At 65.3% G+C, this 54282-nt stretch carries 59 protein-coding genes and 1 tRNA gene; 18 read left to right on the forward strand and 42 right to left on the reverse strand.

Going from position 1 to position 54282, the window contains the following annotated elements; translation table 11 throughout:
• Positions 1–270 precede the first annotated feature (270 nt).
• From B5X69_RS14635 to B5X69_RS14645, 3 genes are read left to right on the forward strand one after another with little or no spacing between them, the layout of a single operon-like run.
• The gene (locus B5X69_RS14635) at positions 271–939 is read left to right on the forward strand and encodes a Tim44/TimA family putative adaptor protein (protein ID WP_139375809.1); all 669 of its coding nucleotides are present in this window, start codon (positions 271–273) and stop codon (positions 937–939) included.
• A 14-nt stretch (positions 940–953) separates the two neighbouring features.
• Complete coding sequence (mltA, locus tag B5X69_RS14640) at positions 954–2267, forward strand: murein transglycosylase A (protein ID WP_425441517.1); 1314 nt, start codon at positions 954–956, stop codon at positions 2265–2267.
• Between the two features lie 2 nt (positions 2268–2269).
• On the forward strand, positions 2270–2848 hold the full coding sequence (locus B5X69_RS14645) for a Smr/MutS family protein (RefSeq protein ID WP_245798755.1): 579 nt from the start codon (positions 2270–2272) through the stop codon (positions 2846–2848).
• Here B5X69_RS14645 and dapE read toward each other — a convergent pair.
• Positions 2845–3978 carry a succinyl-diaminopimelate desuccinylase gene (gene dapE / locus B5X69_RS14650; protein WP_079639458.1) on the reverse strand — a complete coding sequence of 378 codons (1134 nt, stop codon included), beginning with the start codon at positions 3976–3978 and terminating at the stop codon, positions 2845–2847. The two genes, B5X69_RS14645 and dapE, sit on opposite strands and share 4 nt — an antisense overlap.
• A gap of 94 nt (positions 3979–4072) precedes the next feature.
• Between dapE and B5X69_RS14655 the strand changes: the two genes are divergently transcribed.
• A complete protein-coding gene (locus B5X69_RS14655; RefSeq protein WP_079639459.1) occupies positions 4073–4540 on the forward strand; it encodes a cupin domain-containing protein in 468 nt (155 codons plus the stop codon).
• Here the strand turns inward: B5X69_RS14655 and B5X69_RS14660 are convergent.
• The 22 genes from B5X69_RS14660 to B5X69_RS14765 form a co-directional block, all read right to left on the reverse strand.
• A complete protein-coding gene (locus tag B5X69_RS14660; protein ID WP_079639460.1) occupies positions 4537–5208 on the reverse strand; it encodes a glutathione S-transferase family protein in 672 nt (223 codons plus the stop codon). The two genes, B5X69_RS14655 and B5X69_RS14660, sit on opposite strands and share 4 nt — an antisense overlap.
• Before the next feature lie 46 nt (positions 5209–5254).
• Positions 5255–5899 (reverse strand): ribosome biogenesis GTP-binding protein YihA/YsxC, encoded by a 645-nt coding sequence (yihA, locus tag B5X69_RS14665; RefSeq protein WP_079639461.1) that lies wholly within the window; start codon positions 5897–5899, stop codon positions 5255–5257.
• Positions 5900–5920: 21 nt separating this feature from the next.
• The gene (gene yidC, locus B5X69_RS14670) at positions 5921–7681 is read right to left on the reverse strand and encodes a membrane protein insertase YidC (RefSeq protein ID WP_079639462.1); all 1761 of its coding nucleotides are present in this window, start codon (positions 7679–7681) and stop codon (positions 5921–5923) included.
• Positions 7682–7724: 43 nt separating this feature from the next.
• On the reverse strand, positions 7725–7937 hold the full coding sequence (gene yidD / locus B5X69_RS14675; protein WP_079639500.1) for a membrane protein insertion efficiency factor YidD: 213 nt from the start codon (positions 7935–7937) through the stop codon (positions 7725–7727).
• A 97-nt stretch (positions 7938–8034) separates the two neighbouring features.
• Positions 8035–8379, reverse strand: a complete 345-nt coding sequence (gene rnpA / locus B5X69_RS14680; protein WP_079639463.1) for a ribonuclease P protein component — start codon at positions 8377–8379, stop codon at positions 8035–8037.
• A gap of 23 nt (positions 8380–8402) precedes the next feature.
• Positions 8403–8537 (reverse strand): 50S ribosomal protein L34, encoded by a 135-nt coding sequence (rpmH, locus tag B5X69_RS14685; protein WP_003046693.1) that lies wholly within the window; start codon positions 8535–8537, stop codon positions 8403–8405.
• A gap of 101 nt (positions 8538–8638) precedes the next feature.
• On the reverse strand, positions 8639–9004 hold the full coding sequence (locus B5X69_RS14690; RefSeq protein WP_245798756.1) for a PGPGW domain-containing protein: 366 nt from the start codon (positions 9002–9004) through the stop codon (positions 8639–8641).
• 57 nt (positions 9005–9061) lie between these two features.
• Complete coding sequence (locus B5X69_RS14695) at positions 9062–9841, reverse strand: alpha/beta hydrolase (RefSeq protein WP_079639465.1); 780 nt, start codon at positions 9839–9841, stop codon at positions 9062–9064.
• Between the two features lie 88 nt (positions 9842–9929).
• Positions 9930–10583 (reverse strand): glutathione S-transferase family protein, encoded by a 654-nt coding sequence (locus B5X69_RS14700; RefSeq protein WP_079639466.1) that lies wholly within the window; start codon positions 10581–10583, stop codon positions 9930–9932.
• Complete coding sequence (locus tag B5X69_RS14705) at positions 10577–11014, reverse strand: hypothetical protein (RefSeq protein WP_245798757.1); 438 nt, start codon at positions 11012–11014, stop codon at positions 10577–10579. Before B5X69_RS14705 ends, B5X69_RS14700 begins: the two co-directional genes overlap by 7 nt.
• Before the next feature lie 23 nt (positions 11015–11037).
• Positions 11038–11523 carry a VOC family protein gene (locus tag B5X69_RS14710; RefSeq protein WP_217699135.1) on the reverse strand — a complete coding sequence of 162 codons (486 nt, stop codon included), beginning with the start codon at positions 11521–11523 and terminating at the stop codon, positions 11038–11040.
• Positions 11523–11945, reverse strand: a complete 423-nt coding sequence (locus tag B5X69_RS14715; protein WP_079639469.1) for a VOC family protein — start codon at positions 11943–11945, stop codon at positions 11523–11525. Before B5X69_RS14715 ends, B5X69_RS14710 begins: the two co-directional genes overlap by 1 nt.
• A complete protein-coding gene (locus B5X69_RS14720) occupies positions 11942–12796 on the reverse strand; it encodes a VOC family protein (protein ID WP_079639470.1) in 855 nt (284 codons plus the stop codon). Before B5X69_RS14720 ends, B5X69_RS14715 begins: the two co-directional genes overlap by 4 nt.
• Positions 12797–12818: 22 nt before the next feature.
• On the reverse strand, positions 12819–13535 hold the full coding sequence (locus B5X69_RS14725; protein ID WP_079639471.1) for a DUF899 family protein: 717 nt from the start codon (positions 13533–13535) through the stop codon (positions 12819–12821).
• A 51-nt stretch (positions 13536–13586) separates the two neighbouring features.
• Entirely contained in the window at positions 13587–14306 is a 720-nt protein-coding gene (locus tag B5X69_RS22360) for a DUF1428 domain-containing protein (RefSeq protein WP_079639472.1), read from the reverse strand.
• Positions 14307–14355: 49 nt separating this feature from the next.
• Positions 14356–15033 carry a glutathione S-transferase family protein gene (locus B5X69_RS14735; protein ID WP_079639473.1) on the reverse strand — a complete coding sequence of 226 codons (678 nt, stop codon included), beginning with the start codon at positions 15031–15033 and terminating at the stop codon, positions 14356–14358.
• 42 nt (positions 15034–15075) lie between these two features.
• Positions 15076–16044, reverse strand: a complete 969-nt coding sequence (locus tag B5X69_RS14740; protein ID WP_079639474.1) for an alpha/beta fold hydrolase — start codon at positions 16042–16044, stop codon at positions 15076–15078.
• Positions 16045–16096: 52 nt separating this feature from the next.
• Positions 16097–16513, reverse strand: a complete 417-nt coding sequence (locus B5X69_RS14745; protein WP_217699136.1) for a DoxX family protein — start codon at positions 16511–16513, stop codon at positions 16097–16099.
• A gap of 22 nt (positions 16514–16535) precedes the next feature.
• On the reverse strand, positions 16536–16976 hold the full coding sequence (locus B5X69_RS14750; RefSeq protein ID WP_217699137.1) for a VOC family protein: 441 nt from the start codon (positions 16974–16976) through the stop codon (positions 16536–16538).
• 29 nt (positions 16977–17005) lie between these two features.
• Positions 17006–17722: a TetR/AcrR family transcriptional regulator gene (locus B5X69_RS14755; RefSeq protein ID WP_079639502.1), complete on the reverse strand. Its 717-nt coding sequence runs from the start codon at positions 17720–17722 to the stop codon at positions 17006–17008.
• 424 nt (positions 17723–18146) lie between these two features.
• The gene (locus tag B5X69_RS14760) at positions 18147–18554 is read right to left on the reverse strand and encodes a bactofilin family protein (RefSeq protein WP_144423632.1); all 408 of its coding nucleotides are present in this window, start codon (positions 18552–18554) and stop codon (positions 18147–18149) included.
• A gap of 1 nt (position 18555) precedes the next feature.
• Positions 18556–19773 carry a M23 family metallopeptidase gene (locus B5X69_RS14765; protein WP_079639476.1) on the reverse strand — a complete coding sequence of 406 codons (1218 nt, stop codon included), beginning with the start codon at positions 19771–19773 and terminating at the stop codon, positions 18556–18558.
• 269 nt (positions 19774–20042) lie between these two features.
• Between B5X69_RS14765 and B5X69_RS14770 the strand changes: the two genes are divergently transcribed.
• Positions 20043–21434, forward strand: a complete 1392-nt coding sequence (locus tag B5X69_RS14770; RefSeq protein WP_139375810.1) for a methyltransferase family protein — start codon at positions 20043–20045, stop codon at positions 21432–21434.
• Positions 21435–21584: 150 nt separating this feature from the next.
• Entirely contained in the window at positions 21585–22067 is a 483-nt protein-coding gene (locus tag B5X69_RS14775; protein ID WP_139375811.1) for a hypothetical protein, read from the forward strand.
• Between the two features lie 10 nt (positions 22068–22077).
• Here the strand turns inward: B5X69_RS14775 and B5X69_RS14780 are convergent, their stop codons facing one another.
• Together B5X69_RS14780 and B5X69_RS14785 are read right to left on the reverse strand one after the other, a co-directional pair.
• On the reverse strand, positions 22078–22533 hold the full coding sequence (locus tag B5X69_RS14780; RefSeq protein WP_079639478.1) for a MaoC family dehydratase: 456 nt from the start codon (positions 22531–22533) through the stop codon (positions 22078–22080).
• A 40-nt stretch (positions 22534–22573) separates the two neighbouring features.
• Complete coding sequence (locus B5X69_RS14785; RefSeq protein ID WP_079639479.1) at positions 22574–23785, reverse strand: alkaline phosphatase family protein; 1212 nt, start codon at positions 23783–23785, stop codon at positions 22574–22576.
• Positions 23786–23921: 136 nt separating this feature from the next.
• Between B5X69_RS14785 and B5X69_RS14790 the strand changes: the two genes are divergently transcribed.
• Positions 23922–25529, forward strand: a complete 1608-nt coding sequence (locus tag B5X69_RS14790; protein WP_079639505.1) for a M20/M25/M40 family metallo-hydrolase — start codon at positions 23922–23924, stop codon at positions 25527–25529.
• A gap of 223 nt (positions 25530–25752) precedes the next feature.
• Here B5X69_RS14790 and B5X69_RS14795 read toward each other — a convergent pair whose 3' ends face one another.
• The gene (locus tag B5X69_RS14795; RefSeq protein WP_079639506.1) at positions 25753–27324 is read right to left on the reverse strand and encodes an alkaline phosphatase D family protein; all 1572 of its coding nucleotides are present in this window, start codon (positions 27322–27324) and stop codon (positions 25753–25755) included.
• Between the two features lie 166 nt (positions 27325–27490).
• Between B5X69_RS14795 and B5X69_RS14800 the strand changes: the two genes are divergently transcribed.
• Complete coding sequence (locus B5X69_RS14800) at positions 27491–28501, forward strand: DUF2167 domain-containing protein (protein WP_079639480.1); 1011 nt, start codon at positions 27491–27493, stop codon at positions 28499–28501.
• Between the two features lie 77 nt (positions 28502–28578).
• On the opposite strand, the gene B5X69_RS14805 is transcribed toward B5X69_RS14800, so the two are convergent.
• A complete protein-coding gene (locus tag B5X69_RS14805) occupies positions 28579–29919 on the reverse strand; it encodes a hypothetical protein (RefSeq protein WP_079639507.1) in 1341 nt (446 codons plus the stop codon).
• Positions 29920–29954: 35 nt separating this feature from the next.
• Positions 29955–30689: a glutaredoxin family protein gene (locus B5X69_RS14810; protein ID WP_245798758.1), complete on the reverse strand. Its 735-nt coding sequence runs from the start codon at positions 30687–30689 to the stop codon at positions 29955–29957.
• A 41-nt stretch (positions 30690–30730) separates the two neighbouring features.
• Between B5X69_RS14810 and B5X69_RS14815 the strand changes: the two genes are divergently transcribed.
• Positions 30731–31114, forward strand: a complete 384-nt coding sequence (locus B5X69_RS14815; protein ID WP_079639481.1) for a MerR family transcriptional regulator — start codon at positions 30731–30733, stop codon at positions 31112–31114.
• Between the two features lie 109 nt (positions 31115–31223).
• Here B5X69_RS14815 and ychF read toward each other — a convergent pair whose 3' ends face one another.
• Positions 31224–32321, reverse strand: a complete 1098-nt coding sequence (ychF, locus tag B5X69_RS14820; RefSeq protein WP_079639482.1) for a redox-regulated ATPase YchF — start codon at positions 32319–32321, stop codon at positions 31224–31226.
• 166 nt (positions 32322–32487) lie between these two features.
• Here ychF and B5X69_RS14825 point away from each other — a divergent pair, with 166 nt between their 5' ends.
• Complete coding sequence (locus tag B5X69_RS14825; protein WP_139375812.1) at positions 32488–33147, forward strand: CAP domain-containing protein; 660 nt, start codon at positions 32488–32490, stop codon at positions 33145–33147.
• 18 nt (positions 33148–33165) lie between these two features.
• Here B5X69_RS14825 and B5X69_RS14830 read toward each other — a convergent pair whose 3' ends face one another.
• The 5 genes from B5X69_RS14830 to B5X69_RS14850 form a co-directional block, all read right to left on the reverse strand.
• Positions 33166–33576 (reverse strand): GNAT family acetyltransferase, encoded by a 411-nt coding sequence (locus B5X69_RS14830; RefSeq protein WP_079639484.1) that lies wholly within the window; start codon positions 33574–33576, stop codon positions 33166–33168.
• Positions 33573–34142 carry an aminoacyl-tRNA hydrolase gene (gene pth / locus B5X69_RS14835; protein ID WP_079639485.1) on the reverse strand — a complete coding sequence of 190 codons (570 nt, stop codon included), beginning with the start codon at positions 34140–34142 and terminating at the stop codon, positions 33573–33575. Before pth ends, B5X69_RS14830 begins: the two co-directional genes overlap by 4 nt.
• 69 nt (positions 34143–34211) lie before the next feature.
• Positions 34212–34850, reverse strand: a complete 639-nt coding sequence (locus tag B5X69_RS14840) for a 50S ribosomal protein L25/general stress protein Ctc (protein ID WP_079639509.1) — start codon at positions 34848–34850, stop codon at positions 34212–34214.
• A 130-nt stretch (positions 34851–34980) separates the two neighbouring features.
• Entirely contained in the window at positions 34981–36354 is a 1374-nt protein-coding gene (locus B5X69_RS14845) for a glutamate--cysteine ligase (protein WP_079639486.1), read from the reverse strand.
• A 49-nt stretch (positions 36355–36403) separates the two neighbouring features.
• Positions 36404–37162: a 16S rRNA (uracil(1498)-N(3))-methyltransferase gene (locus B5X69_RS14850; RefSeq protein ID WP_079639510.1), complete on the reverse strand. Its 759-nt coding sequence runs from the start codon at positions 37160–37162 to the stop codon at positions 36404–36406.
• Between the two features lie 207 nt (positions 37163–37369).
• Between B5X69_RS14850 and B5X69_RS14855 the strand changes: the two genes are divergently transcribed.
• The 4 genes from B5X69_RS14855 to ubiA all read left to right on the forward strand — a co-directional run bounded on the left by B5X69_RS14855 (position 37370) and on the right by ubiA (position 41544).
• Positions 37370–39313 (forward strand): TadE/TadG family type IV pilus assembly protein, encoded by a 1944-nt coding sequence (locus B5X69_RS14855; RefSeq protein WP_079639511.1) that lies wholly within the window; start codon positions 37370–37372, stop codon positions 39311–39313.
• A 53-nt stretch (positions 39314–39366) separates the two neighbouring features.
• Positions 39367–39906 carry a TadE family protein gene (locus B5X69_RS14860; RefSeq protein WP_139375813.1) on the forward strand — a complete coding sequence of 180 codons (540 nt, stop codon included), beginning with the start codon at positions 39367–39369 and terminating at the stop codon, positions 39904–39906.
• Positions 39903–40571: a TadE/TadG family type IV pilus assembly protein gene (locus B5X69_RS14865; RefSeq protein WP_079639488.1), complete on the forward strand. Its 669-nt coding sequence runs from the start codon at positions 39903–39905 to the stop codon at positions 40569–40571. Before B5X69_RS14860 ends, B5X69_RS14865 begins: the two co-directional genes overlap by 4 nt.
• 64 nt (positions 40572–40635) lie before the next feature.
• Positions 40636–41544 (forward strand): 4-hydroxybenzoate octaprenyltransferase, encoded by a 909-nt coding sequence (ubiA, locus tag B5X69_RS14870; RefSeq protein ID WP_079639489.1) that lies wholly within the window; start codon positions 40636–40638, stop codon positions 41542–41544.
• A 1-nt stretch (position 41545) separates the two neighbouring features.
• Here ubiA and smc read toward each other — a convergent pair whose 3' ends face one another.
• The 4 genes from smc to B5X69_RS14890 all read right to left on the reverse strand — a co-directional run bounded on the left by smc (position 41546) and on the right by B5X69_RS14890 (position 47238).
• Complete coding sequence (gene smc, locus B5X69_RS14875; RefSeq protein WP_079639490.1) at positions 41546–44989, reverse strand: chromosome segregation protein SMC; 3444 nt, start codon at positions 44987–44989, stop codon at positions 41546–41548.
• Between the two features lie 149 nt (positions 44990–45138).
• Positions 45139–45891, reverse strand: a complete 753-nt coding sequence (locus tag B5X69_RS14880; protein ID WP_245798759.1) for a thioredoxin domain-containing protein — start codon at positions 45889–45891, stop codon at positions 45139–45141.
• 32 nt (positions 45892–45923) lie between these two features.
• The gene (locus tag B5X69_RS14885; RefSeq protein ID WP_079639491.1) at positions 45924–46649 is read right to left on the reverse strand and encodes a thioredoxin domain-containing protein; all 726 of its coding nucleotides are present in this window, start codon (positions 46647–46649) and stop codon (positions 45924–45926) included.
• Positions 46650–46668: 19 nt separating this feature from the next.
• A complete protein-coding gene (locus B5X69_RS14890) occupies positions 46669–47238 on the reverse strand; it encodes a DUF721 domain-containing protein (RefSeq protein ID WP_079639513.1) in 570 nt (189 codons plus the stop codon).
• Positions 47239–47594: 356 nt separating this feature from the next.
• Here B5X69_RS14890 and B5X69_RS14895 point away from each other — a divergent pair, with 356 nt between their 5' ends.
• The 3 genes from B5X69_RS14895 to nudC are packed head-to-tail and all read left to right on the forward strand — an operon-like array spanning position 47595 to position 50787.
• Entirely contained in the window at positions 47595–48635 is a 1041-nt protein-coding gene (locus B5X69_RS14895) for an A/G-specific adenine glycosylase (protein WP_079639492.1), read from the forward strand.
• Between the two features lie 5 nt (positions 48636–48640).
• Complete coding sequence (locus B5X69_RS14900) at positions 48641–49918, forward strand: serine hydrolase domain-containing protein (protein WP_245798760.1); 1278 nt, start codon at positions 48641–48643, stop codon at positions 49916–49918.
• Positions 49918–50787 (forward strand): NAD(+) diphosphatase, encoded by an 870-nt coding sequence (gene nudC, locus B5X69_RS14905; RefSeq protein WP_079639494.1) that lies wholly within the window; start codon positions 49918–49920, stop codon positions 50785–50787. Before B5X69_RS14900 ends, nudC begins: the two co-directional genes overlap by 1 nt.
• Before the next feature lie 129 nt (positions 50788–50916).
• Here nudC and B5X69_RS14910 read toward each other — a convergent pair whose 3' ends face one another.
• The 3 genes from B5X69_RS14910 to B5X69_RS14920 all read right to left on the reverse strand — a co-directional run bounded on the left by B5X69_RS14910 (position 50917) and on the right by B5X69_RS14920 (position 53625).
• Entirely contained in the window at positions 50917–51342 is a 426-nt protein-coding gene (locus B5X69_RS14910) for a DUF2497 domain-containing protein (protein ID WP_079639495.1), read from the reverse strand.
• 74 nt (positions 51343–51416) lie between these two features.
• Complete coding sequence (locus B5X69_RS14915; RefSeq protein ID WP_079639496.1) at positions 51417–52925, reverse strand: TolC family outer membrane protein; 1509 nt, start codon at positions 52923–52925, stop codon at positions 51417–51419.
• A gap of 37 nt (positions 52926–52962) precedes the next feature.
• Positions 52963–53625, reverse strand: coding sequence for a protein-L-isoaspartate O-methyltransferase family protein (locus tag B5X69_RS14920; protein ID WP_079639514.1), 663 nt, complete (start codon positions 53623–53625; stop codon positions 52963–52965).
• A gap of 255 nt (positions 53626–53880) precedes the next feature.
• Between B5X69_RS14920 and B5X69_RS14925 the strand changes: the two genes are divergently transcribed.
• Positions 53881–53954, forward strand: a tRNA-Cys gene (locus B5X69_RS14925).
• 73 nt (positions 53955–54027) lie between these two features.
• Here the strand turns inward: B5X69_RS14925 and B5X69_RS14930 are convergent.
• Positions 54028–54282: transposase (locus B5X69_RS14930; RefSeq protein WP_217699080.1), on the reverse strand; the 255-nt coding region annotated here is incomplete at its 5' end.

The following is a 54282-nucleotide window of genomic DNA, read 5'->3' on the forward strand; positions in this document are numbered from 1 at the left end:
TGCGCGCTCAGGACGATAAGCACAGCATCAAGGTCCGGCGAAGACTCGCCAATCTCTACCCAGACTACCTCCAAAAACTCCTCACCAAAGACACCTCGTTAACCTGAAGCGATTCCCCTGCCGCCCAGCTCGCGGCACCGAACGCCGCAACCCGCGCGTGCGCAGAGCGTTGACCTGTCGCGGGGCCGGGGCCAAGGGATATTTGAAACATGACGGTGCATCGCCTATGTTGACACTGAAACCTATTCTCGCCGCATTGGACCTTTGCCCGTGACCGCTTTTTCGATTGTTCTGCTCGCCATGATCGCCGCCTTTCTCGGCATGCGGCTCTATTCGGTCCTCGGCAAGCGGACCGGGCATGAGCAGGAGCCGGTACTGCCGCGCCGCGACGAACGCGCCGCACCTGCGCCCCTGCGTCTTGACGATGCCGACGCACTCGCTGTCTCGCAAGGCACAGCCGCCGATCCCTCGAAGCTCGTTTACGAACCCGCAGCCGAATCCGGGCTGCGTGCCTTGCTTGCCAGCGACCGCCATTTCGATGCCGGTCGCTTCCTCGAGGGCGCCGAGGCGGCCTACCGGATGATTCTCGAAGCCTATTGGGGCGGCGATCGCGAGACGCTCCGCGACCTTTGCGACGACGATAGTTATCAGGCTTTTGTCGACGCGATCGAGGCGCGCGAGGCCCGCGGCGAACGCCTCGAAAACCGCCTCGTCAGTATCGATTCGGCGAAGATTACCGCAGTTTCTGTCCAGCGCGGCGAGGCACGCATCACCGTGCGTTATCAGGCTGGGATCAGTGCCGTGACGCGCGATGCCGAAGGCCGGATGATCGCAGGCTCGATGAGCGACGCGGCGCAGACCGACGATTTGTGGACCTTCCGCCGTACGATCGGCAGCCGCGATCCCAATTGGTTGCTCGACGAAGCCGAATCGGCCTGACGTCTGTGCCGGATATCGCGAGGGGCCGTGCGCGGCGCACGCCGCTTCTCTCTGTTTGCCTCGTTGCGGCCCTGCCCTTGCTGTCGGCCTGTGCCTCGCTGATCCCGGAGCCTCCCGCCTCCCCATCGGAGCCCCCGCCGGTGCTGGCGGATACGCCCCGCCCCTATACACCGCGCCCATCGACTGCGCCGGAGGCTGCAGCACCGCCCATTCCGGCGACCCCCAATCCGACTCTTCCTGCGCCCCCGCTGCCCGAGGGGGCGGCCACCGCCGCCGCTGCAGGGGTCGTCCCGGGCCCCGAATATAACGAACTCGGCATCAGGCCGGAACAGGCGGCGAACGCCCTTAAGGCCTTCCGTATTAGCTGCCCTTCGGTCCAGCGTCGCATAGATGCGAGCGGCCTGACGCAGCCCGGCGAATGGGCCGAGAGCTGCGCCGCGGCAGAAAGCTGGCCCGATCGGGACGCTGGCAATTTCTTCAGCCGCTATTTTGGCACCGTGCAGGTCGGCAACGGCGCCGCTTTCGTTACCGGCTATTTCGAACCGGAGATCGCAGCGTCACGAACGAAGCAGCCGGGTTATGACGTCCCGATCTATCGGCGACCCGCCGATCTGATCGATGTCGACCTGGGTCTCTTTTCGCAGGCGCTCCAGGGCAAGAAGATCCGCGGGCGCGTCGAAGACAGCCGTTTTGTTCCTTATTACGATCGCGCGGAAATCGAACGCGGTGCGCTCGAAGGCCGCGGGCTCGAAATCGCCTGGGCGGCGGACGCTGCGGAATTCTTCTTCCTCCAGGTGCAAGGTTCGGGACGACTGCGGCTTCCTGACGGCAGCATCGTGCGCATCGGCTACGACAGCCAGAACGGCCGCGACTATGTCGGCATCGGCAAGCTATTGCGCGATAGGGGTGAACTTCAGCCCGGACAGGCGTCGATGCAGGGCATTCTCGACTATCTGCGCGCCGACCCTGTGCGCGGCGCCGCGGTGATGAACGAAAACCCAAGCTGGGTCTTCTTTCGCGAGCTGACCGGCCCCGGCCCGCTTGGCGCGCTCGGGGTGCCGGTGACGGGGCGTGTCAGCCTTGCCGCCGATCCCAAATATGTGCCGCTCGGCGCCCCCGTGTTCCTCTCGCTCGATCGCGCGGAACCCAATGGCTTATGGATCGCGCAGGACACCGGTGGGGCGATCAAGGGAGCCAACCGCTTCGACAGCTTTTGGGGTGCGGGTGAGGAAGCGCGCGCGCTTGCTGGGGGCATGTCGGCTCGCGGCTCGGCGCTCCTCCTCCTGCCCCGCACCAGCGTCGCGCGGCTCATGCCGCAAGGTCTTTGACGGTGCCGCGCCGGCTCGACCCTGACGAAGCCGCGCTGTGGATGAAGGTCGCCGCGACGGTGCGACCGCTCGCCAAGGGTCCGGCCATTATTCTGCCGACGACTCCGCCGACCGGGCGCTCGCCCCGCCCCGCATCGCGCGCCCCGACCATCCCTGCGGCACCGCGGCAACCGTCGCCCCTGCCTCCGCCGCGGCGTAGCCATCAGACGGCGACGCTCGACAGCCACTGGGAGCGGCGGCTCCGCAAGGGCCATGTCCGGCCTGACTTGAGCATCGATCTTCACGGCCACACGCTTGCCTCGGCGCAGGCGCTGCTCAACGAGGCGATCGGTCGCGGACTGGGCCGTAGCGCAAGGGTGTTGCTGGTCGTCGCTGGACGGCTGCGTCCGGGTGCCGAGCGCCTGCCGCCGATGCACGGGGAACCACGCCCCCGCGGCGCGATTCGCGCATCGCTCGCCGACTGGCTCGCCGCCTCGCCTTACGCCGAACAGATTGTTGCCCTGCGCCCTGCGCACATTAGCCATGGCGGCGCGGGGGCGGTCTATGTGATCTTGCGACGCGGGCGCGGCGACGAGGCTTAGAGGAAAGCCCGCATCAAAATCCCGTGATAAATGGCGGTCAGCTGATGCAGATCCTCGACAGCTACCGCCTCGTCGAGCTTGTGCATCGTCGCGTTGGTCAAACCGAACTCGACCACGGGACAGATCGCATGAAGGAAGCGCGCGTCGGACGTGCCCCCGGTTGTCGACAGTTCGGGCAGAAGATCGGTCTCGGCATGGATTGCCTCGGCGATCAGCGACGATAGCTCGCCAGGGGGGGTCAGAAAGGCTTCGCCCGAGATCTTGCCTACGACCTTTGCGCCGGGTTCGACATCGTGCGCGATACGCTCGATCATCTGAATCAGCTCAGCGCCCTGATGTTGATCGTTGAAACGGATCGACAGCCGTGCCCGCGCCGAGGCGGGGATGACGTTGGTCGCGCCGTTGCCGACGTCAATGTCCGTGAACTCAATGTTTGACGGCTGGAACCATTCAGTTCCCTCATCGAGCGTCACCGTGTCGATCGCGGCGAGGATCCGCACCAGTTTGGGGATCGGATTGTCGGCAAGGTGGGGATAGGCGACATGCCCCTGCGTACCCGGCACGTCGATCCAGATATTGACCGACCCCCGCCGCCCGATCTTGACCGTGTCGCCGAGCCGCTGCGCCGAAGTCGGCTCGCCAACGAGGATCATGTCGGGGCGGACGCCGCGTGCGTCCATATGCTCGATGAGCGCCCGGGTCCCAAATGCCGCGGGCCCTTCCTCGTCGCCGGTGATGATCAGGCTGATTGTGCCGGCCTCGGGCGGAGTCACGGCAGCGGCCGCGACGAAAGCCGCAATTGCCCCTTTCATGTCGACGGCGCCGCGCCCGTAGAGCGATTCGCCGCGCACCTCGGGGACGAAGGCATCGCCGCTCCACCCGACCCCCGGCGGCACGACGTCAACATGTCCGGCAAAGCCGAAATGGACGGGTCCCTTGCCTGGCCTGACGGCTAGCAGATTTTCGACCGGGCCATCGGGTTCGATCCCGTCGATGAAACGCTCGACGGTGAAGCCGAGTGGGGTCAGCGCACTTTCCAGCACATCGAAGACCGCGCCGGTCGCGGGGGTGACGCTGGGGACGGCGATCAGCGCTTTTGCAAGATCAAGGGGGTCGATGCCATGGGCCATGCCGCTTCCTTACCCGTTCACGCCATGCCAAGTCGAGGCTTTGCATTGCGCCCCTTCTGTGCAAACAAAGCGAGAACAGAGAAAGGCCATTCACATGCCCAAGGTCGACCTTGACGCCATACCGCAGACCAACGCCACCGGCTATCCCGCACCTTACGACAAGGCGGTCGAGGGGCGCTGGTACCGCCGCCTCGCCCCTGCTACGGGTCTTTCCGATTTTTCCGCAAGCCATGTTGTCCTCAAGCCGGGGGCCTGGTCGTCGCAGCGTCACTGGCACAATGGCGAGGACGAAATGCTGGTGATGATCGCAGGGGAGGCGGTGCTGATCGAGGACGACGGACGCACCCCGATGCGCCCAGGCGATATCACGGTCTGGCCCAAAGGCAGCACCAACGGTCATCACCTGATCAATGAATCGGATACCGACTGCGTCTTCGTGGCGCTCGGTGGCGGCAAGAAATACGACATCGGCGGGGGCTATTCGGACATCGACATGCTCTTCACGCCCGACGGCTATACGCACAAGGATGGCACGCCTTATCCCGTAAAGCGGCTGCCCTAGCTCTCTGCAGGTCCCTCGAACGCCTCGATCACCCAATCCTCGGCCTGTGCGCCGCCGATCCATTCCTGCATGTGCGGGTGACTGATCACCGCTTGGCAATAGGGCAGCGCGAAACGCGGGAGCGGAATCGAATAGGTGATGAAGCGAGTGACAACGGGCGCGAACATCATATCGGCGGCAGACCAGTCGCCGAACAGAAAATCGCCCTCGCCCCCAAAGCGCGCGCGCGCCTCGGCCCAGATCTGCATGATGCGCACGACGTCCGCCTGCACGTCGGGAGCAAGCTCGGCCGCGGGATAGATGCGTCGAATGTTCATGCTGTGGCTGCGGCGGAGCGCTGCAAAACTCGAGTGCATTTCGGCCGCCATCGACCGCGCCATGGCTCGCGCTGCCATATCCTCGGGCCAGTATCCGCGCGCGCCTTGCGTCTTTTCGTTCAGATAATCGACAATGGCGAGGCTGTCCCACACGACGATATCGTCGCCGTCCCACAAAATCGGCACCTTGCCCCCCGAGGGCGCGAACTCGTCGCCCTCACGGCGGTTTGACCAATGCTCGTCGTACAGCGGGACGGTGACCTCCTCGAACGCCAGCCCACTGTGTTTTGCGGCGAGCCAGCCGCGCAGGCTCCAGCTCGAATAGGCCTTGTTGCCGAGGAAAAGTTTCATGGGATCTCCCGATTCCTCACCCGCTTGCTGGAGGACAGACTTTTCGTCAACTCTCCACCGCTTCGAGCACGGCGGTCCTGAGTTCGGCGATCCCCATGCCCTTTTCGCTGCTCGTTGCAATCACGTCGGGATGAGCAGCGGGGTGTCTGCGCGCCTCAGCCTCGGTCGCGGCGTGAATCGCGGCGAGGTCGCTCGCCTTGGCCTTGTCAGCCTTGGTGAGGACGAGGCGATAGCTGACCGCTGCAACGTCGAGCATCTCGAACATTTCGCGGTCGACGTCCTTGATCCCGTGGCGGCTGTCGATGAGGACGAGCGTGCGTTTCAGCACTTGCCGCCCACGGAGGTAATCATTGACGAGAAAGCGCCATTTCCTGACGACATCCTTGGGCGCCTTGGCAAATCCATAACCTGGCATGTCGACGAGCCGGAGCACGAGCGGATCGCCCACGTCGAAATAGTTAAGTTCCTGCGTCCGCCCCGGGGTCACCGACGTTCGCGCAAGCCCATTGCGGTTTGTCAGTGCGTTGAGCAGCGACGACTTGCCGACGTTTGATCGCCCGGCAAAGGCTATTTCGGGCACCGAAGGTTGCGGCAGATGCTGGAGCGCGGGGGCCGATTTCAGAAAGGTGATCGGCCCTGCGAACAATTTGCGCGCTCGTTCAGGACGGTCGGTCGCGGCACTCTCATCCATCATGGGTTCCCCGATGACCGCTCACTTGGCAGGTGCCGCTTTCAGCGCAGGGAATTTGCGGTACATCCACTGCTGCTGGCCGATCGACAGGATGTTGTTGGTGATCCAGTAAAGCAGCAGTCCGGCTGCGAACGGCGCCATGATGAACATGAACAGCCACGGCATGATCTTGAACACCTGCTGCTGCACCGGGTCGGTCGCCTGCGGGTTCAGGCGGAACTGCAGCCACATGGTGACGCCCAGGATCAGCGCGAGCACGCCGATCGACAGGATCGACGGCGGCGTAAAGGGGAGCAGCCCGAACAGGTTGAGGATGTGCAACGGGTCGGGGGCCGACAGATCCTTGATCCACAGGATGAACGGCTGGTGCCGCATCTCGATCGTCAGCATCAGCACCTTGTAGAGCGCATAGAAGATCGGAATCTGGAGAAGGATCGGTAGACAGCCCGCGAGCGGATTGATCTTCTCGTCCTTATAGAGCTTCATCAGCTCCTGCTGCATCTTCGGCTTGTCGTCCTTGTAGCGCTCCTGCAGCGCCTTCATCTTTGGCTGGACGAGGCGCATCTGCGCCATGGACGAAAATTGCCGGTTGGCGATCGGGAACATCAGCACGCGGATGATTAGCGTCAGCATCATAATCGCGAGGCCGAAATTGCCGACCTGCTTGAACAGCCAGTCGAGCAGCTTGAAAATCGGCACCTCGAAAAACTCGAACCAGCCCCAGTCGATTGCGTTCGACAGGCGCGTGATTCCCTGGTCGTTCTCGTAGCTCTGAAGCGTCGAGACTTCCTTCGCGCCCGCGAAGATGCGGCTTGTGGTCGTCACCTGCTTGCCGGGGGCAATCTGGCGAAAGTCGCGCGCGAACAAGGTCTGATAATTGTTCGTGGCGGGCGAGCTCATCGCCGCGGTCACGCGCTCGCCCTTCGCAGGGATGATCGCGGCCAACCAATATTTGTCCGTGAAGCCGAGCCAGCCAGCCGAACTGTAGCGCACGGTGCGGTTCGGTGCTTCCTCGAGATCGTCATAATCCGTGTCGAACACCGATTTACCGTCGAGATAGCCGGTCGGCCCAACGTGGATCGTCATGCTGTCCTGCTCGTGCGGATCGGTCGGTTTGCCGAGCCGGTCGATCAGCGCATAGCTGCTCGCGCTGACAGCTGCCGGCCCCATGTTGGCGATCGTCTGCTTTGCGGTGATCAGATAATGATCGTCGATACGGTATTCGATGCGAAAGGTCTGGCCGGTGCGGTTCGTCCAGCTCAGCGTTACAGGCGTCGCCGGGGTCAGCTTGGTGCCGTTCGCTGTCCACATTGTTGAAGCGCCGGGAACGGCAATGTCCTGCGCCGACCAGCCAATGCTGGCGAAATAGGCGGCCTGGGTCCCCCCCGGTGCGAACAGGCGCACCGGCGGTGCGTCTTTGTCGATCGTCTGGCGGTACTTGGTCAACGTGATGTCGTCGATGCGCGCGCCGACAAGGTTGATCGACCCCGAAAGCGCGGGCGTCTCTATCGGAATGCGGTTCCCCTCGGCGAGCACTGCCTCGACCGGGCGAATCGTCTGCGCGGCGGGTACGGCGGGCGCTGCGGCGGGTACGGGCAGAGCGTTCGGCTGTCCCTGTGTCGGAGGCGTGACGGCTGGTGCCGCGCCGTCGCTTCCGGCGACCGTCGTGGTTACGTCGGGCTTGGCCGGCGTCGGGAAAAAGCGGTCGGCGACGAAATTCCACCCCAGCAGGATGGCTGCCGACAACAAAATCGCCGCGATCAGGTTACGCTTGTCGTCCACGCTCTTCGGTCTCTCTTCGTCTCAAAATGTCGGTATTCGGCCGTTACGGAACCGGGTCATGGCCATTCCCGCCCCAAGGGTGGCAGCGCAATAGCCGCTTTGTTGCCAACCAGCCACCCTTGATCGCACCGTGGCGCTGGAGGGCGATAATCGCATATTCGCTGCACGAGGGCGCATATCGACACGTCGGCGGCAGGAGGCGCGACGGACCGAGTTGCCATGCGCGCGCGATCAGGATGAACAGGCGGGCGATCATCATAAAATCCCTGAAGACTGCCGAAATTCAAACCGGCTGCCCGCGCAGCCCTCGCCGTAACCGCCAGCCTGGATCGGAGTAAGTGCGCGGGGACCGCTCATTGCGCCAACTTCTTTGCAGCCCGCTTCAGAGCCGACGCGAGATGCTCGCCCAATTCGGCAAAGACGATGTCGTTGCCGCCAGGGCGGCCGATCAGCACATGATCGGCGCCCGCGATTCCTGCTTCGGGCAGCGCGGCGCGCGCGAGGGCGCGCAGCCGGCGCTTCATCCGGTTGCGGATGACGGCATTGCCGACCTTCTTGCTGACAGTATAGCCGATGCCGATGTCGGCATCCGCGTCGCTGCGCGGACGGACGAGCAGGACAAAGCCGGGCATGGGAAAGCGAAGGCCGCGATTTGCGGCCAGAAATTCGCTACGTTTGGTAAGGGTTCGCACCAGCATTGCTGGCGCCGAAGCGTCGGCGCTTAGGCCGACAGCTTCTTGCGGCCGCGCGCGCGGCGGGCGGCCAGAACCTTGCGGCCGCCGACGGTGGCCTTGCGGGCGCGGAAGCCGTGACGGCGCTTGCGCACGAGGCGGCTCGGTTGATAGGTGCGCTTCATCGCGAAATCCCCAAAATCTCTTCAATCGTTGCAACGAAAAAGGGCCGCCAATCGCAGGCGGCCGCCAATGGGGGCGCGGATAAGCGAGAGTCGGCGCAAAGTCAATCGCCATTGGACGCCTTTTCCAGCGCCTCGCGCGCGCGGCGCCGCGCCGCGCTCGCCCGGCGCATGATGCGGTCGGTCCATGCGGCATAGCGCGGATGGCGCCGCTGGAAGCGCGCATAGACGCGCTTGGCCCAGGGGCTGTTCTGCAAGCTGAGCATCAACCCGGCGGGAAAGAGAATGATGAAACCGGGTCCCGGCAGCGGGCCGAGGATCGGCGCCGCAACGATCAGCAGAAGGCCGAGGAGGAACAGCCCGAAGCGCACCTGCGCGTTTGACCGCAATCGCTGATAAAGGCTCGGCTTCCCCATGCGCTGCGATGTGGGAAGGCGCAGGGCGTGTTGCAAGGCTAAGGCAGTGCGCATTTCCGGCCATTCAGCCCTCTAGCCCCGGCTTGAGCGCCAGCGAGGATCTGCGCGGAATCAATCCAGCGCTACGAAACGCGCCATGTCGCCTCGGGTCAGATAGCGGACATCATCGAAGGGGGTGCTGTTGGTGAGCGCGTAGAAGGCGCGCGCCTTCGCCTCGTCCATTCCCATCTCGCGATAGTAAGCGAGATACTCGGCGTGGACCGGGTCGCTCGCGGGATAATCATTCGCCTGCCGTCCATCCTCGTCCACCCAGCTATGCACCCCGAATTCCGCATTGGCAGCAGCGCGGCGCCGGACACCCGCGAGCCACAGCTCGACCGCGCCCGACCGCACCGAACCCCCGGCCGGCACTACCGTCTCCAGCCTCGCGCGGCGGATCGCGCGGGCGAGAGTCAAATTCGCCTCCTCGTCGAGGCTCCCGGGACAGTCGATCATTTCGATCTTCTTGAGCCCCGGAAAGGCGGAAAGCATTGCGGCGAACTGACGCGGCGTCGCTGCGGTCACATCGCCGGCCATCTGCGCCGTTTCGTCGTCGGTCACCGCGAAAGGCCCGAAATGCGCTTTTGCAGGGCCGAGCGTAGAGACCGCGGGCGCGGGCGCATAGCGCCGCGTCACGCCCCTATCTGGCTCGAGGGCGAGCGCGCCGTCGTCGAGCAGCGAAGGGGCATTGCCGATGCCTTCCTCGTCGTCGGGCCCGATCTCGTCCTCATAGGTCCAGGTGACGGTCGTCGTGACCGTGACGAACGGCCGCGCCTGCGCCGGGGCGAAGGCGATCAAAGCCGAGAAACCTGCGACGATAAGCGTGCGAGCGAGGGCAGCCGACGTAACCATGCCGCCACCTTCACGCGCGCGCGGCTAGCAAAGGGCAAACAGGCGCGGTCAGCGCCGCATTAACTGTACTGCGGGACAGGGTGGACGATCAGTCGCGGTCGGGCGCCCCGAGCGGGAAATAGGCGCGGTAGGGCCGCGCATCATCGACGCAGCGCTTCACGGACGGATATGCGAGAAGCCTCGCCCGATAGCCGCACAGATTTTCGTAATGCTCGGGAATCCGGTACAGCCAGTCGGCGTAGAAAAGCGACGGCGCGGCCGCGCAATCGGCGAGGGTGAAGCCATAGGGTGTTGCCCATCCGCCGCCAGCGAGTTCCTTGTCGAGCCAACCATAGACGTTCTCCAGCGCCGCCTCGCACTCGGTTCGGATCGCGGGGACATGCGCTTCGGGCCCGCGTAGCGCGTCGGCGACCACCGCCTGCATCTTGTTCATCACATGAAGGTCGAAGATACGGTCGAAGAAGCGCACTCTCAGTGCAGCCTCGAACCCCTCCGGGATCATCCGCGGTTCGGGAATGAGGTGATCGAGATATTCGATGATGATCGACGATTCGAACACCGGAACCCCGTCATGCACGATCAGCGGGAATTGGCCCACCGGCCAATGGGCCTTAAGTTCGGGCATATGCGCGGGAAATTCAGGGTCAACCGATCGGTAATCGAAGGGGATGTCCTTCTCGTAGAGCGCGATCAGAGCTTTCCAGGTGTAGGAGGAAAAGGGGTGGCCATAGAAGATCAGCATCGAGGAGTTTCCGTGTTGCGTGCAAGCCAGGCGATCGGCCAGCCGACGAGCAGGACGTGGGGAAGGATGAGCAAGGCGGTTTTTGCGAGATCCTCCGGCGGGAATGGCGATCCGAAGCGGAGTGGCAGCACGATGGCGTTCATCACCAGATAGAGAAGCAGCCCATAGAGCGTGCCACCAATCCACCAGGACAGGTCGGCGAGCGCGGGCCAGCGGCGGACCGCGGCAAACCACGCCGCGACCATCCCCGCCATAATCGCGAAATGGACGCCGAGTCCGGTGACCGCGCCCACCGGGCCCCAGCCGCTTGCGCCCCGAAAGGGACCGCTCGCAACGCCGCGCAGCATGCCCCCGACACTGCCCCCGGCCATCAGCGTCAGCCCAGCGGCATAGGCGATGTCGAGCGTTCCGGCGATCAGCCAAGCGCGCACGGCCGCGCGTCGCTGTCGGGCTCTCAAGCGGCGTTCACCGCGGCTTCGATGGCGGCGATGTCGATCTTCTTCATCTTCAACATCGCCTCGAACGCGCGCTTTGCCACAGCCTTGTCACTGCCCATCGTCGCATCGGTCAGTGCGCGCGGGGTGATCTGCCACGACACGCCCCATTTGTCCTTGCACCATCCGCACGCACTTTCCTCGCCGCCGTTCCCGACGATTGCATCCCAGAGCCGGTCGGTTTCCTCCTGCGTGTCCGTGTGGACCTGAAAGGAGAAGGATTCATTATGCTTGAAGATGGGCGGGCCGTTGATCCCGATGCACGATGTGCCGAGCAGCGTGAAGTCGACCGCCAGCACCTCGCCCGCCTTGTTGCCCGGCGTGTCGACCGGCGCGTGGTGCACCGCGTCCACGCTGCTGTTGCTGAAGGTCGCGGCATAAAAGGCGGCCGCTTCCTCGGCATCGCCTTCGTACCACAGGCACAGCGTCATGGGGTTGCGGCTCATTATCCTTCTCCTTTCAAAGGCGCGCCGATCGACCAGAGGTGTCCGAACGGGTCGCGGACCTGCGCATAGCGATCGCCCCAGAACATATCCTCGGGGGCCATGACCGATGTGGCGCCGGCTTCGATCGCGCGGTCGTACCAGCGATCGGCGTCGTCGACCTGCAGGTGCAGCACTGTGCCTGCAGGCTCCGGCGCAGGGCCGCCCGAATATTCGGGAAAATCGTCGTGCATCATCAGCGACGCGCCGTTGATATGGAGATGCGCGTGCATCAGTCGCTCGCCATCGTCGGCGGGCACGCGGGTTACTTCGGCGGCGCCGAATGCCTTGGCGTAAAAGGCGATTGCGTCGGCGGCCCGTTTGTCGCGGATGGTGAGATGCGGTGTCAGGCCGCCGGTCGGCGGGTGGTTTGCGGGGATTGTCATCGTCTCTCTCCTCTTGCGATCCCCTCCCCTTCAGGAGAGGGGCTGAATGGGGCCTGGTGCCGTGGTCCGACGAGGCCGAACGCCGCCCCCTGCGGGTCGCGCCCGTTCATTGCGAACTCGCCGCCCGGAATTTCCATTGCTTCGCTGATGGTCGTACCGCCATTTGCCGTCACCGCGGCGGCGGCGCGGTCGATGTCGTCGACGCCGATATAATAGGACCACATCGACGCGGGGGCACCGGGAACGAGCCTCATGATGGCGCCAATTCCAACCTCGCCCGCTTGCACGAAGCGATAAGGGCCCATCTCGCCCATGTCGAACGCGCCCTCCTGCCTCCAGTCGAAATGCTTTCGATAAAATGCAATTGCGGCCTCGGGGTCACTCGTCATCAGTTCGTTCCAACGCACATGCTGCGCCTCGGTCGGCGAGAAGGCGTCGCTGTCCATATCCTCCATCCCGGCGGGCGGGATCGGGTTCATGACATAAAAGGCCGCGCCCTGCGGGTCGGACAGCATCGCGATGCGCCCAACGGGCAGATCGGTAGCGAGCATGTGCACCGCGCCGCCGTCAGCGGTGATCGAGGCGATGGTCGCGTCGACATCGGGGGTATAGAGATAACCCATCCACGCGGGCCGTGCGCCGCCAGCGAGCATGTCGGCGCTCAAACCGAGCACACCGCCGGCATTCCCGCCGTCGCTTCGTGCGATCATGCGATAGTCGACGCCGCTCGCCGCGGGATCCGCATGCGTTGCGATCGTCCAGCCGACAACCGCGCCGTAAAAGCGCGCCGCCGCATCGGGATCGCTCGTCATCAACTCGTACCAGATGAAGCTGCCCTTGGGATTGGTCATCGTCTCACTCCTCGAACCAGGTTCAATAGGTTACGCTGGGGAAGAAATTACCCCGCCCCTCGGGCGTCATGTCGAGCAAGCCCCAGAGCGGATCCACAAGATCAGCTGCGCGGTGGTGCTGACCGGGATCCTCGGGCGCGTAGGCCATTTCGCTCGCCCAATGATGGCGGATGAAGTCGCCGTCCTTGCAGAAGATGTTGAAGATCGTCTCGTCCCAATCCTCGCCCTCGCCCATGCCACGCTCGGCGCGTTTCGCGGTGCTCAACCGCCGCGTGTCGCCAAAATATGCGGCCGAATAGCGGCCCTCGATATCGGACAGGAAGCGAAGGTGCGGCCAGCGCCGCTCCTTTGCCCAGGCTTCGAGCCGGGCGATCGGCGACTTGGCGACGATATAGAGCGGCGCGCGCTGCCCGACGTGCCGCGCGCTGCCGTCGATCGCGTCGAGCAGATGGGTACAGCCGGAGCATGGCTCGTCCCGCTCAGGCCCGAACATGAAGCTGTAGAGGATGATCGTGGGCTGCTCGCCAAACAGATGGGACAGCCGGACCGTTTCGGGGCGCTGGTGCGCGCCGACCTGCTCGAAGGCATAATCTTCCGGTATCGCGCCGCCGGGCGGTAGAGCCCGTCGCTGCGCCGCGACGGCTTCGATCTGTCGCCGCAACGCGATCTCGGCATCGAGCAGCGCGGCGCGCGCTTCGCGATAGTCCCTGCTCTCATTCGGGAAGGCCAGATGCTCCATCGTCTTGCTCCTGTCTTCCTCGCTGCGGCGAAGGGGCGGGAATCGATTCCCTCACGCGTCCAGAATGGGCGTGAAACCCCCATAGATCATGCGCTTACCGTCGAAGGTCTGGTCGTTCGGGTCGTGCTGCATCCGTTCGTCGGCCATGATCTTTTCCCAGCCCAGGACGCGCGCCTCCTTGGTCGGCCATTCGACCCAGCTGAAGACGGGCGTCTCGCCCTTCTCGAGGTGTACCGCGCGCTTGAAATCCGTGACCTTGCCGTCATGGACATCATCGCCCCAGCATTCGAGAACGCGCGTTGCGCCATGATCTAGGAAGACCACCGCCACCTTGTCCGCCATTGCGCGGTAGGCGTCCTTGTTAGCGTCGGGCACCGCGACGAGGAAGCCGTCGGTATAGCCCATCGATCCGCCGAGGCCTTCATCGACGATCGACTCGAAACCCGAGACGATCATTCGCTGCCCGTCGAAGGGCATGGATTGCCCCAGGTCCTGCATCCGGGGATCGCTCATCATCTTGGCATTCGCCGCGTCGCGCGTCGCGCGGTCGGGATATTCGAACCAGCTGAAGACGATCTCCTCGCCCTCCTTCGCCTGCACCGCGGTGCGGAAATCGTTGAGCTTGCCGGCGGGGACGTCGTCACCCCATGTTTCGACGTGGCGGCGCACGCCGAATTCCTTGAACAACGCCACAGCGTCGGCAGCGTGCTTGCGATAGTCCTCCTTGCTGGCGCTCGGCACGGCAAGGACAAATCCTTCCACATAGGTCATCGTCTCTCTCCTCCTTTGTTCGTTACGTTCCTCCTTTTGGGAGGAGGGCTCATCTATTCCCCACTGGTCCTGCTTCCTCTCGGAACGCTGCGAGCTGCGCCTTCAGCGCGCGGTCGAAGGCCGGGCGGTCGAGGCAGCGCGCGAGATAGGCCTCGAGCGCCCGATGTTCGGCGATCGCGCCGCTTGCGATGCCCTCGCGCAGCACCGTCGCCATCGCAATGTCGGCGACGCTGAAATCTCCGGCCAGATAGGGCCGATCGCCCAGCGCCTCGGCCAGCTTGCCGAAGCGCTGCTGGATGAACTCCATCAACGCCGGTCGGCGAAGCTTCGCCCATTCCTCTTCCGCGGCGAACAGGTCGACGTTCGACAGTTCGAACATCAAGGGCTCGACGCTGTTATAGGCCGCGAAGAGCCAGCTGATGACGGTTGCGCGGCCCTGCGGGTCGCGCGGAAGCAACGCTTCGTCCTTTTCGGCAAGGTGGAGGAGGATCGCGCCGCTTTCGAACAGGCGCACTTCGCCGTCGCGCAGGACGGGAACCTGGCCCCACGGCTGGTCGCGATAATGTTCGGGTGGGCGGTTGACGGCGCTGATCAGATGCTCGGCATAGTCGATCCCCATTTCCTCGCACGCCCAGCGAGGACGCAGGTCGCGAACGAAGCCGCGCGCAAAGTCGGGAACCCAATCAAAAGCGGTGATCTGGATGGGGGCGTTCGGGTTTACGGACATGGATCCTCTCCTTGGACCGTGAGTTTGCCGGGCTCTCGTTGCTCAGAAAAATTCGGCGGGCAGCGGGGGCGTGGTGTCGTCGAGAAAGGGGGTGACCATCGCGGCGATTGTCGCCGCCTCGGCCATCACGCCGATGTGCGAGGTGCCGGGCAGGATCGCGAGCCGTGCCTTGGGCGCCTCGGTCATGAAGCCTTCGACCACGGGCTTCTTGTCGCCGCCTCCGCGCAGCTTGAACAGCTTGATGGCATGGTCGAAGGTCACGCCGTCGGCATCGCCCAGGATGATCATCGTCTTGCCGGGAATTGCGCGGATCTGCTCGTCGCTGAAACCGAAGGATGTCGAATCGAGATGCTTGATTGCCGCGACAAGCTTCGGAAAGGCCTCAGAGGTCGGGGACATGGCGCGATAGGCTTTCTCCATCGGAGATCCCGCGAGCTCCTCGGGTGTCATTTTGGCAATGCCGGAGAGGACTTCGGGATGCCAGCCGTCGAGGCTCGTCGTGCCCGACAGGATCACTTGCTTGCCGATGCGGTCGGGATGACGGACCGCGAGCGCGACCGCGGTGCTGCCGCCCATCGAATATCCAAGCACGTCCGCGCGCGCGACCTTCAGTTCGGCAAGCAGCGCCGCGGCGTCGTCGGCCATCGTCTCATAGCTAATGGGGCCGCCCACGTCGCCGGTGCGGCCGTGGCCGCGCGCATCGAGCGTGATGACCGGACGCGTCGCAGTAAAGCGATCGACCAGCGGCTTCATCGCCTCGCCCGACATGAAAGCGCCGTGAAGGATGAGGAGCGGCGCGGTGTCGGAGGCGAGATCGCCATGTACCGCATAATGGAGCCTGACGCCGTTGACCTCGGCAGCGCCGGGCTTCGCCGGGACAGCCATGGCTCCCGGCGCGGTTCCCTGGGCGGGCTGGGCGTGGGCGGGTGCGGCGGCGGCGGCGAGCAGCAGCGCGGGGACAAGCGCGACGGTGCGGCACAGCGTCGCAAGGGGGGAAGCACGAAAAGGCATGAGACTCTCCTTTTATCTTTGACGAAGCCGTGCGCGACGACCCTTGGCCAGGTCAGTCCGCGGCCGCGTGCAGCGGAATCAGGCGGCGCAGCGCGGGGCTCCGCAGCCACAGCCCGCACCACAGCAGGACGCCAAGATAGGCGCCGAACAGGGTGTGGCTCGCCAGCGGGCTGTCGATCCGCAAATGGGTGGCGATCGCAACGCCCAGATAGCCGGTGATCAGGATCGCGCCTATCATCGCCGTGCGCGGCCAGATATGAAGAACAGTCGGGATCAGGAGCAACAAGCCGAGCGTGCGCATTGTCGCGACGTCAAGCCGCCATCCGAGGCCCGGAGGGCTGTGATCGATGGCGAATTGCGGCGCGATCAGCTTGGTTCCGCAATCGACAAGAAGAAAGGCGATAACGAGTCCGCTGAGGATGCGTCCCGCAATCAGCGCCTCGCGGGAGGGAAGGGAGGTCGACATCATGGTTTCGCTCCTGCTCCCGCGATCAGGCGGCGACTTCGGGCGGTGTGGCCTCGCCGCTCGCGACGGCGGGATCCATCCAGAAGGGCCCCCAAACGTGGCCATCAGGGTCCAAGAGGTCGCGGCCATACATGAAGCCATGATCCTGCACCGGATTGACGTCGGCGGTGCCGCCGCTTGCGGCCGCCGCATCGATCATCGCGTCAACCGCCTCGCGGCTTTCCATCGCCAGCGCCAGCGAGACCTCGCTCGACGTCGTGGGCGGGATCGGACGGTTGGTGAAGCTCTTCCACTTGTCATGGCTGAGGATCATGAGGAAGATGCTCTCCGACCAGACCATCGCGGCTGCGGTGTCGTCGGTGAATCGCGGTTCGTTGGTAAAGCCGAGCGCGGTGTAGAAGGCCTTCGACTTTTCAAGATCGGCGACCGGCAGGTTGACGAAAATCATCTTGAGGGCATCGGTCATGGGGGAATCCTCTCTCTCTTCTCTATTTCTCATCCTCTGCTGAACAGCATGAGGATGTAACGCTTCAGGTGGGTGACGCTGTCGCGCGCTATGGCGGCGTCGTTCGTGGTCTTCGCCATGATGAACGCGCCCTGGAGCACCGCCTGGACATGGCGCGCGAGGCTCATCGCGCCGACGCCGTGCGAAATGCCGTGGCGCGCGATCGCCGCCTCGATGTCGGGGGTCAGCGCTTCGCAATAGGCGGTAATGCTCGCCTCGCACGCAGCGCGGATCGCGTCGTTCGTCGCATAGGCTTCCTGCACCATCGTTCCGACAAAGCAGGTGAAATCCTCGACCGGGCCGTCGAGCATGGCGAGGCGGAAGTCGATATGGCCAAGCAATCGGTCGAGCGGATCGCCGAGCTTTGTGTGCGGGGGCAATTCGAACATTGGCCGCGCGCGCTCGGTCCAGCCTTCGGCCGCGGCGACCGCCAGCGCGTCTTTCGACGCGAAATGGTGGAAGAAGGCGCCCTTCGTGACGCCTGCCACCGCGCAAATCTCGTCAACCGTCGTGGCGGCATAGCCCTTGCGCCGCACCGTCTGGTGCGCTGCGGCGATAAGCTTGTCGCGCGCGGACCCTCGCGCGGCCCGTCCGCGCGAGGGGGCGCCGCCGCCCGCCGAGGGGACTATGCGGGCGGCGGCAGCGGCACCGCGTGCGGCGCGGCGCGGGGGCTTGGATGGAATCGGGGGGCTCTCGTTTGTCGGCATGCGAATCAACATACCGACTAGTTGGTATGGTGTCAATGCCCGTGCATTGCCCTGGGGCGCCGCTAGAAAATCCGAGATAGGAAAAGGACGCGCGCCTTGATTTCAGACGCCGGTCTGATGGTAAAAATGGATCAGGCGTGCGGGCGCAGACGGTCGGCAATCAATCGTCGGCCGCCCGGATTTCGTCGCATCGTTCGATGTCGCGGCCGATCGATGCCCCTAAGGCTATGACCGGATCAAGCGCATTCGCGCTTCTGCCCGCCCGCACAAAACGGCTCCGAATTGGGCCATTAATCCCGGCTCGGGGATCGGAGTGGGGCTCGCGGGCCTAGGTCGTCGCGTCCGAAGGCGGCCGAGCAATGGCAGGCAGGGCCGCACGCAAATGTGCGCAACAGCGCTCGCGGGCCCTTTCCAAAGGCGCGCTTCAGATTCCGCTCACGGCCGGTTTGTTCTCCACCACCTCAAGCGGTGGCGGGGCCTTCACCGCAGCGGGCGCGGCGCCATGGCGGCGGTGCGAGAGCTTGCCGTCGACCTTGCCGCCATTCTCGATCGTGATCGTTTCATAGACCACGTCGCCCGTGATCCGCGCGCTCGCGTGGATGACCAGGGTCTTGGCCTCGATCGACCCGTCGAGCAGGCCCGCAATCTTCGCGGTCTCGGCGATGATTGCGCCCTTGATCTCGCTCGCCTCGCCCTGGACGAGATTTGCGCATTTGAGATCGCCCTCGATTTTGCCGTCGACGTGAAGATCGACACTTGCGGCTACGTTGCCCGTAATGACCACGTCCGATCCGATGATCGAGAAGGTCGTGTGACGGGCTCCGGTCGCCATCTTAGCGGGCTGCGGCGGTGCCGGCACGGGCGCGGGCGAGGGCGCCGACACGTTGTCGGGCGTCGGCTTTGACTTCGAGAACATCGGCTTTGGCCTCCAGGAAGCGGCGCGGATTGACCGCGACGCCGTTCAAACGAACTTCGAAATGCAGGTGGCTGCCGGTTGAGCGGCCGGTCGAGCCCATTCGGGCGATCTGCTGACCCGCGCCGACGCGCGCACCAACGGCGGTGTCGAAACCGGACAGGTGGGCGTAGCGCGTCATAATGCCCTGCCCGTGATCGACTTCGACGACATTGCCATAACCCGAGCGGCGACCGACGAACGCAACCTTGCCCGGCGCTGCAGCGAGAATCGGAGTGCCGAGCGGACCGGGGAAATCGAGGCCCGCGTGCATGGCGCTCGCGCCGGTGAACGGGTCGTGACGATAGCCATAACTCGAAGAAAGCATCAGCACGTGCGCGGGCTGGCCCGAGGGAATGGCGACGAGGGTACGTTCGAGCACCTCCATCCGGAACAGCGCACCTTCGAGCGCGGCGAAGCTCTTGCCAAGCGCGCCCGCGCGGCCGATTCGCCCCCGCCACGGGATGAAGGGACCGCCCTGTCCGGTGCTCGCCTTCTTCACGAGCGATTGGGGGTCGAGGCCGAGCTTGGCGACGGCATCGCCCGCCTTGCTCGCGCGCGCGTTCACCGCGGCGAGCAGGCGTGCCGAAAAAGCCTCCTGCCGTGCTTCGATCTGAGCCAGCGCCTGCGCCTCGGGCGGCAGCCGCGGGTCGAGAGCGCTGGTTTTCAGCGGGTGGGCATCCTTGCCGGCCGCATCAGACCCATCGGCCTTCGCATCAGCCGGAAGCGGCTCGGCGCCAAAGTAAGTTTCTTGCCAATCCTCAAGCTGCGCCTGCCGCTCGTCGAGGTCGGCTGCGATTTCGGCGACCCGATCGCGATATTGGGCAATGCGCGCTTCGCTCGCAGCGGCGGCCGCTTCCTTGCGCGCGACTTCGGCGCGTTCGCCTGCGGTAAGAATCTGATTGACGAAAACGGTCAGCGTGGCTCCCGCCCAGACGAGGAGAACGGCCCCGGCGATCAGCGCGACGCGCTTTTGCCAGACAGCGCTCACGCGCAGGAAACGGACATGTCCGTGGGTGCGAACGAAAATTTCATGGTCCTGGAACAGCGCATTGAACCGCTGGCGCCAATGGCGCAGGCCCGTCGATAGCGAAGACAAGTAACGACCCCGTCTTTTATTTTGGTGGAGCCCTCCGCCCCGGCATGGAGGGCCCTTTAACAGCGGTGTCAGTCCAGCGCGAATCTTCGCACCCCGACTCAAGCCGAATCGAAAGGGGGACGCGATGAATCGTGAAACACTGCCAGAATGGTGGCTTTTCCGCCGAAAACATCTTCGGCGAATCACGGCTAGCGCCATGAGCGACGGGGGTCATAGTTATCGTTGACGGCTTGCTTACCATTTGCAGCTAGGCGGAACGGGTGACGCATATGCCTCCCCTTTCCGCAGCGATCGCGGCGGCGGACACCGGCGCGCCGACCCGCAAGTTGCGACCGCGTTCCGCGGTGAGCGCGGGCGTCGGCATCGTTGGGCTGATCGGCCTATTCTCCTATCTGCTGCTCGCGCGTCATGCCCCCGAAATTGCGACCCTTCTCGGGATCGACTGGGCCGGGCGGGGGAGGATGGATGGTCCGGTTTCGGCGGTTGCGAGCGTCCTCGCATGCGGTCTTCCGATGGTGCTCTGGTCGCTGTTCGTCGATAAGGTGCATCGCAATCCCTCGACCGGGATCGACTGGTCGCTGCGCCGTCCGTGGCGCGAGACGCTCGATATCAGCCTGACCAAGCTTGCTGGGCTCTGGGCCACCTGGGGTCTGATCGCGCTCGGTTATGCAACGATGCGCTTCTACTGGTCGGGGCAGTATGAATTCTCGATGGGGCTGCTCGCGCGCGTCGCCCCGTGGCTCCTGCTGGCATCGGTTCCCTACATGATCTGGCTTGACCGCCGCCTCCTCGAACCGCGGGACGGTTGCTACGCCTTCGGCCGCTGGCTGCTCGTACCCGGCGCGCGCGTCGAGAGCCGCGCGATTGGTCATCATTTCCGCGCCTGGGCGGTAAAGGGCTTTTTCACCGCCTTCATGCTGTCGATCGTCCCTGGCAATTTCGCCTCACTGGTTTCGGTCGAGATGAGCGAGGTGCTGGCCAATCCCTACATGACGGGGCTGTGGGCGATCAATCTTCTCTACCTGGTCGACGTCCACATCGCGACCGTCGGCTATATCCTGACGCTTAGGCCGCTCGACGCGCATATCCGCACGGCCAACCCCTATGGCATGGCGTGGGTTGCCGCGCTCATCTGCTATCCGCCCTTCATCCTGATGAACGGCGGGCCGCTCGATTATCAGGTGGGCGGCGCCGACTGGGGTTATTGGCTCGCGGGTCATGATGCGCTGATGGGGGCGTGGGGCGCCGCGCTCGTTTTTCTGATCGGCATCTATGCCTGGGCCACAATGGCGTTCGGAATCCGCTTTTCGAACCTCACCCACCGCGGCGTGATCACCCACGGCCCCTATGCGCTGACGCGCCACCCCGCCTATATTTCAAAGAATCTAAGCTGGTGGGTCGGGTCGCTCCCATTTCTCGTCACCAGCGGCAGCTGGGTCGAGGGTGCACGCAATACCGCGCTCCTCGCGCTGGTCAGCGGCGTTTATTACTGGCGCGCCAAGACCGAGGAGAAGCACCTGCTCGCTGATCCCGCCTATCAGGCCTATTGGAACTGGGCGCAGGCCAACGCGCTGATACCGCGGCTTTTTGCAAAGCTGAGCGGACGGAAAGCACCGCTGATCCGGCTCGAGCCCGATCCGCGCGTGGGGCCGGTCGCCTGACGAAAGGCCGCCCGAAGGGGGACCTCAGCTCCCCAAAAAGCCGGAATTGGTGGTCTTGCGCGACCCGAATTGCGCCGTTACGGGACTCCTCGTCTTCGAAACTGGCGGGCTGTCGCCCGCCAAGTCGAAGGCCAAAGGAGAAAAACGTCGATGAAATCCCCTCTTGCGGCGTCGTTTGGCGCCTTGTTGTTGCTGGCCGGTTGCTCGGGCCAGGCCCAGACCGAAACCAAAGCCCCCGAAACCAAGACCGCGGTTGACGAAACGAAACTGCCCGAAACCGGCGGCGGCGAACCGATCGAACTGAGCGCGATCGAAAAGGGCGAACTCCTTCGCCTCGACGGCGACCATGAATGCAGCTTCACCATTGCGGGCCAGTCGGGTCCTGCACTCGTCGCCCGTGCCAGCACTGGCGAGGACGAACTTGCATCGGGCGCGTACAAGATCGGCGGCAAGGTCCTTCGCGTCGCGGGTTCGGGCGGCTTCAAGGCGCTCGAAAAAGGCATGGAGCTCTCGGGCCCTGGCATGAAGCTCGCAGTCAAGCCGGGCGAAGGCGGTCAGCCAGCAACGCTTCTCGCGCAGCGCACCTATGGCGGCGAACGCAGCTTCGAAGGCGCGTGGGCCTGTCAAGCCTGACCTTTAACGCCTAGGAGAAGGCAGGCTCGCGAACACGGATAAGTCCGGTCGAGCGCATGGTCATCACCGGCTCGTCGTGCTGGTTGAAGACGGTGAGCTTCGTCTGGAACAGTCCCATCTCGGGCCGGCTCTTTGACCGCCGCTTGCTCAGCACCTCGTTCTCGCAGCGAAGTGTGTCGCCGGGATAGACGGGTTTCAGCCAACGAAGCTCGTCGATCCCGGGCGAGCCGAGGCCCGCCTGCTCGCGCAGCTGCATGTGGTCGACCAGCATCCGCATCGTCATGGAAGCGGTATGCCATCCGCTCGCCGAGAGCCGCCCGAAATGCGTTAGGGCGGCGGCCGCATCGTCGAGGTGGAAGGGCTGCGGGTCGAACTGGCCCGCGAAGTCGATCACCTCCTCGCGCGTGACCTGCTTGCTTCCGAAGCGCTCGATCGCGCCGACCTCGATATCTTCATAATAGAGCATGGGGTTCTATGGGGCTCCCGGGCCGCTGAAGGCAAGCGCGCTAGCGCTCGATCCGCCTTGCAAGAGCGCCCGTTGCGTCGCTAGGCAGCGGTGTAGTGCCGATCAACTTCATCAGGAGCGGATAGACCTCGATATTGTCGATGGTGCCAACATCGCCCTTCAGACCCGTGTTGGTCGCGACAAAGAGCGCGAGCATCTCGGGATCCTGATTGTCATAGCCATGGGCGCCGCCCGCGATGGGCCATTCGGGTTCGCCCGCAATGATCGACCAGCCGGGCTCAGCGATGCAGATGATCGCCGCGACGCGGGGGTTGCGACCGTAGTGGAGCCGCGCGGGGAGATTTTCGCGGCGGTGGCACACCATATGATCATGGGGTTTCAGCAGTGCTGCGAACACGCGCTCGTCGGTCCCCGCTGCGGGTTCGATTGCGGCATAAGGACCGGTCTCGACCGCGTTGATACTGGGCAGGTCTATGAGATCGGCAAGCTGGATCACTCGCGAGGCGTCAACCGCACGCATTCCGTGATCAGCGACGACCAGCAGGCGCGCGGGCTGCCCCATTGTATCGAGCCCCCGCGTCAGCTCGCCGATCCGGGCGTCGACATCGGCGATCGCGGTATTGACCTCGTCGCTGTCGGGACCGAAGCGATGCCCCGCGGTATCGACAATGTCGAAATAGAGCGTGACGAGGGCGGGACGTATCGCCGCCGGCCGGCGCATCCAGTCGAGCACGGTGTTCACGCGCTGAACGTCCCGCACATTCTGGTCGAAGCGGAACCAGTCGCGCGGCCGGGCGCCATGGATGTCGACCTCGCTACCGGGCCAGAACATCGTTGCGCTGCGAACGCCCGCCTTTTCGGCCGTGACCCATGCCGGCTCGGCCTCATCCCACCAGAATCGGTCGAGCGACTGCTTGGCATCTCCAAGGCTAAATATCTGGCCGGGGCGGCGCGGGTCGATCATCCGGTTGCCGACGATGCCGTTGGTGTCGGGCCGCTTTCCGGTAACAATCGCATAATGGTTGGGAAAGGTTTTGGTTGGAAAAGATGGGCGTAGCCTGCCGTGCGCGCCCTCGGCAGCAAGCCGCGAAAGGTTCGGCGTGAGGCCGCGGCCCAGATAATCGGCGCGGAACCCATCGATCGAGATGAGAATGGTGACGGGCGGCCGCTCGCCGCTGTCCTCGGCCGGAAGCGGCGCGGCGGCAAGGACGAGGAAGGCGAGAATCAGCGAGGCAATTCGAGTCAGGGTCATGCCGCCAGAATGGGCGGATGACGGGGCGGCAACAAGTCGTGTGTCGCCGCCAGGGGGCGATGGTCGGAAATTTCCTTGCAATTTCAGCAGGCGGATGGTGCATCCGGTTTCAATCGCAACCAAGGGGAAGCCAGGAATGAAAAAGACATTGGTCGCCATGATGATGGCGGGGGCGGCGCTCGTCGCCGTGCCGGCAGGCGCGCAGAAGGGCGACGACGCCATCGGCATCATCGATCAGGGCATGAACCACAGCCAGGTGATGCTTATCGCGCAGGAGATGACCGACGGGCTCGGCCCGCGTCTCACCAATTCGCCGGGGATGCGCCGCGCCGAGCAATGGGCGATCGACAAATTCAACAGCTGGGGTCTCTCCAACGTTCGCCGCGACGGTTTCGAATTCGGCCGCGGGTGGGAAATCGTTTCGGTCAGCGCGCGCATGACGAGCCCGCGCCCGCTCGCGCTCACGGCTATCCCCGTCGCGTGGACCCCGCCGACCAATGGCGCAATCGCTGCGCCGATCGTCGTCGCGCCGATGTCGAAGGAAGAGAATTTCGCCGAATGGCGCGGCAAGCTTGCGGGCAAGATCGTGCTCATTTCGCTTCCCGGTGAAGGCAGCGAGCCCGACAAGCCGGCGTTCCGGCGCCTCGGCGGCGAGGATTTCGAAAAGCTCGAGGCTTTTCGCCAGCCCAAATACGACCCGGAGGCGCTGAATCGCCGCCTCGAGCGCGTTACCTTTCCCGAAAAGCTCGACGCCTTCCTGAAGGCCGAGGGTGCGCTCGCCTGGGTGCGCCAGTCTTATCGTGACGGCATGCTGGTGCACGGCGAGGGCTATAATTACCGCGCGGGCCATACGCTGAGCCTGCCGGGGATCGAACTCGCCGCGGAGGATTATCGTCGCCTTGCGCGCCTCGCCAAATCGGGTCCGGCGCCTCAGCTCGAAATCGACAGCAATGTCCGCTTCGACGACAGCGACACCAAGGCCTATAACATCATCGCCGACATTCCCGGCACCGACCCCAAGGCGGGCTATGTGATGGCGGGTGCCCATTTCGATAGCTGGGCTGCTGCCGACGGGGCGAGCGACAATGCCGCGGGGAGCGCGGTGGTGATGGAGGCGGCGCGGATCATCAAGGCGCTCGGCGTCCGGCCAAGGCGTACTATCCGGTTCGTGCTGTGGAGCGGCGAGGAGCAGGGGCTGCTTGGCAGCCTTTCCTATGTCGACAAATATCTCGCCACGCGCCCTGGTCCTGCGGAGGGCGAGGACGGCAACCTTCTCTATTATGGCTGGCCGAACCGCTATCCGATCACCCCGAGGGCCGGTTACGACGACCTTAAGGCCTATTTCAACATGGACAATGGTTCGGGCAAGCTGCGCGGCATCTATGCCGAAGGCAATGTCGCCGCGGTGCCGCTGCTCAAGGAGTGGCTTGCGCCATATGCGAGCCTTGGCGCGGGGCGCGTCGTCGCCGCCAACACCAGCGGCACCGACCATGTCTTCATGCAGTCGGTCGGCATCCCGGCCTTTCAGTTTATCCAGGACCCGCTCGACTATCGATCGCGCACCCACCACAGCAATGCTGACACCTACGACCATCTGAAGGCCGAGGATTTGCGTCAGGCGTCGGTGGTAATGGCGGGCATGCTCCTCGCCTCGGCAAACAGCGACAAGACGCTGCCGCGCTTCCCGGTGCCGAGCCAGCCCTCGCCCTATGATCCGTTCAAATATAAGGATCCGAATGAGTAAGGCTCTTGTGCCTTGGTCCGATGGTCATTGCGATCGCGTCGAAGCATTGCAGAGCAGCGACAAACTCTCTGGATTGCTTCCTTGGGGCGCTTGCCCGCAATGACGGGTGCGAGAGGGCGAGCCATCATTCAGAACCGCTTCTGCTTTCGCCCCTCCGGGCGAAGCCGAGCCGCGAAGGGGGATGGCGACTCCGGATAAGACGCGCCCGCTGGGATCTTGAAATCTACGCCGACATCTTGATGCCGGCGACGCCATTTTCGATCACCCCCGTCGCGCGCCTCGAGAGGGTGTTCACGGGGGTCGACACCTTGTCGACGACCATGAAGTGGGTCTGCCACGCCTCGCGCCCCACCTCGCAGACCATGTAGCCGCGCTGGTCGTTGGCGAATTTGAGTTCGGGGTTGCGCGCCAGCCACTCGTCCGTGCCGGGCCGCTTGTCGCTCCCGTCGCCGCCGCTCGAAATCGAAGTGCCGACGAACTCGCCCGCGACGACCTTGTCCTTGAGGATCAGGTCGCCGCAGAAATTCTGATGCTCGTCGCCGGTCAGCACGACCGCGTTGTTGACGCCGCCGAGGCGCGCCAGCATCCGCTCGCGCGGCGCCTCATAGCCCGCCCAGCTGTCGAGGTTCAGGATCTTCTGCTTCTCGCCCGGAAAGCGCCGCCGGTCGAGCGACATCATCGTCACCTGCTGCGCAATCGCGTTCCACCTCGCCCCGCCTTCTCCGAGATTTTTGGCGAGCCACGCCTCCTGCGCCTTCCCCAACACCTGCGCGTTTTTGTCGAAGACGCCGGGACAGGCGGGCTTGAAGCCGTCACCGCACGGCTGGTCGTCGCGATACTGCCGCGTGTCGAGGAGCTGCATCGACACGAGATTTCCGTACCGCAGCTCGCGGTTGAGCGCGACCATGCCGCCGCGCGGCAAGAGCGCGCGGCGCACCGGCATATGCTCGTACCACGCCTGCATCGCTGCCTGCTTCTTGAGCATGAAGACCTCGGGCGGGGGCGCGTCGGGGTCTTCGGCGTCGAGCCCCAGCTTCCAATTGTCGCGGTCCGATACCCAGTCGTTGCGGATCTCATGGTCGTCGAAGCTCGACAGAAAAGCGTGGCTGGACCGCGCCGCCTGCAGGTCGATGTCGCCGAGCTGCTGGCTGTAGGCGGTGCGGAAATCGGACAGGTCTATGAGGTTGCGCAGCGCGTTCTTGCGCACCGGCCGGCTGGGGAGTCCGTCGGTGAACAGATAGTCCTGGCTATATTCATAGATGAAATCGCCATAATGATAGACGAAGGCCAGATCCTCGCGGGCCAGATGGCGGTAGGCGCCAAAGAAGCCCGATTCGAAATGCTGACAGCCGCAGACGCCGAATTTCAGCGTGTCGACGCTCGCGCCGACCGCGGGAAGCGTGCGCGCGCGGCCGCGCAGGCTGCGCTCGCCCGCGGCGGTGAAGCGGTAATAATAGGGGCGGTCGGACTTGAGCCCCCCGACCTCGACATGGACGCTGTGCGCGAGTTCGGGATGCGCAAGCTCGGTTCCCTTCGCCACCACGTCGCGAAAACCGCCATCGCTCGCAACCTCCCACTCGACCGGCACCGGCGCGAGCGGCATGCCGCCGTGCGGCGCCATCGGCTCAGGGGCGAGCCGGGTCCAGATGACGAAGCCGTCGCTCGACGGATCGCCCGCCGCGACGCCCAGGCTGAAGGGAAAATCGCGGAACAGCCCGCCCTCGGCGCGCAGGATCGCGGGCGCCGACAGGCCGGCGAGGGTTGCGGTGGCGAGGAAGTGACGGCGGCTGACCATGGGGGCTCCTGCAGGCTGGCGCCGAAGCGTCGACTCGGCACCGAGCGGCATAGCCGAGCGCGAACGGGATGCCCATTGCCTGCATCGCGGCGGCTGCTTTGTCGCTTGCCACGGGGACGTGCGTCTGAAAGACTTTCGCATCGCCGGGTTGAGGGGGGGGAAAGCGATGAAGAAGCCATCTGAAAGGACCAGTGCGTTCGCCTTCGCGGCGGCTCTGGCGGTTGCTGCCGTGCCGGCGACCATGCTTCCTGCAGCGGCGCTCGCAGCGAGCGCTTCGGCGCAGGAAAGCACGGCGGCCCAGCAACGGGCGGCCGCCGAACGGCTGCTCGCGTCGCTGAATCGTCAGACGGGCACGATCCCGATCGACGTCGCAAAGGCCGATCTCGTTCTTGGCGACCGTTATTATTTCGTCGGCCCCGACCAGTCGCGCTCGATCCTCGTCGATATCTGGCGCAATCCGCCAGAAGCCGCCGACAATGTGCTCGGCATGGTCTTTCCGAAGGGCAAGAGCTTCGTCGACGACAGCTGGTCGGCGGTGATCACCTTCGAACGCTCGGGCTATGTCTCCGACGAGGATGCCAAGACGATCGATTATGACGCCCTGCTCGCCGACATGAGGAAAAGCGACGAGGAGCAGGCCGACAGCGTCCGCGCACAGGGTTATCCCGCGGGCATCGTCCAGCGCTGGGCGCAGGCGCCGACCTATGACGCCGCGAAGCACTCGCTCGTCTGGGCGCGCGATATCAAATTCGATGGCTCCTCCGAAGATGCACTCAACTACGACATCCGTCTGCTCGGCCGCTCGGGCGTGCTGAGCATGAACATCATCGCCGGGATGAGCCAGCTCGGCGAGGTGCACGAAGCCGCAAGGACCTTTGCGCAGGTCGCCAGTTTCCGCGCGGGGGCGCGCTATGCCGACTTCGATCCGTCGATGGACGAAAAGGCCGAATATGGGCTCGCCGGACTCGTTGCGGCGGGCGCGGGTGCAGCGGTCGCGAAGAAGGTCGGGCTGCTCGCTATTCTCGCCAAGTTCGGCAAGCTGATCTTCATTGCGATCATCGGGGCTTTCGTCGTGCTGCGCAATCGCATCGGCCGCCTCTTCGGGCGCCACCCGACGCTCGAAGCGTGGGAATGGGAAGCGCCCGCGACGGCCGCCGAGGATGATCGAAAAGCGTAGCAGATAATCCTTTGGCCGATCGAGCTTCGGCGGGGGCATCCATCGTCATTGCTTCGCTTCGCCTCCATGACGAAAGCCTATAGTCCGAGCGACAGCCGCGCGAACAGCGTCGCGCCCACGGGCGTCTTGCCATAGGCGGCTTCGAGCGCGTCGGGCTTGGCGAACGCCGCCACGCTGCCGCCCAGCGCGAGGTTCAGCGGGCCGGTCAGCGGGATGCGATAGGCATAGCCCGCCTGGAATTTGGTCACGCGGAAGGCGACGTCGTGCAGCGGGTCGGCATGGTCCGGAAACAGCTCGTCGTTCCGCACATTCTCGACCCGCGCGAACAGGCTGTGATGCCTGTCGATGTCCCAGTTGGCCTCGGCGAGCCATGCGGTCAGCGTGCCCCCCGGGTCGCGGTTCTTGGCGCTGAACGCCGCCATCGCCGACAGGCCCTTGCCGTTCGCGAACTGGACGCTCGCGGTGGTGCGATGCTCGTTCTCGCCCGCGTGCAGCGCCTCGGGCTCCTTCAGCCGCGCATGGCTCAGCTGAACCGCCCATTCGGGGGAGGGCGTCCATGTCCCGCGAACCGCCCAGCTGTCGAAGCGCGGGCTTTCGATGCCCCAGCGCTCTTCGTCGGGCTCGCGCCCGGTGAACAGCGAGGCTTCGAGCTGCACCTGCGGCGTCTGATAGCCGAGCGTCGCGACGCCATAGGTGATGTGCGTCGAATCGAACCAGTGATGGGTGATCGGCGCCTCGGGATTATAGCGCGCGCTGCCGCGGTGCATGAAGGCGCTGGGGCCGATCGCGGGCTCGCCGACCGGACCGCCGTAGAGGAACAGCCGGCCATTGTCGCCGACATCGACGTCGACCCGCGCCGCAAGCTCCATGAACAGATCGTGCGGATGCTGGCGGTCGACGAGCGGCACGCCCCCCGCGGATTCGCCTGCCGCGAACAAATTGGGATAGCCGCGGTTCGCCATCAGCGGTTCGAGGCTCATCATCGACTTGAACTGGACGCGCCCCCAGCCGGTGTCCTTTTCGGCGGACAGCATCAGCATCGACTGGACATAGGCCTTGTCGCCGCCGCGCGGCCCCGACTGGTCGGTATAGACGCCCCAGGCAAAGCCATGCGCCATCAGCATCCAGTCGTCGCCCGGCATCAGGTGGAGGCCGCTGTGCCCGCCCTCGTTGCCGGGAAGCCGCGACGTGCCGGACCCTTCGGCGGACGGGAGGGCCGCGTCCTGCTTCATCGCATAATGCCCCATCGCCGCATGGTCCATCGTGCCCGCGTCGTCCTGCGCATCGGGCTCGGGGGTCGGTTCGGGGCTCGCCGCCGGCATCGCGTGACCGGCGTGCGCCCCATGATTCTGCGCCGTGGCAGCCAAGGGGGTGAGGGCGAGCGCCGCAGCCCCCGCCAGCAGAGAGGTTTTCAGCATCATTCAGTCCCGTAGCAGCGAAAAGGGCGCGGCGGTCAAAACCATATCCGCATCATCCACACCGCCATCGCGATCATCATCAGATTCTCGGTCAGCGAGACGAAGCCCAGCGGCACCCTGCTGCTGCCGCCGACGCAGGCGCATTTGATCGCGCGCCGGTCGATATAGACCGCCTTCACCACCGACACCGCGCCGACGGTACCGATGAACAGCGCGACCGGGATCGACAGCCACGGCAGCGCGTGCGCGGTCATCAGCACGCCCGCCAGCCCCTCGGCAAAGGGATAGAGGCTCGCATAGGGCACCCAGCGGCGCGCGAGCAGGTCATAGTTCAGGAACATGGTCGCGAACCTGTCGACGTCCTGCAGCTTGAGCAGCGCGAGGACGATCATGCTGAACGAGATGAACCATTCGGCAGCCCGGAAGGTGAAAGCCTGGCCCTCGACCGCGAAGCTGGCGGCGAGCGCCATCAGCGCGGTCATCGCGAACAGCGCGATGACCGGCGTGTAGCTCGCCCTGTCGGGGTCGGCGACTTTCAGCCCGAAATGGCGGCGCAGATCGTCGTAGCCGCCGATCCGCACGCCGTCGATGAAGGTCTGCGGTGTCGTCTTGACGCCCTGTTCGGCCTTGAAGGCGTCGGTCTCCTCGCGCGTCGTCAACCAGCGGTCGTCGACCGCAAAGCCGCGGCTTTTCAGGAGATGCTTCGCCTTCAGGCCAAAGGGGCAGATATGGTCGGGCATGACCATGCGATAGAGGATTGCCTGTTTCATGCTGTCCCTATAGCGTCTGTACCATGGTACGGAGTCAAGCGATGTCGTTCACTATCGGGAAACTGGCTGCCGCAGGCGGGGTCGGGGTCGAAACGATCCGCTATTACCAGCGGCGCGGCCTCATCGGGACACCGGCGCGAAGCGGCGGCATCCGCCGCTATGACGACAACGATCTCCGGCGCCTGAAGTTCATCCGCGCGGCGCAGGCGGCGGGCTTCACGCTCGACGAGATTTCCGAACTGCTCGTGCTGGAGGAAAGCGACGACCGCGCCCGCGTCCGCACGCTGGCGCGCCAGCGAATCGCCGCGCTCGACGAAAAGATCGCCCAGATGTCTGAAGCCCGCGCCGCCCTCGCCCGCCTTGCCGATCAATGCGCGGCAAGCGACAAGGGGCCGTGCCCGATACTGGCGGCGTTCGAGCAGTAGAGCACCGGCCCTCGCGCCCGAAGTCCTCCCACGGCTTCGCCGCAGGGAGGCAAATTAGGAAATCAACCGTCGCGAGAGCGCCCGATTTCCTCTCCCGCAAAAACCCGAATCAACTATGCAGGAAGTGCATCACGTCGCCGTCCTGCACGACGTAGGCCTTGCCCTCGGCGCGCAGCTTGCCCGCCTCGCGCGCCTTGGCTTCGCCGCCGAGTGCGACATAGTCCTCAAACGCGATCGTTTCGGCGCGGATGAAGCCCTTCTGGAAATCGCTGTGGATCTCGCCCGCCGCCTCGGGTGCGGTCGCGCCCTTATGCACGGTCCATGCGCGCGCTTCCTTCGGTCCGACGGTGAAGAAGGTCAGCAGGTGGAGCAGCTCGTACCCGGCGCGGATCACGCGCGCGAGGCCGGTTTCGTGCAGCCCCATTTCCTCGAGGAACATCATGCGCTCGGCGGCGTCCATGCCGACGAGCTCGCTCTCGATCGCCGCGGAGACGATGACCGCCTGCGCGCCCTCGGCCTTGGCCCGCGCGAAGACGGCTTCGCTGTGGGCGTTGCCGGTGGCGGCACTCGCCTCCTCGACGTTGCAGACATAGAGGACGGGCTTGGTGGTGAGGAGCTGCGCCTGTTTCAGGATCCGCTCTTCCTCGACGTCCTTGGGCTCGGTCAGCCGCGCGGGCTTGCCGGCGCGAAGCAGATCGAGCGCCTGGCCGAGGACCGAGGCCGCAGCCTTGGCTTCCTTGTCGCCGCCGGTCGCCTTCTTCTGAAAGGCCGGGACGCGCTTTTCGAGGCTTTCAAGATCGGCGAGCAGCAATTCGGTCTCGACCGTCTCGGCGTCTGCAACCGGATCGACCTTGTTCTCGACATGCTGGATGTCGTCGTCCTCGAAACAGCGCAGGACGTGGACGATGGCATCGACCTCTCGAATATTGCCGAGGAACTGGTTGCCCAGCCCCTCGCCCTTCGACGCGCCGCGCACCAGCCCCGCGATATCGACGAAGGCGAGCTGGGTCGGGATGATCTTCTGGCTGCCCGCGATGGCGGCGAGCTTTTCGAGCCGGTCGTCGGGCACCGCGACATTGCCGATATTTGGCTCGATCGTGCAGAAGGGATAATTGGCCGCCTGCGCCGCCTGTGTCTCGGTCAGCGCGTTGAACAGGGTGGACTTGCCCACATTGGGCAGCCCGACGATCCCGCATTTGAAACCCATGAAATCATCCGATCGATCTGGAAACAGGCCAGCCCCTTAGCGAGGGGGGGCGGCCATTTCCAGATGCGATGGAACTTCGCCCCTTTGCCGTCGGCGATGCGCGTGTCTCCCCGCCCGTGGCGTCCGCGTTGCGGTGGGTTCATCCACTGCGGGCTAGGGCGGGAAAATGGGCTCACTCGCCAACCCCCTTCTGTCGCGGCCGATGGCCGGCCTGCTGATGCTGCTCGCGCTCACCGGCGCATCGCGGTTCGAGGCGGCGGTGCTCGACGAACTCAACGCGATGCGCGCCGATCCGGGCGAGTATAGCGAGCGGCTGCTCGACTATCGCGACCGGATCGACGGGCTGATCGTCTATGGCGAAGACGGCGAAGCGGACGTCCGGACCCGCGAAGGCGTGCGCCCCGTCGACGAGGCTATCACGGCTCTGCGCCGCGCCGGTCCGCTGCCGGAGCTGCGCGAAGGGCGGCTGCTCGCGCTGGCGGCGGCCGACCATGTCGCCGCGCAATCGCGCTCGGGGGAGGTTGGGCATTATTCGCGCGGCCGCAATCCGCCCGCGCGGCTCGTGGCGCGCGGCGGGGGCCGCTATGTCAGCGAGGTCATCACCTACGGCCACGGCGACCCCGAATCGGTGATCCGCCAATTGCTCGTCGACGATGGCGTTCCGGGGCGCGGCCACCGTTTCGAGCTGCTGTCGGCGCGCTATCGCTATGCGGGGGTCGCCTGCGGCCCGCATCCTGAATGGCGGAGCATGTGCGTCATCGAGCTTTCCGAAACCCCCGACGGCAGCGCGCCGCCGCCGCCCCGGCGCAGCCCCGCGGCGCCCTAGGCGCGCCGCCGGGTTTCGCTACGTCAGCCACCGGGCGAAGACCTTAACCGGCTGCCATTCCCAATCGAGGCGTTCGTAGAGTGCCGCTGCGGGGTTGCCGTCGCGCACCATCAGCTCGACCTTCGGACAGCCGCGTTCGCGCAGCCAGTCGCACGCCGCATCGAGCAGGCGCCGCGCGATCCCGGTGCCGCGGCAGTCGGGCAGCACGCCGAGATAATAGATCCAGCCGCGATGGCCGTCGAAGCCAGCCATGACCGTGCCGACGATCGCCGCATCATTTTCGGCGACAAGAATCGTCGCGGCGTCATGGCCCAGCGCGCGTGCGAAATCGGCGCGCGGCTCGTTCCACGGGCGCGTCAGCCCGCACGCCTGCCAGATCCCGATCGCGGCTTCGGCGTCGCCCGCCGTGGCGGGGCGCAGCAGGATCACGGCTGCAGCCTCAGCGCGAGATCATTCTGGAACCGCACATCGTCGCCCTCGGCGAGCCACGGCGCCTCTGCGGCGATGGCACCCAGAAGGTCGGTCAGCGGTTCGACCTCGCTCTTGTGGTAATTGCCCAGCACATGGCCGGTCACCCGGTCCTTGTGCCCCGGATGGCCGATGCCGATCCGCACGCGGCGGAAATCGTCTCCGATGTGCGCGATCATGCTGCGGATGCCGTTATGCCCCGCCGCGCCGCCGCCGCGCTTCACCTTGACCTTCATCGGGGCGAGGTCGAGTTCGTCATAGAAAGCGGTGAGGTCCTGCGGCGTCAGCTTGTAGAAATCCATTGCAGCGCGCACGCTGCGACCGCTTTCGTTCATGAAGGTTGCGGGTTTGAGGATCAGGACGCGTTCGCGGCCGATGCGGCCGTCCTGCAGCCAGCCCTGGAATTTCTTCGCAGGCGCACCAAAGCCGTGCATGTCGGCGATGACGTCGACCGCCATGAAGCCGACATTGTGGCGGTGCATCGCATATTGAGGCCCGGGATTACCGAGGCCGACCCAGAGCTGCATGATATTGCCTTTCCCGGGGTCCGGAAAAAGCCCCCTCCCTCAGCAGGGAAGGGGCCTCGTCCGATTGGATCAGGCTTCGTCGCCGCCTTCGGCTTCGCCTTCACCCGCATCCTTCGTCGTGTCGCCGTCGCTCGACTTGAGCGCCGACGGGGCAACGATGGTGGCGATGGTGAAATCGCGGTCGGTGATCGCGCTTTCGGCGCCCTGGGGCAGCGTGACATTGCTGATATGGATCGAATCGCCAACGTCGAAGCCGGTAACGTCGATCACGATCTCGTCGGGAATCTTGTCCGCTTCGCAGACGAGTTCCAGTTCGTGGCGAACGATGTTCAGCACGCCGCCGCGCTTCAGGCCCGGCGAGGCGTCTTCGTTCTGGAAGATGACCGGAACCGCGACCTGAACCTTGGCATCCTTGGCGATGCGCAGGAAGTCGGCGTGGATCGGGCGATCCTTGACCGGGTGAAAAGCGACGTCCTTCGGCAGCGTACGGATCGTCTTGCCGCCGACCTCGATCATCACAACCGAGTTCATGAAGTGACCCGTCATCAGCTGCTTCATCAGCAGCTTTTCCTCGATGTGGATCATCAGGGGTTCTTCTTTGCCGCCATAGACAACGGCGGGGACCCGGCCCTCACGACGCAGTTCGCGCGAGGCTCCCTTGCCTCCGCGTTCACGCGTCTCGGCCGACAGCACCAGCTGGTCGCTCATCATTTTTCTCCGAAACAGATTGCACAGTCCGCCACGCCTCCAGGGATGACCATGGCGGAAGCGCGGGCGCATAGCGGGCGCCGCGCGAAATTGCAAGGGCAGGTCCGAAGAAGCGCGCCGGCGCAGGCCCTCAGAAGCTGAGTTCGTCGTAGATATTCGACAGGTCGTGCGCCCACGGCCCTTCGTAACGGTCGAGCAGGTCGTGCGCGGGGGACTTGCCGCTCTTGGCGATGCGGCGGAGCGGTTCGAGGAAGCCGACTTCATTATCGCCCATCGAATTGACCTCGCCGCGCGCTGCAAGACCTGCCGCCGCAATGTCGAGCACCTTGTGCGCAAGGTCGCCGACGGTGCCGCCGCCGGGTGCGGGGGCGTCGAGGCCGTCCCGCGGCACCGCATCGCGCAGCATCTGCTGCTCCTCGATGGTCCATCCCTTCACCAGATCCCAGGCGGCGTCGAGCGCGCTCTGGTCGTAGAGCAGCCCGACCCAAAGGGCCGGAAGCGCGCAGATGCGGTTCCACGGCCCGCCGTCGGCGCCGCGCATTTCGAGGAAGCTCTTCAAACGCACCTCGGGGAAGGCGGTCGAAAGATGGTCGGTCCAGTCGGAAAGCCGCGGCAACTCGCCGGGGAGTGCAGGCAGTTCGCCCTCCAGGAAGTCGCGGAAGCTCTGCCCCGCAGCGTCGATATATTGGCCGTCGCGGAAGACGAAATACATCGGGACGTCGAGCATATAGTCGACATAGCGGTCATAGCCGAAGCCGTCCTCGAACACGAAGGGAAGCATGCCCGTGCGTGCGGGGTCGGTGTCTGTCCAGATGTGGCTGCGGTACGACATATAGCCGTTGGGCTTCCCCTCGGTGAAGGGTGAGGAAGCAAAGAGCGCGGTCGCGAGCGGCTGAAGCGCCAGGCTGACGCGGAACTTCTGCACCATGTCGACCTCGCTCTTGTAATCGAGGTTGGTCTGGATCGTGCAGGTGCGCAGCATCATGTCGAGGCCCATGCTGCCGACGCGCGGCATATGGTCGAGCATGATCCTGTAACGGCCCTTGGGCATGACCGGCAGCTCGGCGCGCGTCTTGTCGGGCCACATGCCGAGGCCGAGGAAGCCGAGGCCGAGTTCGGCGCCGACCTCCTTCACCTGCTTCAGATGCCGGCCGGTTTCGGCGCAGGTCTGGTGGAGATTTTCGAGCGGCGCACCCGAAAGCTCCAATTGCCCCGCGGGTTCGAGGCTGACCGTGCCGTCGCTGCCGGCGAGCGCGATGACGTGGCCGCCCTCGATCACCGGCTCCCAGCCGAAGCGGGTGAGCGCCATCAAAAGGTCGCGGATGCCCCCGGGCTCGTCGTAAGACGGGGCGCTATGGTCGCTGGTGCGATAGACGAATTTCTCGTGCTCGGTGCCGATGCGCCACATCTCGCGAGGCTTTTCGCCCTTCGCCATGGGGGCCGCGAGCTGGTCGCGGCTTTCGATGATGGGATCGTTTCGATCTGAAACCTGCCGCGTGCTCATGCGCGAGCATTTAGGGTGCGTCGAGCGATCTGACCAGTGGGTGATTGCATCACGGGTCCGGGCCGCTCGTGCCCCAATCGCCATAGGCTGCCATCCAGATGCCGGTTGCGGCGATGGCAGCGGTTTCTGCGCGCAGAATGCGGGGACCGAGCGCGATACGGCGTACCGCGGGATGCGCTAGCAGCGCTTCGCGCTCCCGGTCGGTGAAGCCTCCCTCGGGTCCCGTGAGGATCGCGGCTGGAGCGGGCGCGCCGGCATCGGTCAGCGGAATACCCCCCGCCTCGTCGGCGAAGAGAAGTGTGCGTTCCGCGGGCCAGTCTTTCAGGAGCTGCGGCAGTTTCACAGGCTCGGCGAGTTCGGGGAGTGCGGTGCGGCCGCATTGCTCGCATGCTTCCACGATCTGCGCCTCGATCCGCTCGCGCTTGACGCGCTCGACGATAGTACGCTCGGTGATGACCGGTTGCAGACGCGCGACGCCGAGCTCGGTTGCCTTCTCGATGATCCAGTCGAGGCGTGCCTTCTTGACCGGCGCGAAGCAGAGCCAGAGGTCGGGCACGCGTTCGAGCGGGCGCGTCTGACGCTCGATCCGGACGGTCAGCGTGCGTTTTCCCGTCTCGGCGATGCTGGCGAGCCATTCGCCGCTGCGATTGTCGAAAAGGAGCAGCGGATCGCCCGTCTTTGCGCGCATGACGTGCAGCAGATAATGCGCCGCCGTCCCGTCGATCGCCAGCGCGCTTTCCGCACCGAGGGGCTGATCGATGAACAGACGGGGCGTACTGGCGGGCGGCCAGGCTGGTGTGGCGGGCATAGCGCGCGGAATAGCCGATGCGCGCCGCTTTGCCCAGTCGGCGTGGCGGCGCGCCTTTTGTTTCGATTCGGAGCGGAATCGTGCGTGATCGATGGTTCCAGCCCGCATCCGATTAGCCTTTTGGTAAGCAGTTCGGGCTTAGGTGCACGATACCAGCCGCGCATCTGAGTGGACCGCGTGCCTGGTCCTTGGGGGGTGATTGAGGCGATGCGAGGGACCACCACCATTCGTCGTTTCCAAAAGGGCGCGAGCAGGCTGCTTCGCGACCAGCGCGGCAACGCCATGTTCCTGACGGCCGCGGCGGTTGTGCCGCTGATTGGCTTCGTCGGTTCTGCGGTCGATATCGGGCGCGCCTATATGGCCGAGCTGCGCCTTCAGCAGGCGTGCGACGCGGGCGTGCTCGCCGGCCGCCGCGCGATGGCGGGCGGCACCTATGATTCGGCCGCCCAGGCGGAAGCCGACAAGATGTTCAATTTCAATTATCCGGCCAACAGCTACGGCAGTCACAATATCGGCTTCGCGTCGCAGGCGTCGGGTAATTCGGACGTCACCGGCACCGCCAGCGCCGTTCTGCCGACTGCGCTGATGCACATATTCGGCAAGACCCAGTTCGACCTCACCGTCAACTGCACGGCGAAGCTCGAGATTTCCAACGTCGACGTGATGCTGGTGCTCGACGTGACGGGTTCGATGTCGCGCGCCAACGGCAGCGATACTGTCACCAAGATTGAGGGGCTGCGCACCGCGGCGATCGACTTCTTCGGAACGTTGACGGATGCTGACATAGGCGACGGACGGCTACGATTCGGGGTCGTTCCATACAGCTCATCGGTCAATGTCGGCGCCATCCTGATGGCAAAAAATCCAGACTGGTTGTCGGATAAGGTCAAGCTGCCGACGCGCAAGGCGGTGTTCCGCAAGGAATATGCCGATCCGACGACCGACGTTTCCGACGAATATTCGGACGGGCCCATCACGACCGATCGCGACTGGACGACCGAACGAGGCAGTGTGTCGGGCATACGGAACTCGTCGGACTGCGCAGCGCTCGTTCCCGACACGGACAGCCCGCGTCCAAGCGGGTCGCCCGACTATAACCGCACCGGCGTTTATGAAAGCGGCGACACGCGCGTCACGACTTATCGGACCGAGCAGGATTACATCTATCGCGGCCAGCAACAATATGTGTGGTCGAATAACAAGTGCAGGCTGCGCTACAAGAACTCCTATTTCACGCGGACCTATACCACCACGGTGACCGAAACGAAGACGGACGTGTTCGACAACAGATACCAATATATCGATTTCACATTCGACGTCAGCCGGGCGAAACTCGGCGAAGCACTGAAGTCGGATACGGGCGATCGTGGGACCGACATTTCGACCTATTGGGAAGGCTGCATCATCGAGCGTTATACCACGCCGTTTGGTCCTACCGAGACTGCGCCCGCTGACGCCTATGACATGGACATCGACATGGAGCCGACCAATGTCGGTGACGACTCCGATGACACCAAATGGAAGCTGTTCCTGCCCGCAGTCACCTTCGATCGCGGTCAGAGAGGCGAGTTCACCTCGTCGAGCGACTATAAAAATTTTGCTGAAAAGGGTGGCGACTATGCCGCCTGCCCGGTGCCGGCGATGAATCTGACCGTGATGACCAAGGATGACGCCGACACCTTTGCCAACTATATCAATTCGCTGCAGCCCAAGGGTTATACCTATCACGACGCCGGCATGGCGTGGGGCGCGCGGCTGATGTCACCTACCGGTCTGTTCAAGAGCGAGAATGCCACCGCCGACAATGGCCGGCCAATCAGCCGGCACATTATTTTCATGACCGATGGCGACATGATGACGCCGCGGTCCAACCTGTCGCATCAAGGCAATGAATCGACGATGCAGCGGATCGGCGCGACCAGCGATGACAATGCGATTTCGCGCCATAACAACCGTTTCGTCCAGCTTTGCAGGGCTGCGCGCGACCGCGGCATCACCATCTGGGTCGTCTCCTTCGGGGTCGGCAGCAACGCCAATCTTAACAAATGCGCATCCTCGGGGCAGGCTTATGAAGCCGATGATTCGGAAGAGCTGAACGAGAATTTCCAGTCGATCGCGCGCCAGATTTCCAAGCTGAGGCTGTCGCAGTGATACGGGTGACTGCCCTTCTGCGTCGTCTGTACTGCGATGGTCGAGCGGTTGCGATGGTCGAGTTCGCGCTGACGGCACCCCTCTTCATGCTCGTCCTTATGGGTATATTTGACTATTCGTGGCAGATGTACGCACAGCAGGTGCTGCAAGGCGCGGTCAGCGAAGCCGGACGAGATTCAACGCTCGAAACCTTCGCGGACGACCAGACTGTGCTCGACACGCGCGTTCGCGAACAGGTGCTGCGCGTGTTCGGGGAGGCCGATGTACAATTCAGCCGCAAAGCTTATGACCAGTTCAGTCAGGTCGGTGTCGAGGAGCGCTATACCGACGCCAACGGCAACGGCAGCTATGACGCTGGCGAATGCTATGACGACAGTAATGGCAACGGCCGCTGGGATCCCGATCGCGGGCGCACCGGCAATGGCGGTGCGGATGATATCGTCCTCTACACCGTCTCGATGACGTACGACCGCGTCCTCCCCGTGTGGCGGATGCTCGGCCAGCCACAGTCGGTGACCTTGTCCTATACGACGGTGCTTCGCAACCAGCCGTTCGCCTCGGGCTCGGACGCCGCGCCGGACAGCTGCCCATGACCGCCCGCGCTCACCTTCGGCGCCGATTTCGCGCCCTAGTCGCACAATTCGCGCGGAACGTTCGGGCGGCCGTCATCATCGAAATGGCGTTCGCCATTCCCTTTCTGGTGTTGCTAGGCTTCGGAGGGCTCGAGATCGCCAATCTGACGCTCACCCATACGCGCATCAGCCAGCTCGGGCTCAACACCGCCGACAACGCCTCCCGCATTGCCGCAGGCAGCAATCTGGCGCAGCCGCAGGTGCGTGAAGCCGACATCAACGATGTGTTCGCGGGGGTCGAGAAACAGGCCGGCAATCTGCATTTCGAACAGCACGGCCGAATCATTCTGTCGAGTCTCGAGCGCAACAGCGACGGCGGGCAATGGATCCACTGGCAGCGATGCTACGGCGACCTCAATGTCGATTCAAGCTATGGGACGGAGGGCGACGGGCAAAGCGGGACCGACTTTCCGGGCATGGGCCCTGAGGGTGCAGAGGTCACCGCGGCGGCGGGGACGGCGGTGATGTTCGTCGAGGTTGTTTATGAATATCAGCCGCTTCTCTACGGCAAGTGGCTCGGCACCAGGACGATCCGGTCGACGGCTGCGTTCAACATCCGCGAAGCGCGCGACTTGAGCCAAGTCTACAATCCCTCGCCCGCGGCGACTAAGTCGAGCTGTTCCTGACGACCGCTGTCTGGCGCCAATCAGGCATTTATCACGAGCGCGTCGGCTGCTATCGCCCACCACGATGACCGCGGCGCATCCTCCCGACAGCCAGCACCAGGGATTCCTGGCCCTGCTTCCCGCCGCGATGCGGCCCTATGCTTTGCTCGCGCGCTTCGATCGCCCGATCGGCTGGTGGCTCCTCTATTGGCCCTGCGCCTGGGGGCTTGCACTCGGCGGCGGTGCGCAGAGCCACTGGCCGCTCTTCTTCTGGATGCTCCTTGGCGCGATTGTCATGCGCGGCGCTGGCTGCGTCTATAACGACATCGTGGACCGCAACCTCGACGCAAAGGTTGCGCGAACCGCGTCGCGTCCGGTTGCGAGCGGAGCGGTGTCGGTCCGAAATGCGCTCTTGTGGACGCTCTTGCTGTCGCTTGTCGGACTGGTTGTGCTGCTGCAACTGCCCCGGCCTGCGCAGATCGTCGCAGTTATGAGCCTTGCGCTGGTCGCCGCCTACCCCTTCATGAAGCGGATCACCTGGTGGCCCCAGGCGTGGCTGGGCCTGGTGTTCAGCTGGGGTGCGCTGGTCGGCTGGATTGCAGTCGGCGGGGGCGATGGTCTCGCGCTTCCATTGCTCTACGCGGGATCAATCGCGTGGGTGATCGGCTATGATACCATCTACGCGCTGCAGGATATCGAAGATGACGCGCTCGTCGGTGTGAAGTCGAGTGCACGCGCGATGGGAACGCAGGTACGCTCCGGGGTCGCGCTTTGCTACGCGACTGCGCTGCTCTTGTGGGCAGGGGCGCTGTGGAGTGTGCGTCCCGACCCGCTTGTGTTCGTCGCGCTGGTGCCCACTGCGCTGCACCTGACGGGGCAGGTCGCGACGCTCGAGCCCGCGAGCGGCGCCGACGCACTGGCAAAATTCCGCAGCAACCGCTTCGCAGGGCTGCTCATATTCGCCGCGATGCTGGTGGTGGGAAGCGCAGGCTAGCCTATTCGGCCGCGAGCAATTCCTCAGCGCCGCCGAGGTCGACCGAGACAAGCCGGCTGACGCCCCTTTCGATCATCGTTACCCCGAACAAGCGGTGCATGCGCGCCATCGTCACCGCATTGTGCGTGACAATGAGGTAGCGGGTGTTGGTCTCGCGGCTCATTCGGTCGAGGAGGTCGCAGAAACGCTCGATATTCGCATCGTCAAGCGGCGCATCAACCTCGTCGAGGACACAGATCGGCGCCGGGTTTGTAAGGAAGAGGCCAAAGATCAGTGCCACCGCGGTCAGCGCCTGTTCGCCGCCTGAAAGCAGGGTGAGCGTGCCAAGGCGCTTGCCGGGCGGCTGCGCCATGATTTCGAGACCGGCCTCGAGCGGATCGTCGGAATCGACGAGTTCGAGATGCGCCTGTCCACCGTTGAACAATGTGGTGAAAAGGCGCTGGAAATGGGCGTTCACCGCCTCGAATGCAGCGAGGAGACGGACGCGGCCTTCGCGGTTCAGATTGCCGATCGAACCGCGAAGGCGATTCACTGCCTGCTGCAGTTCCTCGATTTCCGCGGCATTTTTCTCGCGTTCGATATCGAGTTCTGCAAGCTCGTCTGCCGCCACCAGATTGACCGGACCCAGCCGCTCGCGATCGGCGATCAGCCGGTCGTGCTGAGCCGATTCGGCCCCCGCATCCCCGACGCTGTCGCTCTCGAAACCCGCCTTTTGGGGCAAGAGCGGGGGGGGACATTCGAAGCGCTCGCCTGACAGTCGGCCCATTTCGACGCGGCGGAGTTCGGCGTTCTCGGACCGCGCGACCGCCCCGGCGCGGGTCTCGCGCGCCGTGGCGACGCGCTCGCGAATGGTGGTGAGCGCGGTCTCGGCTTCGCGCAGTGCCGCTTCGGCCTCGCGCTCGCGCAACTCGGCTTCGGCGACCTTCTCGCGCAGCGCCGACTGCTGTGCCTCGGCGGCATCGCGGTCGGCGGCAAGCTTGCCGGGAAGGCTGGCAAGCTTTTCGGCCTCGGTCGCGAGCGCGCCTGCACGCTTGTCCATGTCGGCGACGCGGCGCGCGGCCTCGCCTGCGCGGGCCTTCCAGCTCTTGATCTCGGCGCTGACGACTGCCTGACGTTCGCTGAGCGCTGCGAGCGCGCGGTCATGGTCGGCAAGCGCTCCCTGCGCCGCGTTGGCGTCGCTTCGTGCCCGTTCGGCATCGGCCTCGGCGCCGTCGAGGGCAGCACGAGCGATCGTCTCGTCGGGGAGCGCTGCGAGCGCCGCCTCATGCGCTGCGAGCTGCTCTTCCGCCTCCTTGGCGGCCGCCGCGATCTCGGCGAGGCGACCAGCGAACAAGGCGGCAGCATCGCGGTGGCGGTCGAGCGCCGCCTGTGCCTGATCCGCCGCGCGCAGCGCGCCGCGCCGCGCCTCATCAGCGTCGGCGAGCGCCTTGCGCGCCGCCGCTGCCGCCTCGGTGCGCGCTGCGAGCGTCGCGGCGGCCCTCTCGCGCCGGGTGCGCAGTTCCTCGACGCCAAGTTCGACCTCCGGCCGCTGCGCGGCGAGGGCATCGAGGCGGTTCTGCCGCTGCAACCGTTCGCTCGCGGTCGCGCCGTCGCCGCGGGTCACGAAGCCGTCCCAGCGGCGCATCACGCCGCCCAGCGTCACGAGACGCTGGCCGACGGCGAGCGGCTGACCCGTGTCGCCTTCGGCGACCGCAACCTGGGAAAGACGGCGCGCGAGCGCCGGCGGTGCATCGACGAACTCGGCGAGCGCGCGAGTGCCCGTTGCAAGGAGCGGATCATTTTTGCTGGCATCGGCACCGCGCCAACTGCGCGCCGCATCGGCGTCGGTCCCGGCGTCGAGATCGTCGCCCAGCGCGGCGGCGAGCGCGGCTTCGTAACCCGGCTTCACCTTGATCCGGTCGAGAATCCGGTCGGCGTCGCTGCGCGCGGCGGCGAGCGCGCGCTGCAGCGTTTCGGCCTCGCCTTCAAGCGCAGCGAGCGCGGCGCGTGCCTCGGCAAGACCGGCGTCGACCGCTGCGAGGTCGGTGGTGGCAGCTTCGCGGTCCGCCTCGGCCTCGGCGAGCGCGGTTTCGGCTTCTGCGATCGCGGCCTCGGCGCGCGCGGCGGCGCGCGCGCGCTCCTCGACGTCCGCGGCAAGCGCAGCGCTTTCCCCGAGGGCCGCGACGTCAGCCTCGACGCGCGCGCCTTCGCTCGCAATCCGCCGCACTGCCGCTTCGGCGCTGTCACGGGCGCCCAGCGCGACGCGCCGGTCAGCGGCCTCGCTCGCGGCCTTGGCGCGCGCCTGCGCGAGCGCGACCTCGGCATCGCGCAGCCGCGCCTGCGCAGCCTGATGCGCCTCGACGAGCGCGGCCTTGCCGGCGTCGTGCGCGGCGATGCGCTGCGCGAGGTCCTTGCTCTCGGCATCGAGCGCGGTCAGGGCATCGTGCGCGTCGCGCGCGAGTTCGCCCTCGCGCTCGCGGTCATCGGCGAGCCGCGCCTGCTGCGCCGTCAGATCGTCGATCCTCTGGCGCGCCGCGCGTTCCTCGCCGGCCAGGCGAACCTGCGTCGCGGTCGCCTCGGCGAGGGCATCGCGCTGGGCTTGCGCGTCGGCGCGTGCAGATCCTACCCGTGTCGCGACCTCGGTCTGCGCGCGCGACAGCGTTTCCAGCTCCTCCTGCGCCGCCCTCACCGCCGCTTCGGCGGCGTCGGCATCGCGGCGCGCCTGATCGGCGGCGGCGGCGGCGTCGCGCCAACGCGCGTAGATCAGCCGTGCTTCGGCGCCGCGGATCTCGTCGCTCAGCTTGCGATAACGTTCAGCAGCGCGAGCCTGGCGGCGGAGCGCGTTTGCGCGCACCTCCATGTCTGCGACGATCTCCGACAGACGCGAAAGATTTGTCTCGGTGGCGCGCAGCTTCTGCTCGGCGTCCTTGCGGCGCACGTGGAGACCGGCGATACCCGCAGCCTCTTCCAGCATCGCGCGGCGATCGGTCGGCTTGGCGGCGATAACGTTGGCAATCTTGCCCTGACTGACGAGCGCAGGGCTGTGCGCGCCGGTCGCTGCATCGGCAAAGATAAGCGCGACGTCCTTTGCGCGCACGTCGCGGCCATTGGCACGATAGGCGCTACCCGCGCCGCGTTCGATGCGGCGAATGATCTCGAGCTCGCGCCCCTCGCTCGCGTCGGAGAGACCGGCGACAAGCGCGCCTTCGGTATCGCAATGGATCGCAACCTCGGCAAAGTCGCGTGCCGGGCGCGACGAGGTGCCGGCGAAGATCACATCTTCCATGCCGCCGCCGCGCATCGACTTGGGACTCGATTCGCCCATCACCCAGCGAATCGCTTCCAGAAGGTTCGACTTGCCGCAGCCATTGGGGCCAACGACGCCCGTCAGCCCGGGCTCGATGCGCAATTCGGTGGGTTCGACGAAGCTTTTGAATCCCGTCAGGCGCAGCCGCTTTATCTGCACGAAGAGCTCCCGTGCAGATCACCGAATTGCAGGCTGTGCAACGATTGCGTCACATATCCCCCTAAAGCGCCGTCATGCCGTGCAGGCGGGGGAGTCGCAAGGGGCTTGAGACGGGAAAGCCCCCTCCCCGTGCGGGGAGGGAAGAGCGGTCAGCGCGCACCCATGATGCGCAGGCGGTCGCGAAGCAGGGGCCAGGAGGTGATGCCCTCGGCGACCTGGCCGTTGATCACGAAGGTTGGCGTACCCTGAAGGTTGTACTGCTGCTGCGCGGCGCTCGTGCTGTCCTCCAGCTTCTTGATGCCATCGAGGTTGGCAAGGCAGGCGTTCACCTGTTCACCGGTCATGCCGCGCGACTGGAAGAACGCGTCGAGCTTCACGGCCTTGGCGATCTGCTGGAAACGCACCGCAGGCGCCGATTTCATCGCCGCCTCGAAGCCTTGCGGATTGGCCTGTGCGGCTTCGAAAATCTGCGCCTGCGAGGCGAAGGTGCTTTGAGTCAAAGGAAAATAGCGTTCGGGCGGCGCGCAATGGGTGATTGCGGCAGCGGTGAGGTCGACGCCGTCGCGCACAAAGTTGCGCAGTTCGAGGCTGACGCGGCCCGTGTCGATGAAGTCGCGCTTCAGTTCGTCATGGCTCTCCGCCGCGAAATCGGCGCAGTGCGGGCAGGTCAGCGACGCGAATTCGATGATTTTGATCGGCGCATCGGGGTTGCCCATCACATGCCCGCCCTCGGGGCTGACGGCCACCACGTCGGACCAGCTCTTGCCTTCAGGAGCAGCGACCTTTGCGATCACCTCCTGTTCCTTGGCTGGGTCGGTCTTGCTGTCGCCGCAAGCGGCGAGCGCGAAGGCGCCGAGCGAGGCGAGGAGCGCAATGCGCAGCGTGGGCAAGGTCTTGGGCACGGTCTTCTCCGTCTGATTGTATTGGGGTTGTCTTACTTCTGCTTGAGCGCGGCGTCGAGGATCGGTTTGAGATCGGCCCAGTGGCCGACTTCGACCCTGCGGCCGTTGACGAAAAAGGTCGGCGTCCCCTCAACCTTGTCGGCGTTCGCCCCGATGGTGGTCATCCCCATCAGCTCGGCCTCGGCGACCCCGCTCGCGAGGCAGCTATTGAGCTGCGTAGGCGTATAGCCGCGCGCGCGCATCAGCACGTCGAGCCCGGTGTCGGCGGCCATCCGCCGCGTCCGCTCGCCAAGCGAGCCTTGATACCACGGCGCCTGCTGCGCCTGCGTCATCTTCGCTGCCTTGCCGAGCCATGCAGCCTGCGCGGCGAAGATCGCCTGGTGATCGGCGGCGAACGCCTTGGGTCCGCCGCAGCGCGCGAGCATCGCCGCGGTCATGTCGAGCGGATCGCGAATGAGGTTGCGATATTCAAACAGGACAAGCCCCGTGTCGATATATTGGGTCTTGAGAGGAACTCCCGCTTCCTTTGCAAATTCGGCGCAATGCGAGCAGGTGTAGCTGAAATATTCGACCAGCTTCACCTTCGCCTGCGGATTGCCGATGCTATAGGCGCCGATCCCACTTTCGGTGACCGTTGCCGACCAGCGCGGGCCCGTGGGTTTGGCCGGCGCGGCACCGACAAGCAGCGCAAGCGCGGCGGCGGAGAGCGCTGCGACGGCGGCGCGGCGGGGCAGCGATGCGATGGCAATAGCGAACATGGTCGAGCCGGTCTTTCTATCAACTGATCCGCGGCAGCTTTGGCGGCGCGGCGAGCCCCGCGGCCATGCGTTCGAGCACGGTTCGAAGCTCGGGATCGCCGATGTCGCGAAGACTGTCCCCCAGTTCGGCGGGTACGGGCTTCAGCATTGCGGGCGGCTGAACGGGCGCCCGCGGCACTATTTGGCCATGCGTCATGCGCACCTGCGCGATGGCGGCATATCCAAAGAAGCGATTGACGGCGGAGATGATGTCGGGCGCGACATGCTGGAGCATCGGCGCATGCGCACCGCTGATCGTCAGGTGGAGGGTGCCGCCCGCCTTCTGCCCGGCAGGAAAGCGAATCATCGCAGGCTGGGTAACGTCGGCCAGCTTTGCGCCGACGATCTCGCGCCAGCGGCTGACCACCGACGACTGGATAAAGCCGAATTTCCGAAACGCGGTGCGTCCAATTTCGGGGACGAGGTCGGAAATCGCGCGAGCCTCGCCGCCGCGCGGTCGCTCATAGGGGCGCGCGGTCGCCTTCGCCTTTGCGCTCCTTTTCGCCTTCGCCGCCTTGGCGGGGGGGCCTTCGCTGCCAGCATTCGCCATGGGCGCCGCCATGCCACAGTCGGGGGGTGAGCGTCCAGATGAGGCGGAAGAAGGAAGGCCCAGAAAAAGCGAATAGGCCACCGGTGCGTCGCGCCGCCCCCCGAAAAATCGCTTTCCTAGATTGGACCCCCGTGCCAGCCTCGCGGCATGACTCCCCCGCTCCCCCCGGTTTCGCTTGCGCCTCTTCTTCAGCCCTCGTGCCCGCATTTGGCGAGGGATATTATGGCACCGGCCGTGCGGGACCAGTTTGGCACCTGCGAGCGCACGGCAGGCGACGGCGATAATGCGCACCCGGGCAGGGCCGATCCGCACGCGTGCTGGGTGGGTCTGCTCGTTGAAGGGCGGAGCTACGGGCGATGACCAATGGCGCCGCATCCGCGGCGCGCGACTTCGCGCATCGCTTGCTCGCCTGGTATGATCGCGCGGCACGGCGCCTGCCGTGGCGCGTGCCACCGGGTAGCAGCGCGATGCCCGATCCCTATCGCGTCTGGATGGCGGAGATCATGCTCCAGCAGACAACGGTCGCCGCGGTCGCAGGCTACTTCGAGCGCTTTACCGCGCGCTGGCCCACCGTGGCCGATTTGGCAGCCGCCGACGATGCTGACGTCATGGCGGCGTGGGCGGGGCTCGGCTATTATGCCCGGGCGCGCAATCTGCTCGCCTGCGCGCGTGCCGTTGTAACTGAGCATCGCGGGCGGTTTCCCGAGACCGAGGCCGGCCTTCGCGCGCTGCCCGGGGTCGGCGATTATACCGCCGCCGCGGTTGCAGCGATTGCCTTTGGCCGTCCGGCGGTGGTGGTCGATGCCAATATCGAGCGCGTGATCGCGCGCCACAGGCTCATCGAAACCCCGCTCCCCGCTGCAAAGCGCGAGATCAAGGCCGCACTCGCGCCGCTGGTGCCGGACGATCGTCCGGGCGACTTCGCCCAAGGCCTGATGGACCTCGGCGCGACCATCTGCACGCCGCGAAGCCCTGCCTGCTCGCTCTGCCCGGTGATGGACGATTGCCGCGCGCGTAGCTGCGCCGACCTCGAACGGCTGCCGGTAAAGCCGCCGAAAAAGGCTAAGCCGCAGCGTTACGGCGTTGCGCATTGGATCGAGCGCGACGAGCGCATCTGGCTCATTCGGCGCCCGGCCAAGGGTATGCTAGGCGGAATGCGCGCGCTCCCGGGCGGAGAATGGTGCGCGACGCCGCCTCCCGAGTCGGGCATTGCGCGGGTCGACCATAGCTTTACCCATTTCGACTTGCGCCTCACCCTGGTGCGCGGCGAATGGCCAGACGAAGCCACCGATGCCGCAGCGGAAGGCGAATGGTGGCCGCTCTCGGCGCTTGACGCGGCGGGCTTGCCGACGCTCTATCGCAAGCTGATCGACAGGCTGCGGGAGGTGAAGGAATGAACATGATGGTGACGCGCCGCGCGCTGCTCGGCGGAATGGCTCTGAGCGGCGCCGCCGCGCTCCTGCCCGCAACGGCGTGGGGCTTTCGGGCTGACGGGGCGAGCCTCTATCCTGCGACCAATGCCTTCATAAAGGGCTTCGTCGACCGCCGCGAGCTTGCGAGCACGCTCGCCTGCGTCGGCAAGGGGCAGGAGGAGGCGCTGAGTTTCGGCTACGGCACGCAGGCGATGGATTCGGCCAGACCGGTAGGCCCCGACACGCTGTGGCGGCTCTATTCGATGACCAAGCCTGTTACCGCGATTGCGGCGATGCTGTTGATCGAGGACGGCAAGATGGGACTTGACCAGCCGATCGCCGACTTCCTCCCCGCCTTCAAGGCAATGAAGGTGCAGAATGTGCCCGACGGATCAATCACCGAGGTGCATCCGGCGAAAACGCAGATCACCGTTCGCCACCTTCTTACCCACACCGCTGGGCTCGGCTACAACATCATCCAGAAGGGGCCGATCAAGGCGGCCTATGACGCCGCGGGCATCGTGGGCGGCCAGGTGAGCCGCCTGCCGATCCCCGGCCTCGCGCCCGTCACCGCGGCGCCCAGCCTTGCCGCCTTTGCCGACCGGCTTGCTGAACTTCCCTTGGTCTACGAACCCGGCACGCGCTGGAGCTATTCGGTCAGCCTCGACCTTACAGGGCGGCTGGTCGAGGTCGTGTCGGGCCAGCCCTTCGACGCCTTCCTCAAGACGCGCATCTTCGATCCGCTCGGCATGAAGAGCACTTGGTTCCAGGTGCCAGCGAGCGAGGTGCATCGGCTGACAACCAACTATGCGCCGGTCGGGGGTATACTGATCCCGATGGATCCCGCGACGAGCTCGATCTACCTCGACAAGCCGCCCTATCCATTCGGCGGCGGTGGGCTGGTATCGAGCGCGCGCGACTATGACCGCTTCCTTGCAATGCTGCTTGGCGAAGGCGAGACTGGCGGTGTGCGTATCATGAAGACGGAAACCGCGCGGCTGGCGATGTCGAACCTCATCGATGACGCGGTCGACCGCAAGGGCACCTTCATCGAGGGTGAAGGTTTCGGCGCCGGTGGGCGCGTGTCGCTCCCGACCTCGGCTACCGGCGAGGGGCTTTACGGATGGGCGGGCGCGGCGGGTACGGTCGGGTTCGTCGACCGCGTGCGGGGTTACCGTGTTGGCGGCTACACCCAATATATGCCCTCCGACGCCCTCCCCTTCCAGTCCGGCTTTGCCAAGGCCTTCTATCAGGATGCATTGCGCTGATGGTCATGCCGCTCGGATTCACAGGGGCGAGGCTCGATCGCGCCGACCAGGTGCGCGTCGATGCGGAACGCTTTGCAGCCGCAATGGCGGATCCGCGCGCCTTGTGCCTTGTACTTGACGGTATTGATCCGATTCCCGGCGAGCGCGGGGGCCTTCGATGGGAGCCCTTCGATCTTGCCGATGATCGGGCGGTGATCCTGCTCGGCATCGACGAAGCCGGGGTCCCGCATTTCGTGCGCGAGCCCGGGCCCGGGCAGCGCATCGATGCGCGCTCGCGCACCGTGATGCGGCTGCTGCCGCTCCTGTCGGCCGAGGAAGCGGCGCTCTATGGCGGCGCGCGCAGCCTCGTCGACTGGCACGCGCGGCACCGCTTCTGCGCGGTTTGCGGCGCGCCGACCTCCCTGTTCCGGGGCGGTTGGGGGCGGCAATGCAGGACCTGCGGGGCCGAGCATTTCCCCCGCGTCGACCCGGTTGTGATCATGCTTGCCGAGTTTGAAGAGCGCGTGCTCGTCGGCCGCCAGCCGGGCTTTCAACCCGGTTTCTTCTCCGCGCTCGCCGGTTTTGTGGAGCCGGGCGAGTCGCTCGAAGAAGCGGTTGCCCGCGAATTGTTCGAAGAAGCGGGGATTCGTGTGACCGACGTCTCCTATGTCGCAAGCCAGCCCTGGCCCTTCCCTTCCTCGCTGATGATCGGTTGCCGCGCCCGCGCGCTGGGCCCTGCGCTGACGCTCGACACGACCGAGATCGAGGCTGCGATGTGGGTCGATCGCGTGGAGGTCCGCGCAGCGCTCGCGGGGGACATGGGCGCCCCCTTCATAGCCCCGCCCCCGCTCGCCATTGCGCGGCATCTGCTGGAGGATTGGGCAGGGTAGGGCCGGTCACGTCAAGGCCGGCACCAGCCGCGCGCGCGGAGCTTCGCGAAGCCTTCTCTTTCTTCCATTCTCGTCAGGAGGAAGGCCTTTCGGAACGCTCAGGGCGAACAGGCCTCAAAAGAGGGGCGCCTAAAGCCGCCGGCCGGTGATCCGGCTGATTTCCTTTGCCACCATCGACTCGACCATGGCCGGCAAATGGGTGTCGAGCCATTGTTTGAGCATCGGGCGCAGCGCCTCCAGCACCACTTCTTCGACGGTGCGGCCACCCGGGGCGGGCGCGGCGGGGGCGGGCGCAGCGGGAGCGGGCGCAGTGATTGCGGCGCTCAGCGCGCTGAGCGACTGGCGTGCGGCGTCGGCGCTTTCGGAAGAAACGAGCTCTTCGTCGGTCACCGCGGCCGCGGCCGCGGCGTCATCGGCTTCTTCCTCGGCGAGGTCGAGGATGTCGTCGGCGGGGCTGGGCGCGCGCGCGGATCCGGGCGCCTCGTCCCGCGCGATCACGCGCCGGATCGACGACAAAATATCCTCCATCGACGGTTCTCGCGACAGGTCGCCCATATATGTCCCTTCCGGCGCGCCCCTCACGGGCGGTTAACCATCTCTTACCGGGCGGGGAGGAACCTTGCCAAGCCCTATTGTTGGAGCGCGGGGTCAACCGGGCCGATCAGGGGATTGGTGCCCTCGGGCACGCTGGCATCGGCTGCGGCGACGTTGCGCGTGTCGGTTGCCTGCTGCTGCGGCGCAGGATCGTCGGCCCAATCCCAGATCTGGCCCTTCACGCGCGCATAATTGGCGGCGGGATCATAGAGCGGGCCTCCCTCGATGCCGAGGTCGCGTGCCTCCGCCTTGCCCATCGCTGCGAGAACAGAGAAGGCGGCAACATAGCTATTGCGCTTCGCCGAGACGAGCTGGACCTGTGTGTTGAGATATTCCTGCTCGGCGTTGAGGATGTCGAGGATCGAGCGCGTGCCGACACTGTTCTCTGCACGCACACCCTCAAGCGACAGCGCATTGGCGCTCACCGCCTGCTGCGTCGCTGCAATCACGCGCTCGTTCGCCTGCCACGCGGCATAGGCGCCGCGGGTCTGGGCAATGACGTCGCGTTCGGTCGCTACATAGGTCTCGATCGCTTGGCTCGAGCGCGACTGCGCCTGGCGGACCTGTGCCGAAGGACGTCCCCCCTGGAAGACCGGGATGGTCAGTGAGACGCCCGCCGCCGCGCTCGACGTTTCCTGCGACACGCCGACGCCGGGAACCCCGCTCGACAGCGAGCCGAGGAAATTGTTGTAGCCGCCGCCGAGCGTCGCCGACAATTTGGGCGCCCGGCTGGCTTTCGCGGTGCCGATGTCGGCGCGCGATGCGTTGACCAGCTGATTCGCCGCCTCGATGTCAGGGTTATTGGCGAGCGCAATCGCGACCGCATCCTCCGCGGTCGCCGGCAGGTTCGGGAGCGGCGGAGGCGGCTGAAGGTCGACCGGTGCCTCGCCGACAAGCCGGATATAGGCCTCGCGGCTGGCGATGAGATTCGCCTCGGCGGTGCGCAAATCGCCCTCGGCAAGCGCGAGGCGCGCCTCCGACTGAGCAACATCGGTGCGCGTCAGGTCACCGATTTCGAATCGGTCGCTCGTCGCCTGCAAATTGGTCCGCAGGACGGAGACATTGTTCTGGTTGAGCTGGACGATCGCCATGTCGCGCAGCACGTCCATATAAGCGCCGACGACCTGCGCGAAGACGCTCGCCTCGGTTGCGCGTAGATCAGCCTGGCCCGCCTCGACGCGATATTTGGCTGCCCTCACCGCATTGCGGACCGCGCCGCCCTGATAGATGGGGACCGATAGCTGCGCGCCGGCACTGACGGAGCGCGCGGGCGACGAGAAGCTGTTGCCCGGGATAACGATATTCTCGGTATAGTCGGTGCTCGTGCCGATGCTCGGGAGGCCGAAGCTCTTCTCGATGGGCACATTTTCGTCGTTCGCCCGCTGACCCGCACGGGCAGCGGTCAGCGTCGGATTATTCTCATATGCCTTTGCGAGCGCCCCCTGCAGCGTTTCGGCCTTGGCGGCAGAGGCCATCATCAGAGCGCTGACCGCCAGGCCGGCGAGCCAGCGGCTGCGGGGCAATCTGTGGTCTGGATCGTGCATGATCGTTTCAGCCTGATGAAATGGGAGAGAAAGTTTTTTAGAACCGGAACCCGGCAGGCGCCTCGAAGCCGGGCAAGGGCGCAACGTCCATGTCGGCAAAGGGGCGCAGCGCGACGATACCGCCCGCCTTGACGCCCTGAACCAGGCGGACAACCGCACCTTCGCGCCGGGCCGCGACGAGCTTGCCGCCTTCGGCAAGTTGATCGGCGATCGCATCGGGCAGAATCTCGATTGCGCCGTCGATGATGATGCGGTCGAACGGGGCGCCATCGGGGACTCCGGCCGAAAGCGGGCCTTCGATCCAGCGGATGGCATCCGAAGCCGTCGCTTTGCGTCCCGCTGCGATCAGTGCGGCATCCTCTTCGAGCGCGTGAACTTCCGCGCCGAGGCGGGCGAGCAGGGCCGCGCCATAGCCTGTCGCGGCGCCGATGAGCAGAACGCGGGCGCCGGGGCGAATCGCTGCCTCGACGAGCATCCGGCCGGTGACGAGCGGAGCATTCAGGTAGCGCCCGCCGCCAAGGTCGATCGCGCGGTCTATATAGGCGACGCTCGCGAGCGCTGCGGGCACATGCGCCTCGCGCGGCTCCGCGGCCATTGCAGCCACGACGGCGGGGTCAATGACGTCGTTGGTCCGAAGCTGGCTGTCGATCATCGCCGAGCGCATCTCGGCCGCGCTGATATCGCTCAATTGGGTTGCCATGCCTGCCATCCGATTCCTGGAGTTTCAACCTCGCGGCGCAGCTCTAGCCGAAGCTGTGCTGTATTGCAATAGTAATACAGCCATGCTGCCCGCACCGCCGCCGCGCATAGCGGCGCGGAAGAACGCCGCCAACCCCGGATCGCGATAATCGCGGCGGGTCAGGCGAATCCTTGACAAGGCGGCGAAAGGCCCCCACTAGCGCAACCCGTCCAACACCCGGCCGTCCGCTCGTGCGGCAACGGCAGTTCGGCGCGAGGCCCGATGGCGGAGTGGTGACGCAGCGGACTGCAAATCCGTATACGCCGGTTCGATTCCGGCTCGGGCCTCCAGTACCCTGTCAGCAGATGCGTGCTGATGGTTGAAAAAACCGGCTCTTCCCCGTGAACGGGGGATGAGGGTGGATCAGACCCGATTGATGACGCCATTCCAACCGCAAAGAGCGAGCACGCGCAAGCGGTAGTTGTGAAAGTTTCGGAAGCCGAACGCGCGGCGCGAGATCATCTCCATCTTTGTGTGAAAGCCCTCGGTGATTCCATTGTTCCTGGAAAAGCGCCACATGCGGGCGACGGGCTCGAGCCAGCTGGTCAGGGTATCGGCGAGGGACTTGAGGGGGCTGGCGGCGAACTGATCGATCAGCCTGAGCAGGTCGGGGATAAG

This window comes from Sphingopyxis flava (genome assembly GCF_900168005.1).
GTDB classification, from domain to species: Bacteria; Pseudomonadota; Alphaproteobacteria; order Sphingomonadales; family Sphingomonadaceae; genus Sphingopyxis; species Sphingopyxis flava.

What these genes read in the sequence shown, in the direction of transcription:
- B5X69_RS14655 (WP_079639459.1), top strand. Translation starts at nt 4,073, where the DNA reads ATGCCCAAGGTCGACCTTGACGCCATACCGCAGACCAACGCCACCGGC.
- B5X69_RS14825 (WP_139375812.1), top strand. Translation starts at nt 32,488, where the DNA reads ATGGGCTCACTCGCCAACCCCCTTCTGTCGCGGCCGATGGCCGGCCTG.
- B5X69_RS14735 (WP_079639473.1), bottom strand. Translation starts at nt 15,033, where the DNA reads ATGTCCGTAAACCCGAACGCCCCCATCCAGATCACCGCTTTTGATTGG.
- B5X69_RS14770 (WP_139375810.1), top strand. Translation starts at nt 20,043, where the DNA reads ATGCCTCCCCTTTCCGCAGCGATCGCGGCGGCGGACACCGGCGCGCCG.
- pth (WP_079639485.1), bottom strand. Translation starts at nt 34,142, where the DNA reads ATGCAGCTCTGGGTCGGCCTCGGTAATCCCGGGCCTCAATATGCGATG.
- yidD (WP_079639500.1), bottom strand. Translation starts at nt 7,937, where the DNA reads ATGATCGCCCGCCTGTTCATCCTGATCGCGCGCGCATGGCAACTCGGT.
- B5X69_RS14695 (WP_079639465.1), bottom strand. Translation starts at nt 9,841, where the DNA reads ATGGTTACGTCGGCTGCCCTCGCTCGCACGCTTATCGTCGCAGGTTTC.
- B5X69_RS14760 (WP_144423632.1), bottom strand. Translation starts at nt 18,554, where the DNA reads ATGGCGACCGGAGCCCGTCACACGACCTTCTCGATCATCGGATCGGAC.
- B5X69_RS14775 (WP_139375811.1), top strand. Translation starts at nt 21,585, where the DNA reads ATGAAATCCCCTCTTGCGGCGTCGTTTGGCGCCTTGTTGTTGCTGGCC.
- B5X69_RS14725 (WP_079639471.1), bottom strand. Translation starts at nt 13,535, where the DNA reads ATGGAGCATCTGGCCTTCCCGAATGAGAGCAGGGACTATCGCGAAGCG.
- rpmH (WP_003046693.1), bottom strand. Translation starts at nt 8,537, where the DNA reads ATGAAGCGCACCTATCAACCGAGCCGCCTCGTGCGCAAGCGCCGTCAC.
- B5X69_RS14895 (WP_079639492.1), top strand. Translation starts at nt 47,595, where the DNA reads ATGACCAATGGCGCCGCATCCGCGGCGCGCGACTTCGCGCATCGCTTG.
- B5X69_RS14660 (WP_079639460.1), bottom strand. Translation starts at nt 5,208, where the DNA reads ATGAAACTTTTCCTCGGCAACAAGGCCTATTCGAGCTGGAGCCTGCGC.
- B5X69_RS14920 (WP_079639514.1), bottom strand. Translation starts at nt 53,625, where the DNA reads ATGGCAACCCAATTGAGCGATATCAGCGCGGCCGAGATGCGCTCGGCG.
- B5X69_RS14900 (WP_245798760.1), top strand. Translation starts at nt 48,641, where the DNA reads ATGGTGACGCGCCGCGCGCTGCTCGGCGGAATGGCTCTGAGCGGCGCC.
- dapE (WP_079639458.1), bottom strand. Translation starts at nt 3,978, where the DNA reads ATGGCCCATGGCATCGACCCCCTTGATCTTGCAAAAGCGCTGATCGCC.
- B5X69_RS14755 (WP_079639502.1), bottom strand. Translation starts at nt 17,722, where the DNA reads ATGCCGACAAACGAGAGCCCCCCGATTCCATCCAAGCCCCCGCGCCGC.
- B5X69_RS14805 (WP_079639507.1), bottom strand. Translation starts at nt 29,919, where the DNA reads ATGCTGAAAACCTCTCTGCTGGCGGGGGCTGCGGCGCTCGCCCTCACC.
- B5X69_RS14700 (WP_079639466.1), bottom strand. Translation starts at nt 10,583, where the DNA reads ATGCTGATCTTCTATGGCCACCCCTTTTCCTCCTACACCTGGAAAGCT.
- B5X69_RS14780 (WP_079639478.1), bottom strand. Translation starts at nt 22,533, where the DNA reads ATGCTCTATTATGAAGATATCGAGGTCGGCGCGATCGAGCGCTTCGGA.
- B5X69_RS14750 (WP_217699137.1), bottom strand. Translation starts at nt 16,976, where the DNA reads ATGACCGATGCCCTCAAGATGATTTTCGTCAACCTGCCGGTCGCCGAT.
- yihA (WP_079639461.1), bottom strand. Translation starts at nt 5,899, where the DNA reads ATGGATGAGAGTGCCGCGACCGACCGTCCTGAACGAGCGCGCAAATTG.
- B5X69_RS22360 (WP_079639472.1), bottom strand. Translation starts at nt 14,306, where the DNA reads ATGACCTATGTGGAAGGATTTGTCCTTGCCGTGCCGAGCGCCAGCAAG.
- B5X69_RS14785 (WP_079639479.1), bottom strand. Translation starts at nt 23,785, where the DNA reads ATGACCCTGACTCGAATTGCCTCGCTGATTCTCGCCTTCCTCGTCCTT.
- B5X69_RS14740 (WP_079639474.1), bottom strand. Translation starts at nt 16,044, where the DNA reads ATGCCTTTTCGTGCTTCCCCCCTTGCGACGCTGTGCCGCACCGTCGCG.
- B5X69_RS14890 (WP_079639513.1), bottom strand. Translation starts at nt 47,238, where the DNA reads ATGGCGAATGCTGGCAGCGAAGGCCCCCCCGCCAAGGCGGCGAAGGCG.
- B5X69_RS14800 (WP_079639480.1), top strand. Translation starts at nt 27,491, where the DNA reads ATGAAGAAGCCATCTGAAAGGACCAGTGCGTTCGCCTTCGCGGCGGCT.
- B5X69_RS14815 (WP_079639481.1), top strand. Translation starts at nt 30,731, where the DNA reads ATGTCGTTCACTATCGGGAAACTGGCTGCCGCAGGCGGGGTCGGGGTC.
- B5X69_RS14710 (WP_217699135.1), bottom strand. Translation starts at nt 11,523, where the DNA reads ATGAGCCGCAACCCCATGACGCTGTGCCTGTGGTACGAAGGCGATGCC.
- B5X69_RS14845 (WP_079639486.1), bottom strand. Translation starts at nt 36,354, where the DNA reads ATGAGCACGCGGCAGGTTTCAGATCGAAACGATCCCATCATCGAAAGC.
- B5X69_RS14745 (WP_217699136.1), bottom strand. Translation starts at nt 16,513, where the DNA reads ATGATGTCGACCTCCCTTCCCTCCCGCGAGGCGCTGATTGCGGGACGC.
- B5X69_RS14840 (WP_079639509.1), bottom strand. Translation starts at nt 34,850, where the DNA reads ATGAGCGACCAGCTGGTGCTGTCGGCCGAGACGCGTGAACGCGGAGGC.
- B5X69_RS14790 (WP_079639505.1), top strand. Translation starts at nt 23,922, where the DNA reads ATGAAAAAGACATTGGTCGCCATGATGATGGCGGGGGCGGCGCTCGTC.
- B5X69_RS14690 (WP_245798756.1), bottom strand. Translation starts at nt 9,004, where the DNA reads ATGCGCACTGCCTTAGCCTTGCAACACGCCCTGCGCCTTCCCACATCG.
- B5X69_RS14865 (WP_079639488.1), top strand. Translation starts at nt 39,903, where the DNA reads ATGACCGCCCGCGCTCACCTTCGGCGCCGATTTCGCGCCCTAGTCGCA.
- rnpA (WP_079639463.1), bottom strand. Translation starts at nt 8,379, where the DNA reads ATGCTGGTGCGAACCCTTACCAAACGTAGCGAATTTCTGGCCGCAAAT.
- B5X69_RS14910 (WP_079639495.1), bottom strand. Translation starts at nt 51,342, where the DNA reads ATGGGCGACCTGTCGCGAGAACCGTCGATGGAGGATATTTTGTCGTCG.
- B5X69_RS14885 (WP_079639491.1), bottom strand. Translation starts at nt 46,649, where the DNA reads ATGTTCGCTATTGCCATCGCATCGCTGCCCCGCCGCGCCGCCGTCGCA.
- B5X69_RS14860 (WP_139375813.1), top strand. Translation starts at nt 39,367, where the DNA reads ATGGTCGAGTTCGCGCTGACGGCACCCCTCTTCATGCTCGTCCTTATG.
- B5X69_RS14855 (WP_079639511.1), top strand. Translation starts at nt 37,370, where the DNA reads ATGCGAGGGACCACCACCATTCGTCGTTTCCAAAAGGGCGCGAGCAGG.
- B5X69_RS14715 (WP_079639469.1), bottom strand. Translation starts at nt 11,945, where the DNA reads ATGACAATCCCCGCAAACCACCCGCCGACCGGCGGCCTGACACCGCAT.
- ychF (WP_079639482.1), bottom strand. Translation starts at nt 32,321, where the DNA reads ATGGGTTTCAAATGCGGGATCGTCGGGCTGCCCAATGTGGGCAAGTCC.
- B5X69_RS14850 (WP_079639510.1), bottom strand. Translation starts at nt 37,162, where the DNA reads ATGCCCGCCACACCAGCCTGGCCGCCCGCCAGTACGCCCCGTCTGTTC.
- B5X69_RS14720 (WP_079639470.1), bottom strand. Translation starts at nt 12,796, where the DNA reads ATGACCAATCCCAAGGGCAGCTTCATCTGGTACGAGTTGATGACGAGC.
- B5X69_RS14810 (WP_245798758.1), bottom strand. Translation starts at nt 30,689, where the DNA reads ATGAAACAGGCAATCCTCTATCGCATGGTCATGCCCGACCATATCTGC.
- B5X69_RS14915 (WP_079639496.1), bottom strand. Translation starts at nt 52,925, where the DNA reads ATGCACGATCCAGACCACAGATTGCCCCGCAGCCGCTGGCTCGCCGGC.
- B5X69_RS14795 (WP_079639506.1), bottom strand. Translation starts at nt 27,324, where the DNA reads ATGGTCAGCCGCCGTCACTTCCTCGCCACCGCAACCCTCGCCGGCCTG.
- ubiA (WP_079639489.1), top strand. Translation starts at nt 40,636, where the DNA reads ATGACCGCGGCGCATCCTCCCGACAGCCAGCACCAGGGATTCCTGGCC.
- nudC (WP_079639494.1), top strand. Translation starts at nt 49,918, where the DNA reads ATGGTCATGCCGCTCGGATTCACAGGGGCGAGGCTCGATCGCGCCGAC.